Raw genomic sequence first — 57671 nt, 5'->3', positions numbered from 1 at the left:
TCATCGCCGGCCTGTCGGCCATCAGCGTCCAGGGGCTGCGCAGCGCGGGCGAAGCGCTCGCAGCCAGCAACGACCTTCTGAATGAGGTATCCGCGCTTTCCCGTGTCAACGACCAGATCATGCGCGCCCGGCTGCGGCTGTCGCGCCAGCTGGAGTACGTTGCCGGCGGCCAGAAGGACCTGGCGGCGGCGGAAGGCCGCAGCATCGACACCGCGCTGACCGAAGCAAAAAAGCATCAGGCACAGTTCATTGAACTGGCCCGCCGGGACGCGCCCACGGCGCTGCTGGACGCCATGCGCTCGAGCTTTGACGCCCTGGTCAGCGGCATTGACGTCCAACGCCAGCATCTGGACGCCGGCGCGGTGGACAAGGCGCGTGCACAGGCGGCCGGACCGGTCGTCACCGCCAGCCGCAGCTTCGGCAAGGGCATGGAGGATTACGAAGCCTACGCCAAGGCCCGTGAAGTCCAGTTGTGGGCGGACGCCGACGCCAACCGCCGCCAGGCCTATATCGGCATGGGCGTGGTCCTGGGCATCTGTCTGCTGCTGCTGATCCTGGGCGACCGCTATGTCGTGCATTTCGTGAAGCGTCCGCTGGATTCGCTCAAGGGTCATTTCCAGCGCATCGCGGGCGGCGACCTGACCACGCCGATTCCGTCGTTCGGCAAGAACTGCGTGGGCCAGATCATCCCTTTCCTTCAGGACATGCAAGCCGGTCTGGTGCGCACCGTGCATGCCGTGCGCGACGGCGTGGTCGAGATCAACACGGGCTCCAGCGAGATCGCGGCCGGCAATCAGGACCTGTCCAGCCGCACCGAGCAGCAGGCGGCGTCGCTGGAGGAAACCGCGGCCAGCATGGAGCAGTTGCTGTCCACCGTGACCAGCAATGCCGAAAATGCCCGCATGGCCAATGAGATGGCCGCCACCGCCTCCGACGTGGTGCAGCGCGGCGGCGACGCCGTGCAGGCCGCGGTCAGCACGATGCGCAAGATCGCGCAGGATTCGAGCCGCATCGAGGACATCGTCGGCGTGATCGACGGCATTGCGTTCCAGACCAACATCCTGGCCCTTAACGCGGCGGTGGAAGCGGCGCGAGCCGGCGAGGAAGGCAAGGGCTTTGCCGTGGTGGCCGCCGAGGTCCGGTCGCTGGCGCAGCGCAGCGCCGGCGCCGCCAAGGAGATCAAGCAACTGCTGGACGCCTCGGGCGCGACCGTGCAGGCCGGCTCGGCGCAGGTCGAGGCGGCGGGCCTGACGATGACGGAAATCCTGGAGACCATCGAACAGCTCACAATGCTGGTGAACGACATCGCCACCGCATCCAACGAGCAGGTGACGGGCATCGACCAGGTCAATACCGCCGTCACGCAGATGGACCAGGTGACGCAGCAGAACGCCGCGTTGGTCGAAGAAGCCGCGGCGGCGGCCTCGTCGCTGGAGACGCAGGCGCAGCGGTTGCAGGCGGCGGTCAGCACATTCCGCCTGCCCGCGCAGGGACAGGACGCCGTCCAAGCGCCGGCTCATTCCTACGCCCAGCCGGCGCTGTTGCCGGCGTAGTGTCCCGCCTGACCGCCGGCAGGCCCTGATCCCTCACATCGCAGGGAGACGGCGCCTGCTGCGGGCGAAGCTGCGCGCCCCCCGCGCCGGCAGCCTCAACGTCCGCCCGCCCGCGGCGACAGTTCGATCACGCAGGCGTCAAGGTCCGCCTGGGCGGTAAGGCAATACCGTGCAAGCCCCTCCTGCCCTTCGACGTGCAGGCAGTCATAGCGCGATGCCAGCCGATGCTGCGCGCCGTCCAGTTCGACCGCCAGGACGCCGCCGGCATTGAGGATCAGCACGCTGCGCGCGCTGCTGTGAAACACCCAGGGATCCGCGCCCCGCACCCATTGCAGGCGGGCGTGCCACCGGTCGGGCGCATAGATCAGGTTGAAGTCGCGGATCGGGCCGTCCAGCAGGCGGCATTCCACCTGCGCATCGCCCGTAAACGCGTAGGCCGAGCGCGGGCCCAGCGGCGCCTGGCGATTGCCGTCCACCGTCAGTTCGATGCCGCGCCCTTCCAGCACGGTGATGATGCGCTGGAAACCGCCAAAGGCGGAAAAGCCGCCGTCCTGCGCCACGTCGGCCAGCGACAGCCGCCATTCAAACGACGCCGTATGGCCCCCCGGGTTGCAGGCGACCTCCTGGGTCGTGCCCCCGCCATTGCGCCACGGCATGAGGGGATGGTCCTCGGCCCGGTACAGCCGCACATCAGGGAAATTCATGGCCTTGGATAAGTCCTGTAGGGGTCCGGTGGAAACACGCGAAATGAAACACGCGAAATTATAGGTCGCAAGCCCCCGCCGCCTGCGCGCGCGGCTGCGCGGGCCTGGACGCGCCCCGCCGGAATCCGTATACTCCCCCCCTGTATCGAATCGGAGCTTGCCGTGCCGCACTCCCCAGAAGAAAAGAAACGCGTTGTCACCCGCCTGCGCCGCATTCAGGGGCAGGCGTTAGCATTGGAACGCGCGGTGAACGAAGGCACGGAATGCGGCGCGCTGCTGCAGCAGCTGGCGGCGCTGCGCGGCGCCACGAACGGCCTGATGGCCGAAGTGCTGGAGAGTCATCTGCGGGAAACGTTCCTGCAGTCTGCTCAGGGAAGTCCAACGGACCCCAGGCCCGAGACCGAATCGCAGATCGATGACCTTATGCGCATCGTCCGTTCCTATCTGAAATAACCCCCTCTACGTGGAGCATCGTTATGAAATCACGCGCAGCAGTCGCATTCGGCCCCGGCAAGCCGCTGGAAATCGTTGAGATCGATGTCGCGCCCCCGCAGCGCGGCGAGGTGCTGGTTCAGATCACGCACACCGGCGTCTGCCATACCGACGCCTTCACGCTGAGCGGCGACGATCCCGAAGGCCTGTTCCCCGCCGTGCTGGGCCATGAAGGCGCGGGCGTGGTGGTGGAAGTGGGCGAAGGCGTGACCTCGCTGAAACCCGGCGACCACGTCATTCCGCTCTACACGGCCGAATGCCGCGAATGCAAATTCTGCCTGTCGGGCAAGACCAACCTGTGCCAGAAGGTGCGCGCCACGCAGGGCAAGGGCGTCATGCCGGACGGCACCTCGCGCTTCAGCTACGAAGGCAAGCCGCTTTATCACTACATGGGCTGCTCGACGTTCAGCGAATACACCGTCGTCAATGAGATCTCGCTGGCCAAGATCAACCCGGCCGCGCCCCATGAAAAGGTCTGCCTGCTGGGCTGCGGTGTGACGACCGGCATCGGTGCGGTGCACAACACCGCCAAGGTCAAGGAAGGCGACACGGTTGCCGTGTTCGGACTGGGCGGCATCGGTCTGGCGGTCATTCAGGGCGCGGTCCAGGCCAAGGCCGGCCGCATCATCGCGGTGGACACCAACCCGAACAAGTTCGTGCTGGCCAGCGCCATGGGCGCCACCGACTGCATCAACCCCAAGGACTACGACAAGCCCATCCAGGAAGTCATCGTCGAACTGACCGACGGCGGCGTGGACTTCTCGTTCGAGTGCATCGGCAACGTGCACGTGATGCGCGCGGCGCTGGAATGCTGCCACAAGGGCTGGGGCGAAAGCATCATCATCGGCGTGGCCGGCGCGGGCCAGGAAATCAGCACCCGCCCGTTCCAGCTGGTGACGGGCCGCGTGTGGCGCGGTTCAGCGTTCGGCGGTGTCAAGGGCCGCACGCAACTGCCCGGCATGGTGGAAGACGCCATGAGCGGCAAGATCGATCTCGACCCGTTCGTCACCCACACGCTGCCCCTGGACCGGATCAACGAAGCGTTCGATCTGATGCACGAAGGAAAGTCGATCCGGACGGTGATCCACTACTGACGTAGGCGTTCTCGCGGTAGACGCGTTCGGTATTGCCGACGAAGGTCGCCAGCGAGAACTCCTTGAGCGCCGTGCTGCGCGCATCCACGCCCATTGCGTGCAGCACGCCGCGGTTGGCCATGATGTCCGACAGCGTCCGGGCCACCGATTCCGGGGACCCGGGCGGCACCACCCAGCCGTTGCGGCCCTCGGTCACGTTCTCCGGCAGGCCGCCCACGCGGGTCACAATGACCGGCTTGCCCGCGGCCATCATTTCGCGGCAGGCAAACGAAATCGTCTCCAGCCGGGACGACAGCACAAAACCCACGTCCAGCGCCGCCAGCACCGGCTCCACATTGTCGAGCAGACCGGTGAATACCACCTGATCCTGCATGCCCAGCGCGGCCACCTGGCCGAGCATGTCGTCGCCCGGCATCGCGCCGGCAATCAGGATGGCGACCTGCTCGCGCTGATCTGCGGGCAGCAAGGACACCGCGGCCACCATGTCGATCCAGCTCTTGTAGTCCGCGGTGCCGGCGTTGCTGCCGACGACCAGCCGGTTGCGCAACGCGGGCGGCAGGAAGCGCGCGCGCGCCTCGGCCTTTTCGGTGCGGCAGGCGGGGCGGTACTTCTCGGTATCGACCCCGTTGTGCACCACGCGCAGGTCTTCATTGCGAAACACCGACTGCTTCATGCGCCGGAACGTGTGGCTGCACACGCAGATGACGCGATTGGTGGCCCACTTGGCGCGCAGGCGCACGCCCAGGCTGCTGGCGCTGCGGTCGTTGTGCTGCGTGTAGACGATGAAGGGGCGCTTTTTTCCCATCCCCAATGTCGCCAGCATGCACAAGCGGTGATCGGCCGAGCCATTGACGTGGATGACGTCGAACTGTTCCTGGCGCACCAGGTTGCGCAGGCGGCGCAGCGCGGACAGCTGTTCGGCCAGCGTGCCCTTGAATTCAAGGTCAATGGTGCGCAGGCCCGGCAGGGCCTCGGCCTCGGCCAGCAGCCGGCTCTTGCGCGGCGCACCGACCATGACCTGCGATTTCTGGCACAGGATGCGCGCCAGCGACATGACGTAGGTCGTGTGCCCGCCGCCATCGCCCTGGTGGAAATTGGTGTAGAGGATCTTCATGATTCGGGTCTCGTCGGCGGTTGCGTGGCGGGGTCGAGCAGACAGCTCCAATGCCGCTTTTCAAAAATGTCGTCGCCCAGCCGGCTGAGCAGCGACAGGTTGTAGACCTGGATGCCGCGCGCGCGCAGCAGCTTGCCGGCCTGCCGGAACGCCGGCTCGATGTGGCCGGCAAACTGGCGGTCCAGCGCGGTGGGCAGTTGCGCGCCGGCTTGTTCGTAGAAGCGCGGGCCTGCGGTGGCCGTCAGGTCCAGCCCATGCAGAAAAACCGTCCGGGCGCCCAGCCACGCCAGCAATTGCAGGGACGTGTAGGCCACCGTGCCGCCACCAAACAGGCCGCGTGCCGCGTTCAGGCTGAAGCCATGGGCGTGCATCGGATGATGCGCATCGAACAGCACCAGTTCCGGGTCGCCGGCCAACTGCGCCTGCAGCGCCTGCGGCTCGGCGCGCGGCTGCTGGGCGCGCTGATGCACTTCCTCGAAAAGCGAGATGCGGCAGCGAACAGCCCGATGGTCGAACAGCAATGCGATCCAGCGGTACACCTCCGGCGTCACGAACAGCATCAGATCCTGGTCCAGCACCTGGGCCACGAGGTCGCGGCGCTTCTTCACGAATCCGGCGTCCAGCATGGCGTAGTAATGAAAGCGCAGCGCCGGATGCCGGTCGCGCAGGGCGATCGAGCCGTTCACGCCCATCACGGTGCGCATGCGGCAATGCGCGTAATCGATCTGCGCGACCGATGGGCCGCTGAGAATCAGATGGGCATCGCCGCCGATGCCGCGTGGCAATTGGTCCAGTGAAACGGTTGCCGGCCCCCGCACGCCGTGCAGGTTGCAGCCGGTCAGACGGTCGGGGCCATCGCGCCGCACCGTGACGAACGGCCATAGCGTCTCGTTGTGGCGATGCGCCTTGGATCGCGTCACGCGATAGAGGTAGCGAAGACCCTTGGTAAAGGGACGAGAGCGCAGCAAGCGGGGAACGAGCGCAAGACGGGACATGTGGTTTGCGCGGGTACCGCGGCGTAGCCTGACAACGGCCTGATTCTACGAAGCGCATCGCCCGAAATCGCGAGGGGATTATGTGAGATGTAACCCTTTGAAGATGCGAACAATCCGCCCCCGAATTTGCGTGATCCTGCGGGGGCCGGTTCCTGTCTTTCATCATATGGAAAACCACCCGTTCGTCCGTGAGGACACGCCGTCCGGCACGTCGCGCGGCGTCCTGCCGACGGTGTCCCCCAGACGGACGAGGCGTTTTCACCCGATTACGTTTTGCGCCAAAGAAGTCATCCTCTGATATCGTTCCGGCATCTTCCCTTGCCTGCCACGCCCCCTTTGATGAGCGCCATCCGCCCCGACCACCCCGACCTGCAAGACGCCATCGCCGATGCCATCAGCACCGCCACGCGCGGCGCCGGGCGCGTCAACATCCTGGTCGCCGGCAAGACGGGCGTGGGCAAGAGCACGCTGATCAACGCCGTGTTCCGCGGCGATCTGGCCAGGACCGGCGCGGGCAAGCCGGTCACCCAGACCACCCAGGAATTCACCCGCCCGGGGCATCCGCTCACCATCATCGATACGCGCGGCCTGGAAGTCGCCGACTACGAGCGCTCGCGCGAACAGCTTGCCGAACTGATCGAGGAGCGGTCGGCGTCGGACGACCAGGACCGGCACCTGCATGTGGCCTGGCTCTGCATCCAGGACAGCAGCCACCGCGTCGAGGACGCGGAAATCGAACTGTGCGACATGCTGGACAAGGCCGGCATCCCTGTCGTTGCCGTGCTGACCAAGGCGCGCAAGAACAGTCCCTTCCTGGAAGAGGCCCGCAAGCTGTTGCCGCGCGCCCGGCAGGTTGTGGCGGTGCGCGCGTTGCCCGAATGGATCGAGGAACTGGACGCCGAATTGCCGCCCATGGGACTGGACCGGCTGATCGAGGTGACGGCCGAGCACGTGCCCGAGGCCCAGCAGCGCGCCTATGCCAACGCACTGTCCACGCGCAACAAGAAGGCCCTGGAAGTAAAAAAAAAGCGGGCTGAGATCGAGGTGAACGTGGCCGCGGGCCTGGCCGCATCGGCCGCCGCCGCGCCCATTCCGTTCTCGGACGCCTTTGCGCTGGTGCCCATCCAGGTCGGCATGATCGCCAAGATCGGCATTACCTTCGGCATGGAACTGAACACCACCGCGATCACCACGCTGGTCACGTCCACGCTGGGCGCGTCGGCCGCCACGCTCATCGGGCGCTCGGTGGTGTCGGGCATGCTGAAGTTCATTCCGGGCGCAGGCAGCGCGGTGGGCGGCACCATCGCCGCCACCACGGCCGGCGCCATTACCAAGCTGCTGGGCAACGCCTACATCGCGGTGCTGCACGACTTCTGCCTGAAGAACCCGGGCAAGGACATCGACGTCCCGATGATCGCGCAGGCGCTCAAGCAACGCGTCAAATTCTGATCGCGCGGCGCTGCAATGAAATGAGATTGAGCGCCAAGATTCGATAGATTGTTCTTTTTGGTGACAGCGCGGTTAATACTGGCGCCTTCACGACGTAAATCTAGTCACCACTCCCATTCTTTCAGGGCAGATCCGCCCAGGCGCGTTGCCGCAACGCGGCCCGTGCGCGCGAAGCCCGCCGCATCCCATGAACTTCGCCAATTCCGACGTCATGTACCGCCATCTGGTGCAAGGCGTCGTCGACTACGCCATCTACATGCTCGATCCGGATGGCATCGTCGCCAACTGGAACGCCGGCGCGCAACGCGCCAAGGGCTACACCGCCGACGAAATCGTCGGCCGGCATTTTTCCTGCTTCTATACCGAAGAAGACCGGGCGCGTGGCGTGCCGCAGCGCGGCCTGGCCACCGCGCGTGAATCCGGCAAGTTCGAAGCCGAGGGCTGGCGCGTGCGCAAGGACGGCACGCTGTTCTGGGCGCACGTCGTCATCGACGCCATCCATGACGATACGGGCACGCTGATCGGCTTTGCCAAGGTCACGCGAGACAACACCGAGCGGCGCGAACGCGAACAGCAGCTGCTCAAAGCCAAGCAACTGGCCGAGCACTACAACAGCGAGCTCACGTCCATGTCGACCTTCCTGCAGGCGGTGGTGTCGCACATCCCCTCCTGCGTGCTGGTGCTGGATGCGGTGTCGCGCCAGTTCCTGCTGGCGAACCGGCAGGCCGAAGAGACGTTTGGCGGCAGCCCGGGCGGCCTGAAAGGCAAGACCGCGCAGCAATGCCTGCCCGAGCTGGTGTGCGCATTCTTCGACCGCCTGACCAACGACGCACTGCGTTCGGACGGCGCCATGCGCGAAGAGGAAGAGGAATTGGCCACGGCGCGCGGGCCGCGCACCCTGCGCACCAAGACCCTGGCCTTTCACAGCACGGACCCGCGTTCCCGCTATGTTTTGCTCATCGCGGACGACGTCACCGACGAGAATGCCGCCCATGCGCAGGTGCGCTACATGGCGCACCACGACACGCTGACGGGCATGCCCAACCGCCGGCTGTTCCGCGACCGGCTGCTGAGCGCGCTGGGTTCGAGCCGCGACCGGTCGACCGCCGTGCTGTGCCTGGACCTGGACAACTTCAAGAGCGTGAACGACACGCTGGGCCATCAATCCGGCGACGAACTGCTGCGCCTGCTGGCCAAGCGCCTGCCCCGGCACCTGCGCGAACAGGACACGCTGGCGCGCCTGGGCGGCGACGAATTCGCCGTCGTGCTGCCCAACATCGCGGAACAGGACGACGTGCGCAAGCTGGCCGAGCGCCTGATCGAGGCCGTGCGCCAGCCCTTCGAGATCGCCGGCCACACCGTCCCCGTCAGCGTGAGCATCGGCATCGCGATCTCGGAGTCGCAGTCGCTGTCGGCCGACCACCTGCTGCGCTATGCGGACATGGCGCTGTACGAGGCCAAGCGCAATGGCCGCAACTGCCTTGCGTTCTTCGAGCCCGAAATGGAAGCGGCCGCGCTGCGGCGCCACGAGGTCGAGATGGATCTGCGCCAGGCGATCATCTCGCAACAGCTGCAGTTGTATTACCAGCCCATCATGGACGTGAGCCACGTGCGGATCGTGGGCCGCGAGGCGCTGATGCGCTGGCAGCACCCGAAAAAGGGCCTCATCATGCCGCAGGACTTCATTCCAATCGCGGAAGAAACCGGCCTCATCCACGAACTGGGCGCGTTCACGTTGCACGAGGCGTGTCTGGAGGCCGTGCGCTGGGACGACAGCGAAACCGTGGCGGTCAATTTGTCTGCCAGCCAGTTCACCAACGGCGCGCTGGTGTCGCTGGTGGAATCGGCGCTCGCCAAATCCGGCTTGCCCGCCTGCCGCCTGGAACTGGAGATCACCGAATCGGTGCTGCTCACCAATTCCTCCGGCAACCTGGATACGCTGCACCGCCTGAAGGAACTGGGCGTCAAGGTGGCGCTGGACGACTTTGGCACCGGCTATTCATCGCTGGGCTACCTGCGCAGCTTCGAGTTCGACAAGATCAAGATCGACAAGTCGTTCACGCAGGACGTCGAGTCCAGCCGCGAGGCGCTGGCCATCATCCGCGCCATCAATGGCATCGGCCGCAGCCTGGACATCCCCACGACGGCCGAGGGTGTGGAAACACCGGAGCAGCTGCAACGGCTGACGGCGGAAGGCTGCTCGCACTTTCAGGGATACCTGCTGGGCCGTCCCGTGTCGCACGGCGACACGCACACTGGCCCGGCACAGACCTATACTTCCTAGACACCGGCCGCGATGCGACGCGCCATCGCGCCGGCGCAGTGCGCCTGGCGCGTCTGCTGTTCCAACACGCAACCCCTTTGCGGGACATGCGAGAAGGAGAGCCTCATGACACGCAAGTACATCGATTGCCGCGAGTATCCGAGCGAGATGAACTGCTCGGTGGCCTTGTCCGCGGACTCGGACGAGGAACTGCTCGAAGCCGCGGTGCAGCACGCCACCACGGTGCACAAGCACGCAGACTCGCCTGAACTGCGCACGCAGCTCAAGTCTCTTTTCCACCACGGCACGCCGCCAGTCGAAGCGCCCCGCCGGGGCTGACGTCGTGCGCTGTTCGAGCCTTGCCGGCTGGGCGGTTCGCCCCGCCGGCAGGGCCCGCCTTTCTCAGGCAAGCCCCGGCACTTGGACCGGCGCGTTACGCTGGCTGACCGGCCTCGGCGACCCAGCATAGCGTGTTGACCAGCGCCATCTGCTCGGGCGTCTGGCATCGCACCGACAGCAGGGCGGGGCTGGCGACCAGGATCGCCAGCGACTTGGCCCGCGACACCGCCACATTCAGGCGGTTCCTGCTGAACAGGAATTCCATGTCGCGAGGCATCGTCTCGCCGCTGGAGGTGGCCATGGAAATGATCACCACCTGCGCCTCCTGGCCCTGGAACTTGTCGACCGTGCCCACCCGCGCGCCCTCGGGCAGCGCCTGCCGCAACGTATTGACCTGCACGTTGTAGGGCGCGACCACCAGCACGTCGTCGGGCGTGATGGGCACCGCGCGGCCCGTCTTGTCCAGATAACGCTGGCGCATCAGGCTGCCATACAGCGCGGCGACTTCGCGCGCTTCCTCGTCGCTGGACTGCGCGTTGCCCTCGTGCACGACCGGCACGTACCGGATGCCGCTGGCGGCCAGCGCGTCCGCGGCGTGCGCGCCCAGCACCAGGCCCTGCCCGGCCGCCGATTCCGCTGCGCGCAGCCGGCCGTCGTAGATGGCGTCCGAAATGAAGCCGCAGATCGCCGGGTGCATGCGGTACGAGGTGTCCAGGAAGATGCCGCGATCGGCCGCGATGGTGGCGTGGCCGTTCAGCAGGTATTCCAGCGTCGATTCGCCCGAGCGGCCGGGATGCGTGCCCTTGGTCGGCTGGCCCAACTGCATCTGATCGCCCAGCAGCACGATGTTGCGCGCGCATTGGCCCAGCGCCACCAGGTTCGCCAGACTGACCTGGCCCGCCTCGTCCACGAACAGGTAATCGAACTGCTGCTGAAAATCGGCCCGGCTAAAGAGCCACGCCGTGCCCGCCACCAGTTGATGGCGCGACAGGTCGATCTTGTCGTTGGCAAAGACGTCTTCGATGAATTCGCCGTTGAAACAGGAATCGTCGCCTTCCTTGCCCGACTTCTTGGCGCCGGTGAACGCCAGGCCCGCCTCGCGCGCGGCCTTTTCCAGGCCGGCGAGCAGGTTGTTGATGGCATGGTGGCTGTTGGACGTAACGGCGATGCGCTTGCCCTGGCGCAGCAGGTGCACCAGCACGCGCGACCCGGTGTAGGTCTTGCCCGCCCCCGGCGGCCCCTGCAGGAACAGCGTGGTCTCGTCCATGCGGCCGACGATGTCCACGACCTGGTCAAGCAGGTTCGCGCCCGGATCGGCCAGCGGGGTGCCGGGCGCCACGCCGGCGATGCGCGGCGGTTCATGCCGCAGCAGCGCGTCCACCGCCCGGAACGGCGTGCTGGCGCCATCGGCCGACGCCAGCAGCGCGTCGCCATAGCGGAACATGGCATTGGCCAGTTCGTCGATGCTGACCGGCCTGCCCGGCCCGAGCGACAGGCGCTGCGGCGGCGTGGCCTTGCGCGACACGGTGAAGGTGGCCACGCCGGCCCCCATATCGAGCGTCAACCGGCTGATGGCCGGCCCGCCGCGCACGTCCGCACAGGCCGATCCGGAGCGCAGCTTGGTCTGCTGCGCCGGGAAACGGTAGGTGTAGCGCAGCGATTGCGCCACGGGCTCGGGGGTCACGCTGTCGTCGCGCACCAGCCCGCCCAGGCATTCGTTGTCTTGCACCAGTTCGGCCTCGGTCGCCTCCATGCGGGCGAACATCGCCCACCACTCGGGCTTCTGCTCGCGGCGGTGAAAGTCCAGCAACTGGAAGACCAGCGCGCGATAGCGGTCGCGATTGGACCAGTGCGCTTCGTCGGCCGGCACGGGCCCGAGCAGCGCGGCGCGATACGGCTCCAGGCGCAGTTCGGCCTGCGTCTTTTCGCCGACCTGGAACCGGGCGGCATCGATCTCTTCCTGCGCGTCGCGGCGGTTCGCCCAGGGCATGCCGTCAGGACGCAGCGCGCACAGCCAGTCGCGCAGCTTGTACGTGGACAGCACATCGTCGCGGTTGTAGTCCGCAATGTCCTGAAGCAACTGCGCCTCGCCCGTGCGTTTCCAGCGTTCGTAATAGACGATGCTGGCGCCGGCATTGGTCACGCCGCCCTCACGCTGCGGCAGGTAGAAATGCTCGATGTTCTTGATCGAATAGCCCGGCTCGGACACGCGCACGCCTTCGCGCACGACCTGGTACAGGTCCACCAGCTTGTTCATGCGCAGCAGGTTGTCGACTTCGGCCTCGCGGGTCGCGTGAACCGACATCAGCCGCTTGATTGCCGTCGCCTCGTAGGGCGCGTAGTGGTAGATGTGCGCCTCGGGATGGCGGTGCAGGCGCGCCACCACGAAGTCGATGAAGGCTTCGAACGCCTGCTTTTCTTCGCTGCGGTTGTGCGCCCAGAACGGAACGAAGCGCTCCTGCCCGTCGTCGATGACGTACAGGCCAAACAGATACTCCAGCCCGCCTTCCTCAAGCGGATCGCCTTCCATGTCGAAGAACATGTCTCCCGGGTCCGGCTGCGGCATGCGTTCGAAACCGCGCGGCGCGGCGTCGTCCGGGTCCTTGGCGATGCGGTCCCAATGACGCCCCCCATCGGTCCGGGCGCGCAACTGCAGCGCCGCCTGCGCCCGCAGCTTGTGCAGGATGGCGGGCTCCATGCGCGCCACGGTGGCGTCCGGCGCCAGCGTGCCCAGCTGCGCCAGCGTGCGGATGCCCTGGGCGTTCAGCTTGCGGATCTGCTGCCGCGTGATGTTGGCGACCAGCGACAGATGATCGTCTTGCGCGCGGCGCGCCTTGCACAGCGGGTCCCAGCGGCACTGGGCGCATTTCTCGCAAGGGTCGGGATAGGTGGCGGCATCGTCGCGCTTGTCCACGTGCGCCTCGAAGCGGCGCATGACCTGGCGAAAATAATGCGCGTAGTCGGCCACGCGCAGGGATACCTCGCGGCCGCTGCCCAGCACCACATGCATGTACAGCGGCGCCGCGCCCTGCTCCAAGCCCAGCAGCCACGAATAGAACGAGAGCTGGATGGCGAACTTGGCGCGCGCCGAACGCGCCAGCTTGGTGTCGCTGGCCTCGTAGCTGTAGGCGCCCAGCCGCGACGGGCGCGCGGTCTTCTGCAGGAAGTCGGCATGGCCGAGATACCGGCCGTGACGAAACGCCGCCTGGTAGATGACGTCGGCGCCGTCGGCCATCGCCTCGCGCGTGCGGGCCAGACGCGCGGCCAGTCCGTCGCCCGCATCGCTCACGTCGACGATCCGCCGTCCGCTGGCGCGCAGGCGTTCCAGATACGCGCGTTCGTGGTCCAACCCTTTTTGCTGGATCAGTTCGAGCTGTTCGTCCTCTTCTGCTTGCGGCAACGGGTCGTCCAGATTGATCAGATCCAGCGTGGTGAGGTGCTCGCATTCCAGGAACGCCACCAGATCGGAAGCGGAAAACAAAAGGCGGTCGCCGTTTTTTTGCATGGTGCGGGAAGGAGCCGGTGCGATGGCGGAGGCCAAGAATAGCAAATGAAGCGGCGGCCATTATGCGGCCGGATAATCAAGTAATCGGCTGAAATACCGTCGCGATTGATTCAACCCCATTTTGTCCAAATACGCTCTCATAATCCGTTGTGTTTCAGAGAATGGAAGCGACATGCCTGGTTTGTTCGATACGATTATCTTCAGCCTTGATCGCGCGGTATTTGACGGGCGGCTCGCATGAAACTTCGCACAATCGATATTCCCGATTCCCTCGTGCAACTGCTGCGCGACGCGCGCCTTGTCGTCGTGCTGACGGGATCGGGCCTGAACCCCGCCAGCCGTCTGCCGCAAAGCCGGGATGGCATGCGCGGCCTGTGGGCCCGCTACGACGCCGCGGCGCTCGCCACCGACGTGGGATTCCGCAGGGATCCGGCGCTGGTGTGGGCCTGGCACGAGGAACGGCGGCGCCGGGCGCTCGCCGCCACGCCAAACGCGGCGCACCGCGCGATTGCCGCGCTGGCCGAGCGCGTGCCGGGCACATTCGTGGTGACGCAGAACGGCGACACGTTGCACGAACGCGCGGGCAGCCCGCGCATCCTGCACCTGCAAGGCCGGTTCGACCAGCCGCGATGTTCGGCCTGCGCCATGCCCCATACGCTGACGGCGCCGCCGGACGCGCCCGCGCGGCATGGCCCGTATCCCCCCGCGCCCGCCTGCCGCATCTGCGGCGGCCTGGTGCGTCCGGGCCGGCTGTGGCACGGCGAGGCCCCCGCACCCGCCGTGTGGCGGGTGGCCAAGGGACTGGCGGCCAACGCCGATCTGGTCCTGACGGCTGGCACGTCATGCCAGACGTCGGCGGCGGCCGAACTCTGCTACGAGGCGATGGGATACGGCGCGCAGCTTGTGCAGGTCAATCCCAACCCCACGATGCTCGATCGCGTGGCCAGCCACAACATCAGGGGGCCGGCCGAAAAGGTGCTGCCGCTGCTGCTGGCGCGCGCCTGGCCCGGACGATGCGGGGCGGGCTAGAGGTAGCGGCGCGCCAGTTCGCGCGCCTCGTGGGCAAAGCGGTTGCGAATGGCTTCGGGTTCCAGCACCTCGATCGAGGACGCGTGGCCGTGCAGCAATTGCCACAGCATGACGGATGGGCGCACGGTGGCCGTCAGCATGAAACCGTGCTCGTCCTCTTCGATCTGCTGATCGCCCGACAGCCAGAACTCGCGCAGCGGATGACGCCGCCGCCGGCCGTCGTCCATCATGGGTTCGGCGGCGTGCAGCCGGATCCGGGTTTCCTCGCCCGGATCGAAGTTCAAGGCTTCCTCGCGGCGCACGAAGTCCTGCAGGTCGAACGTGGGGTCCGGATCGGCCGGCTCGTCCAGCAGCCGCACCTCGGACAGCCTGTCCATGCGGAACAGGAATCGCCTGCCAGGCTGGCTTGGCCCCCACGCCACCATGTACAGCACGCCCGCGCGGTCGACCATCGCCAGCGGCGTCATCACGTAAAGGCGTTCGGCAGGCGTCTTTTCGCCAAAGGGCGTGTTGCGAAATGACAGTTTGCGGTTGTAGTACAGCGCGCCGCTGACCTGGCGGTAGACCTCGGCCGGCACCGTGGGCAGCACGATGGGATGCGTGCCGTCGATACGCAGGATCTTGCGCGCCCACTCATGCGCCGGTCCGATCGCGGGCTGGGAGCGATGCGTCTGCAGATATCGCCACGCGCTGTCGAAGGTGGCTTCCAGGTCGTCCAGCACGACGGCCGGCAGGTGGCGGTCGGCCACCTGCTTGAGCGCGCACATGGCCATCGCCATGTTGGCGTTCATGTTCTGGATGTGGAAATCGGTGCGCCGCAGGGTGCGGTACCAGAGCTTGCCGCGGGTGGCGCCCACACTGCCGACGCAATCGAGCTTGAGCAGCGTGCGGCGGATCTGCTTGTCGCCCGGCGCGGGGTTCAGCAGCGTCGCGAGCCGGTTGCGGATTTCCGCCATGCCCATGCCCATCTCCATCGCTTCGGCCTCTTCATCCTCGACATACGGCAGGATGCGCAGCAGGTTATCGACAAGCGTATGGTCCAGTCCCATGGCAGATACAACAAATTAACCCGTTAAACAACGCAGGCATTCTATCTGCAAAACCGGCCAATAATAATTTGGTGCGGTAAAGATAATGCCGGCGGCGCGCCAGGACGGAAGGTTCGGATTATGTCGGCTGTGCGCAAAATAAAATAGACATTCGACAAGCCGCCGCCAGCCTGTCACTCGGCGACGATGTCGGCCAAGGGCACCGGCCGGCCGAACAGCCAGCCTTGGCCCACCGCCGCGGGCTGGCGCGCAAGCAGATAGCTGGCCTGCGCTTCGGTTTCGATGCCCTCGATGATGAGGTTGATGCCCAGCTCGCGCGAGATGGCAATCACGTGGTCCACGATCAGGGTGCCCGCGTCCTCCGCGCCGATGGCGCTGGTGAAGCTGCGGTCCAGCTTGATCGCGTCGGCCTGCAGTTCGGCCAGGTAGTTCAGGTTCGAATGGCCCGTGCCGAAATCGTCGATGAATACCTTGAAACCCTTGCCGCGCAATGCCTTGACCATCGCCAGCACATGGCCGTCGGACAACGGCGTGCCCTCGGTAATCTCCAGCGCCACATTGGCGGGCATCAGGCCGCGCTCGCTGACCGCGTCCATCAGGAAGTTCCGGTAGCCCGCGTCCTTCAGGTCAGCCGCCGACACGTTGATGCTGACGTAGAGCGCCGGGTTGCACCGAAGGCGTTCGTGCAGATCGCGCAGCGCCTGCGACGTCACCAGCCGCGACAGCGCGCGGCCCAGTCCCATCGCCTCGGCCAGCGGCACGAACAGGATCGGCGAGACGTCGCGGCCGCGGGCGCGCCAACGCGCCAGCGCTTCGAAGCCGGCCAGTTGCCGCGTGGCGAGCTGGCGCAGCGGCTGGTAGTGGACCTGGATGTCGCCGGCCAGGATGGCCTTGCGCAGCTCGGTCCGGGCGCTGCCCGCATGCAGGCGCCACATGACGCAAAGGCCGGCCAGAAAGGCAAGCGCCAGGGCGCCGACGACCGACATCACCATCGCGGGAAGCTGGAACCAGGCATCGGACCGCAGCCGGGACACGACGCAGATATCGGGGCCGCCATCCGGCGCGCACAGCCAGGCGCGGCGCTCGGGCGCGAAGCCAAGACCGTCGCCGCCGTCGCCATCGGCGGGCACGTCCAGATCGTGCGCGCGGCCAAAGCGCCGGTACACGTGGCTGCCGTCACGCGTCACGATCTTGGCGTCGATGCCCGATCCCGGTTCGGGAAAGCCGTCGAAGGCGCCCGGCGCCGTGAACACGATGACGTCGCGCAGTGAAGCCATGTCGCCGATGATGCGGCGGTCAACGATATTGGCCGCGCCCACCCAGAGCTGCAGTCCGCTGGACACCGTGAACGCCGGCGGCGGCAGGGCCAGCGGCTCGGGCAGCTTGCCCCAGGCGGCCGAACAACGCAGCATGCCGCCCAGCGTGCGGCCGATGTCCCGGATGTAGGTGGAATTGAAGAGCAGCACGCGCAGGGTCGCCACGTCCGCATCCGAACACAGGGCGCCGCCCTGCGTGGCCGCGGCCATGAGGCGGTGGCCCTCCTGCGCCACGCGCAGCGCGTGCGCCAGCAGCCGGGTGTTATGCCCGGCAAGCCTGTCGTCGGCCTGGTTCAGCTCGATCTGGCGTCCAGCCAGCACCCCCGCGAGGAATCCAAGCGCCGACAACAACAACACGAAAGCCGCAATTCTGGGACGTGACATGGGGACCGGTGACACATGGGCGGCGCGTGGTGAGTCATTCTGCGCGTAAGGCAATGTAACCGAAGATTCACATCCTTAAACGTGAAATTCACCCCTGCGGACCCGCCAATTGTGGCTTTAGAAACGGCCCCCCGCCCCCCGCGCAGCCCTTGCCCGGAATGCCGGCCCGCGTGGCTTGGCGGCCCCTTCTACGGGGAAACCCGATATCAGAATTTGCGCGACGCCCATGATCCCGCGTTATGCACAGGTACGGACCAGCCCGCGGCCATGCCGAAATTCTCGAGGCAGATCAACGGGTTGCATCGGCGCTAGGGGCCGACTGCGCGCGCCCCGCGCGGGATCGGGCGCGGTATCGGATCGGCTCGGACCCGGGCATGCTTGCCGCCTTCGGCCTTTCATCTGGAGATTCCTGTGACCCCCTCTTCCCCGTCCCGCAAAATGGGCCTGGCCGTCGCTCAGATGGGCGCCGTCAATCTTGCCGATTCCCGCGCGGTGGTCGTGCGCCGCCTCGTCGAGATGATGCGCGAAGCTGCCGCCCGCCAGGCGGAATTCGTCGTGTTTCCCGAGCTGGCGCTGACGACGTTCTTTCCCCGCTACTGGATGGACGACGCCGAGGCGGTGGAGCGCTACTTCGAGAAGAGCATGCCCAACGCCGACGTGCAGCCGCTGTTCGACACGGCGCGCGAGCTGGGCATCGGCTTTTACCTGGGCTATGCCGAGCTGACGCCGCAAGGCCGTCAGTTCAACACCGCGATCCTCGTGGACCGCAGCGCCAAAATCATCGGCAAGTACCGCAAGATCCACCTGCCGGGCCACTCGGACCACAAGCCCGACGCCCCCTTCCAGCATCTGGAAAAGAAGTTCTTCGAGGTCGGCGACCTGGGCTTTGGCGTTTGGGAAACCAACGACGTGAAGATCGGCATGTGCCTGTGCAATGACCGGCGCTGGCCCGAGACCTACCGCGTCATGTCGCTGCAAAGCGCCGAGCTGATCGTGCTGGGCTACAACACGCCGTCGTTGAACATTCACTGGAACGAGCCCGCGCACCTGCGCACCACCACGCACGAGATCGTGCTGCAGGCCAGCGCCTACCAGAACGCGGTGTGGATCGGCGCGGCCGCCAAGTGCGGCTTTGAAGACGGTCATCACATGATCGGCAGCTCGATGATCGTGGCCCCGTCCGGCGAGATCGTGGCCCGCGCAAGCGGCGAGGAAGACGAGGTGATCACCGCCCGCATCGATCTCGCGCTGGGCCAGACGTTCCGCGACCACGTCTTCAATTTCGCCAAGCATCGCAGCCCGCATCACTACAAGCTCATCGTCGAGCGCACCGGCGCGGGCGACCCGCTGCCGCGGCCCGACGCCGACTGAGGCTGAGGGCGTCTTGCCGTACCCCGGATTGCCCGCGCCTGCGCGGGCAATTTCTTTTGGGTGCCGCCGCCGCCGCGCTGCTAGACTGCCCGGTGGCCCCTTGATTGACCGACCATGCAGGCAACGATCCGATGCGCTTAATCGACACCGAGCAGACCCGCAACGCCCTGTCCTTCGACACCGTCATTCCCGCCCTGCGGGACGCCTTCCGCGAAGGCGCCACGGTGCCCGCCCGCCACGTCCACGCCATCCATTCCGGCAACGCGAACGGCACCTCGCTCATCATGCCCGCGTGGAGCGAACGCGGATATTTAGGCGTGAAGATCATCAACATCTTCCCTGAGAACACGCATCAGGGCCTGCCCGGCCTGCACGCCACCTACAACCTGTACAGCGCCAGGACGGGGGTGCCGGTCGCGCACGTGGACGGCGACATCGTCACCGTGTACCGCACCGCCGGCGCCGCCGCGCTGGGCGCGGACTACCTTGCCCGCGCCGATGCCCGCACACTGCTCATCGTGGGCTCCGGACGCATCGCGGGACTGGTGGCGCAGGCCATGCGCACGGTACGCCCGATCGAGCGCGTGCTGGTCTGGAACGTGCGGCCAGCGGGGGCCGAGGCGCTGGCGGCTCGCCTGCGCGACGAGGGCTTCGATGCGCAAGCCGTGACCGACCTGCAGGCCGCCACCGGCCAGGCCGACATCGTCAGCTGCGCCACGCTGTCCACCGAACCGCTCATCCGCGGCGCGTGGCTGCGGCCCGGCACGCACCTGGACCTGATCGGCAGCTTCAAGCCCGAGATGCGCGAGACCGACCCGGCCTGCTTTGACGGCACCACGGTCTACGTGGACACCGACGAGGCGCCCACCAAGTCCGGCGACCTGCTGTCGGCGTTCGAGGCCGGCGTGCTGACGCGCGAGGGCATCGCCGGCAATCTGCACCAGCTCGCCGCGGGCGAACGTCCGGGTCGAAGCAACGATCAGGAAATCACGGTGTTCAAGGCCGTGGGCAGCGCGCTGGAAGACCTGACGCTGGCGACGCTGGTGTACGAATCCGCGAAGGACTGAAAGCCGGGCCCGCCGGCCCGCCAAAAAACACCCCAAGGAGACGACGCATGACGCAGGCACGTTCCATCCAGTTGACTGAATTTGGGGGCCCTGAAGTCATGCGGCTCGTCGACACCGCGCTGCCGCCCCCCGGGCCCGGCGAGGCGCAGCTGCGGCAGACAGCCATCGGTTTCAACTACATCGACATCTACCAGCGCGCGGGCAAGTATCCGCTGCCCACGCCCACGGGGCTGGGCCATGAAGCGGCCGGCGTGATCGAGGCGGTGGCCGAAGGCGTGACGGACCTGCGCGTGGGCGACCATGTGGTCTACATGAACGCCGGCGTGGGCGCGTACGCCGACCGGCGCAACGTGCCGGCCGCGAAACTGGTGAAGATCCCGGCGGGCATCTCCGACGAGGACGCCGCGGCCGTCTTCTTCAAGGCCATGACGGCGCAATACCTGGTCAAGAAGACCTACGCGGTCCAGCCCGGCGACATCGTGCTGGTGCATGCCGCCGCCGGCGGGGTGGGTCAGATCCTGAGCGGCTGGGCGCATGCGCTGGGCGCCACCGTCATCGGCACGGCCGGCTCCGCCGCCAAATGCGACGTGGCCCGCGCGGCCGGCTGCGATGCCGCCATCGACTACTCGCAGGACGACTGGGTCCAGCAGGTGATCGCGGCCACAGGCGGCAGGAAGGCGCGCGTCGTCTATGACTCGGTGGCCCGGCACACGTTCATGGGATCGCTGGACTGCGCGGCGCCGTTCGGCATGGTCGTGCTGTTCGGCGCGGCCTCCGGCCCGGCTCCGGCCATCGACCCCGAACTGCTGAACAAGAAAGGGTGCCTGTTCCTGACGCGTCCGTCCGTGTTTCCGCACAACGCGGATACGCAGACGTTCCGCGCCAATGCGGCGGACGTCTTTGACGCCATGCGAAGCGGCGCGGTCCGCGCGGCCATCGGTGCGCGCTACGGCCTGACGCAGATCCAGGACGCGCATCGCGCCGCCGAGCGCCGCGCCGTCACCGGCGCCATCGTCATCACGCCCTGACCGGCAGGCGCGAGGGCCGGCGTCAGTGTCCGGCCAGCTCCATCGGCAGATGCTCGCGCATGATCTCGATAAACCGCCGCAGCCGCGCCGGCTGAAAGCGCGACGGCGCATAGACCAGGAACACGGGCAGGGCATCGGCGCGCCATTGCGGCGCCAGGTGCACGAGGCGGCCGGCGGCCAGGTCGTCCTGCATGGCCCACGCGGATCCCAACGCAACGCCCAGCCCCTGGATGGCCGAATTACGCAGCGCGTGCAGGCCGTCGGTGGACAGGCGCGGCTGGATATCGAAGCTTTGCCTGTCGCCGCTGCCGCAATGCGTCAGGGTCACCTCGGTGCGATAGAAGGTGCGCAGCGCCAGCCACGGCAGTCGCGCCAGTTCCGGCGGGTCCTGCGGCACGGGCCCGCCGGCAAGCAGGTCCGGCGACGCCACGACGATGCGCGGCACCTCGCCCAGCTTCACGGCGATCACCGATGGATCCGTCACGGCCCCGACCCGGATCGCGCAATCGACGTTTTCGGCGATCAGGTCCGGCATGCGGTCGTGCAGCAGCCATTCCACCCGCATGTTCGGATAGCGCTTCAGGTACTTGGCCAGCGGTTCGATGAACTGGTCCTGGCCGAAGACGTGCGGCGCCACCACGCGCAGCATGCCGGCGGGCTCGTCGCCCGCGCCGCGCACCTCGCTTTCGAATGATTGAAAGGAGGCGAGCAGCTCCTTGCCGCGTTCATAGCAGCGCTGCCCATCTTCGGTCAGGCGGATGGCGTGGGTGGAGCGCTTGAGCAGCCGCACGCCCATCGTGCGTTCCAGCAATTGCAGGCGGCGGCTGACGGTGGGTTGCGTGCCGCCCATCTGGGCGGCGGCCGCCGACAAGCTGCCGGCCTCGACGATGCGCACGAAGGTTTCGATGAGCAGCATGCGGTCGGTGCCGGCGGCAACGGGGAGAGCGGGGGTGGTCATACGCCTATCGTATAACGGATGTACCCGAAGGTCGGCTACCAAAACCAGGGGTGAAAGCCCAGAATTTGCCCCGTACCAATGCCACCGGACACCACCATGTCATCCCCCATTTCCCACCCCTCCCTATCGCGCGGCCTGGTTTTCCTGCTGGCCGTGGGCGCCGGCCTGGGCGTCGCTTCCCTTTACTACAGCCAGCCGATGCTCGGCGTGCTGGGCGCGGACATCCACGCCAGCGCCGAGACGCTGGGCTGGATTCCGACGCTGACGCAGCTGGGCTACGCGTTCGGCATCCTGATGCTGGCGCCGCTGGGCGACCGGTATGACCGCAAGCGCATCATCCTGGTCAAGGCCGCCGTGCTGAGCCTGGCGCTGCTTCTGGCCGGCGCGTCTCCCACGATCGGTCTGCTGCTGGCCGCCAGCTTCGCCATCGGCCTGTCGGCCACGCTGGCCCAGGACATCGTGCCGGCCGCCGCCCACCTGGCGCCGGCCGAGCAGCGCGGCAAGATCGTCGGCACCGTCATGACGGGCCTCTTGCTGGGCATCCTGCTCTCGCGGGTGGTCAGCGGTTTCGTGGCCGAGCAGTTCGGCTGGCGCATGATGTTCGCGGCCGCCGCCGTCAGCATCGTGGCGCTGGGCGCAGCCCTGTGGCGCGGCCTGCCGCGTTTCGAACCGTCGACGCGGCTGGCCTACAGCGCGTTGCTGGGCTCGCTGCTGACGCTGTGGCGCCAGCATCCCGGCCTGCGCCGCGCCGCGACCGCGCAGGGCCTCTTGTCGCTGGGGTTCAGCGCCTTCTGGTCGACGCTGGCCGTGATGCTGCATGACGCGCCGTTCCACCTGGGCGCGGGCGCCGCCGGCGCGTTCGGCCTGGCTGGCGCAGCGGGCGCCCTGGCCGCGCCGCTGGCCGGCCGGGTGGCCGACACGCGGGGCCCGCTGGCCGTGGCCAGCCTGGGCGCCGGCCTGACGATGGTGTCGTTTGCCGCCATGATCTTCCTGCCCTTCCTGCCCCCTCACGCCGCGCTGTGGCTGATCGGCGGCGCCGCGGTCGGCTTCGACCTGGGCATCCAGACCTCGCTGATCGCGCATCAGAGCATCGTGTACGGCATCGACCCGGCCGCCCGCAGCCGCCTGAACGCCATCCTGATGACGGGCGTCTTCATCGGCATGGCCGCCGGCGGCGCGCTGGGCAGCCTGGCGCTGGCCCACTGGGGCTGGACCGGCGTGACGCTGACCGCCGCAGGCGCCGCAGCCGCCGCCCTGGCCCTGCGCCTGTGGCCCGCCAATAACCGCAACGGCGAGGCCAGCCGCTACGCGGCGTGAGGATCCCGGGCCGGCGCCGCTTCGCGGTGCTTAACCCGGCGTGTTGATCTGGTCGGCCGAGATGATCTCGGCCACCAGCACCTGCCCAGGGCCGTCCAGGAAATACTCTTCCTTGGCCGGCTCGCGCAGCTTCATGTAGGCGTCCTCGCCGATCTGCATGGTGTGGCCGGCGGCCAGTTCGGCGCCGCTTTCCAGCATGTAGCTCATGATGTTGTTGAACGTCGTCGAGTAGATTTCGCCTTCGTCGTGCCCTGCCGCCAGCGCGGCGAAGTCCGGCAGGCCGAAGGCATCGCCGCCGTACGTGCGCATCCATACGCCCTGCACGCCTTCGACTTCATACTTCACGAAACCGCAATACAGCATGTTCAGCGGCAGCGTGCGCAAGAGGTCCATGCTTTCCTCGCCCAGCGACTCGGCGGCAAACACGCCGGCCGGCAGCGACGTGTGCGCATGCTCGTTCAGGACGGCCAGCGCCTTGAAACCGGTCAATGCGCCGGCCACCGCCGCCAGCGCCACGTACTGTTCCAAGGGATCGGTCTCGAATCCCGCGTAGTACAGGATGATGTGGCTGGCGTGGGCGCGGACCTCGTCCTTCATCGCGGCGGGATAGTGCGATGGCGCGACGCAGGCCTCGAGCGCATCCTTGGGATAGGGCGCATTGAAGCCCACCAGCCGCACGACGTGCTTGTCCCAGCCGGCCATGCCCAGGAATTCCGGCATGTCGGGCGCGATTTCCGCGCGCGCCTTGGCCATCGTCGGATGGTAGGCGCGCAGCGCATCGGCCAGCGCCGCCTCGGTGATCGCGAGCGGTTCGGCAAACAGGACCTGCAGGCTCAACGGCTGCGCAATATCCGGGTTGGCCAACAAGGCGGCGGAATCGGCGGATTCCTCGTTGCGGCCGAAGAAGCGGGAGAAGATGCTCATACGTATCCAGGGTTCAAAACAAAACGGGGACAGTATAAGGACGCGCCCCGCGCCCCTGCCGCCGGGGTCGCCATTGGATACATCTTCGTTGGTCCGCTATTCCTCGAAGCCGCGCGTACCCACCGTTTCGACCACGAAGTCGATGAAGGACTTGATGCGCGAGGAGATCGCCGTGTTCCGGTAGTACACCGCGTTGATCGGCTGCCGGACTTCAAGCAGCTGCTTCACGAAGAGCGGCTGCAGCGCGCCGCTTTTGCGGTCCGCGCGCGTCATGAAGTCGGACAGGCACACAATGCCGCCGTCGTTCAGCGCCAGCTGGCGCAGCGTCTCGCCGCTGTAGGCGCGCACCTGCGGCTTGATGTGCACCGGCTGCCCGTCGGCATCGAGCAGCGGCCATTCGTTCAGCGCTTCCAGTTGCGCAAAGCCCAGCAACACGTGCGAGGCCAGGTCCGCCGCGCGGCGGGGCGTGCCGTGCCGCGCCAGATAACCCGGACTGGCCAGCACGCGCACCCGGCTCGTGCCCAAGGCCACCGCGTGCAGCGACGAGTCCTTCAATCGCCCGATCCGAAAGGCCAGGTCGGTGCGCCGCTCCAAGAGGTCGATATTGCCTTCGTTGCTGGTCAGTTCCAGCTCCACCTGCGGATAGCGCGTGCGATAGGCCGGCGCCAGCGGCGCGATGACGTGCAGCATGAAAGGCGAGGCGGCATCCACACGCAAGAGGCCGGCGGGCTGGTTGCGCCGCAGGTTCATCAGCTCTTCGGCCTCCTCGACCGAGGCAATGATGCGGCGCGCCTGCTCCAGGTAGGCCTTGCCTTCTTCGGTCAGCGCCAGACGCCGGGTCGTGCGCCGCATCAGCGTGGTCTGCAGCTTTTCTTCAAGCCGGCTCATGGTGCGGCTGGTTGCGGAAACGGTCTGGCCCAGCACCTCGGCGGCAGCGGTGATCGAGCCGCTGTCCACGATGGCGATGAAGACCTGCATTTCGTCGAGGGTGGTTTTCATAGTTGACGTTTTATCAAAAGTCTTTCGCCGATACCGGTATTTTTTTGCAAGGGTAGGGCGGGCACACTACCGCCATCCCCGGACCTCGCCGGCCCGGCCCCGTACACCCCCCAGGAGTTTTCCATGCCAATACCCGCCTTTGGCGTCGGCACCTTCCGCCTGCAAGGCCAGACCGTCATCGATTCCGTGCGCAACGCGCTGGACGTCGGCTACCGCGCGATCGACACGGCCCAGATCTACGAAAACGAGGCCGACGTCGGCCAGGCCATCGCGGAATCGAACGTGGCCCGCGCGGACCTCTACATCACCACCAAGATCTGGGTGCCCAACTACGCCAAGGACAAGCTCGTCCCCAGCCTGAAGGACAGCCTGGCCAAGCTGCGGACTGACTATGTGGACCTGACGCTGATCCATTGGCCCGCACCGGACAACGGTGTGTCCGTCGACGAATTCATGACGGCGCTGGCCGAGGCCAAGGCGCAGGGCCTGACGCGCCAGATCGGGATTTCCAACTTTCCCATCGCCGAGACGCGGGCCGCCATCGCCGCCGTGGGCCGCGACCAGATCGCCACCAACCAGATCGAGCTCAGCCCCTACCTGCAGAACCGCAAGCTCACCGCGTTCCTACAGGAAGCGGGCATCCCGGTGACTTCGTACATGACGCTGGCCTACGGCAAGGTGCTCAAGGATCCGGTCATCGGCCAGATCGCGCAGCGCCACGCGGCCACGCCCGCGCAGGTCGCACTGGCCTGGGCGTTGCAACTGGGTTATGCCGTGATCCCGTCGTCCACCAAGCGCGAAAACCTGGCCAGCAACCTGCTCGCCCAGGACCTGCGCCTGACGGACGAAGACATGGCGCAGATCGCCGCGCTGGAACGCAACGGCCGCGAAGTCAGCCCGGAAGGTCTGGCGGCGGACTGGGACTGAACCATCCGCACCGGCAAAGGCGCATGCAGCGCACGTGATCTCCCAGGCGTCGAAACAAAATCGCCCGCGCGCCGAAGTTGGCGCGCGGGCGTAAGCCGTCATCCGGTGGGTTTACTGTGCTTCGTAACGCGGCGAGCGCGGTCCGTACAAAATGCCGCCGGGGGTGCCGGCGCTGAGCAGCAGGTTGTTCGTCATGCCGGCCACGCTGTAGCTGCGGTCCGTCAGATTGTTGATCACCTGATCGACCACGGCCTGCACCAGCATGCCGATCAGGCCGCCGTTGCTGTTGTTGTTGGCGTGCACCACCTGCTTCGTGCCGCTCCACAGCTTGGCGCCGTTGCGCAGGTCGAGCAGTTCCGCGTCGATCGAGACCGTGACCGAGCTGGACAGGACCGCGTAGCTGGACCCATACTGCTTGACGGTCATGTACAGCGCCGCATCGGCGCCGAAGATCTCGCGCAGCTTGACGGCCGGCAGTTCATGGATATCGTCGGGCGAGGTCAGGCCGTTCTGTTTGAACGTCTCTTCCATGACGCCGACCGGAATGACGTAATAGCCGGATTCAGCGAGCGGGCGCGTGGCCTGCGAGAGCACGGCCGAGGTGGCCGCCACGTCCACCGACGTGTTCAGCGGCGGCAACACCAGGATCGACGCCGGCTTGCTTTCACGAAACGCGGTGTAGTCGACATGCTTCTGCGGCGGCGCCACGCAACCCGTCAACAGCGCCGCGAGGGCCACGAGGCCGGCACGCATGAGTTTGTTCATCATCACGATCCTTTCTTCAACGTGCCGGCTTCGGCGGGCGCGGCAGGGCTGGCAGGAGCGGGCGAACCTGCGGCGGGCGATCCCGCGGCGGGCGATCCCGCGGCAGGCGCCCCCGCGGCGGGCGCCCCCGCCGGCAAGCCCTCGCCCGTCGCGGCGACGGTCTGCGGCTTGCCCGCGTTGCGCAGCAGGAAGTCCATGAACGGCGCGGCTTCCGGGAAGGCGGCCTTCTCGCCCTGCATTTGCTCGACGCCCTTGTCGCCGTCGCCCATCTTCAGGTAGAGCATGCCCAGATGCGCGCGAAAGCCGGGCGGCAGCTCGGCGTTGGCCGCGCGCGCCGTCTCGATGTTCTTCTCCATGGCGAGCGTCTGCGTCGCGTAATCGCCGCCGTCGTCCTTCAGGTAGGCGTAGACCGAGCCCTCGTAGGACTGCCAGCTATACATGGACTTGGGCTGCTGTGCGCAGGCCGACAGCACGCCGGCCAGGCCCACGATCGCCAGTGCGCGGGCAACGCGCGCGCATGCGGCGCCACTGCGGGGATTGAAATGGTTTGCCATGCGCGCCTCCCTCAGTTGCGTGCGGGCTGCCAGGCGCCCTGCTCGATGCCGTCGACCAGACGGTCCACGGCTTCACGGATGGCCAGGTCCAGCACCTTGCCGTTCAGGGTGGAGTCGTAGCCGGCCGTGCCGCCAAAACCGACGACTTCACGGTTGGACAGGCTGTATTCGCCGGCACCCGAGGCGGAATAGACCACTTCCGAGGTCGTCGCATCCACCACGTTCAGGTCGACCTTGGCGTAAGCCACCTGCTCCTTGCCGCGGCCCAGGATGCCGAACAGTTGCTGGTCGCCGGTGACCTTGCGGCCGAAGGCCGTCACATCGCCCGTGACGACGTAGCGCGCGCCCTTGATCTGCGCGGCCTTCTTGTTGAACGCGGCTTCCCGCGCGATTTCGGACAGGTTGTCGCGGTCCATCACCTGGAATCGGCCGCTGCGCTGCAGGTGGCTGACCAGAATCGTCTTGGCTTGGCCGCCCAGCCGGTCCACGCCATCCGAGAACACGCCGCGCAGGTAGTTGGTGCGGTTGTCGAACTTGCCGACCGAAATGGGGCTGCGCACGCCCGCGTAGGGCTTGCTGGCGGCCGCGACGGCCGGCACGGCCAAGGCTTGCGAACGCTCGGTCGCGCAGCCGGCCATCACTCCCGACAACAGCGCCAGCGCGCCGATCTTCATCGCCTTGCTCAACATCGTTCTCTGGTAAAGCGCCACTTCTTCACTCCCGTTACGCGTGGGTCATCGAGGACGCGACGGTAGCAATGCCTCGAATCGGTTGAAATCGGACTGGGACTAAATGCTCCGCGTTGCTCTGCGTGGCGCCCGTCCATCGAATGGAACGGGAAGTATAAGTACTGAATTACTTGGATACTATTTGAAATAAAGCCGAAGTTTGGTCTGTATTTGACGGCAAGCAAGAGAATTCGGGATTAATGCCTAACCAATAGGTATGGGTTTTCGGCTGGTAATGGCCGCTTTGAAAGGAACGCCCCCTACACTGCCTCATCGCAATGCGCGCCTGGATGCATCGGCGCGCCAAACGACAGGAGCCCATCCTGGTATGAACGACCTGAAGCCCGATGATCCGTCCTGGCTGCGCCCGCGCTTTCTGCTCGCGGTGATCCTGACCGGCCTGTTCGCGGGGCTGGGCGGCATGTTGCTCGGAATGCTGCTCCATGCCGTGCAGCATCTGGCATATGGCTACGCCGAGGGCCAGATCGTCAACCACGAGACCTTCCTGGAAGGCGTGCAAGCCGCCAGCGGCGCGCGCCGCGTGATGGCGCTGGTGCTGTGCGGTGTAGCGGCCGGTGGCGGATGGTGGCTGATCCATCACTATGGCCGTCCTCTGGTCAGCGTGAAGGCGGCGGTGTCCGACACCACGCGCGGGATGCCTGCGCTGACGACGATGGCGCATGCCATCCTGCAGATCGTGACGGTGGGGCTGGGCTCGCCGCTGGGGCGCGAGGTGGCGCCGCGCGAAGTCGGCGCGTTGGCAGGCGGCCGATTGGCCGCGCTGCTGCGCCTGCCGCCCGCGCAGCACAGTCTCGTCATTGCCTGCGGCGCGGGCGCGGGGCTGGCCGCCGTGTACAACGTGCCGCTCGGCGCGACGCTCTTTGTCCTGGAAGTGCTGGTGGGGTCCTTCGCCTGGCCCGCCGGGGCCGCGGCGCTGGCGGCTTGCTGCATCGGCGCGGTGGTGGCCTGGGCGGGCTTGGGCAACGTGATCCAGTACGCCGTTCCTCCCATGCAGATCAGTTCCAGCCTTGTCGTCTGGGCCATCGTCGCCGGGCCTGTCTTCGGCTGCGCGGCCCACGTCTGGCAGCGCCTGACCGAAGCCGCGCGCCGCAATGCGGCCCGCGGCTGGCGGCTGCCCGTGGCGTGCCTGATCAATTTCACCCTGCTCGGGCTGCTGGCGATCTACCTGCCCGCGCTGCTGGGCAACGGCAAGGGGCCGGCGCAACTGAGCTTTGACAATGACCTGACCCTCGCCCTGGCGGCCACGCTGGCGCTGATGAAAGTGGCCGTCGTCGTCTGCACGCTGCGCGCCGGCGCGGCGGGCGGTCTGCTCACCCCGGCCGTTGCCGTGGGCGCGTCGATTGCGGTCGTGCTGGGCGGCCTGTGGAATATGGCCTGGCCCGACTCGCCGCCCGGCGCGTTTGCCGTCGTGGGCGCCGCCGCCTTTCTGGCCTCGTCGATGCGCATGCCGCTCACCGCGGTGGTGCTGATCCTGGAGTTCACCCGGGTCGACCAGGCCTTTCTCGTTCCCGTCATCGTGGCCGTGGCCGGCTCGGTGCTGGCAAGCCGTTACTGCGATGCGCGCGGCGCCCGGCTTGCCCCCGCCCCCGAAGCCGCCGCGCGCCACGCACCCTGAGTTCCGGAGATTCGCATGACCCAAGGCAAACCCGCAGGCATCCGCACCTACGACGCCCCCGCAGGCGGTTGGGGCGCCCTGAAGGCGACCGCGCAGGCGGTGGCCAACCAGATGCGCATCGCCGAGGCGCCCGCGCTGCTGTTGCGCACCAATAAGCCCGACGGCTTCGATTGCCCGGGCTGCGCATGGCCCGACAAGGCGCATACGTCGACGTTCCAGTTCTGTGAAAACGGCGCGAAGGCGGTGACGTGGGAAGCCACCCGCAAGCGCGTGACGCCCGAGTTCTTTGCCGCGCATCCGGTGGCCGAGCTGCTGACCTGGAGCGACCACGACCTGGAGAACGCCGGCCGCCTGACGCATCCGCTGGCCTACGACGCGGCCAGCGACACCTACCAGCCCATCGGATGGGACGACGCGTTCGCGCGCATCGGCCAGACGCTGGCCAGCCTGCCCGACCCGGACATGGCCGAGTTCTATACCTCGGGCCGCGCCTCCAACGAAGCGGCGTTCCTGTTCAGCCTGTACGCCCGCGAATTCGGCACCAACAATTTTCCCGACTGCTCCAACATGTGCCACGAGGCCACCAGCGTCGGGCTGCCCCAGGCCATCGGCATCGGCAAGGGCACGGTGTCGCTGGACGACTTCGATGTGTGCGACCTCATCATCTCGATGGGACACAACCCCGGCACGAACCATCCGCGCATGATGGGAACGCTGCACGAATGCGCGCGCCGCGGCGTGCCCATCATTGTGTTCAACCCGCTGCGCGAACGCTCCCTGGAGCGCTTTGCCGATCCGCAGGATCCGATCGAAATGGGCACGCTGGGCTCCACGCCCATCGCATCCACGTACTTCCAGGTCAAGGTTGGCGGCGACGCCGCCGCGCTCAAAGGCATCATGAAAGCGCTGATGAACGCGGACCGCGACGGGCGCAACACACTGGACCACGAATTCATTTCCCGGCACACCAACGGCTACGAAGCCTTCGCCAAGGACCTGGACGCCACGAGCTGGGCCGACATCGAACAGGCAAGCGGCCTGCGTCAGCGCGACCTGGAACAGGTGGCCGACGCCTACGCGCGTTCCAACGCCACCATCGTCACGTATGGCATGGGCATCACGCAGCATGAAAAGGGCACGAGCAACGTGCAGCAGATTGCGGCGCTGCTCTTGATGCGCGGCAACTTCGGCAAGCCGGGCGCGGGCATCTGCCCCTTGCGCGGGCACTCGAACGTGCAGGGCAACCGCACGGTCGGCATCACCGAAAAGATCGACCACACCATGTTCGACCACGTCGAACAGACCTTTGGCTTCCGGCCCCCGGAGCGGCCCGGCCATGATGCGGTGGAGGCCATGAAGGCCATGGCCGCGGGCCGCGCCAAGGCGCTGATCTGCCTGGGCGGCAATTTCGCGATCGCGCTGCCCGACACCGACGCCTGCGAGCGCGGCATGCGGCAGCTGGACCTGGCGGTGCATCTGAACACCAAGCTGAACCGCTCGCACCTGTTGATCGGCAAGCAGTCGATCATCCTGCCGGTGCTGGGCCGCACGGAAAGCGACGTGCAGGCGGGCGGGGCGCAATCGGTCACGGTGGAGGATTCGATGTCGATGGTGCACGCCTCGCGCGGCAAGCTGCTGCCGGCATCGAGGCACCTGCGGTCGGAACCGGCCATCATTGCCGGCATGGCGCAGGCGACGCTGCCGCGCAGCCGCGTCAACTGGGCGCATCTGATCGAGGACTACGACCGCATCCGCGACCTGATCGAAAAAATCTACCCGGATTTCCGTGACTACAACGCGCGCATCCGCATCCCCGGCGGCTTTCGCCTGCCGCTGCCCCCCACCGAGCGCATCTGGAAGACGGCCTCGGGCAAGGCAGAGTTCATTCCGTTCGCGGGGCTGCGCGAAGATCCCGACATCGTGGAAGGCAACATCCTCAGACTCACCACGCTACGCAGCCACGACCAGTACAACACCACCATCTACGGCCTGGATGACCGTTATCGCGGCGTGTTCGGCCGGCGCGACGTGCTGTTCATGAACGCGGCCGATCTGGCGCGCCACGGCATCGCCCACGGCGACGCGGTTGAAATCGTCACCAGCCTGCCGGGCCAGACGCACCGTCGCCTGCGGCTGACAGCCATCAAGCACGACATTGCGGCCGGCTCGGTGGGCGCGTACTACCCGGAGGCAAACAACCTGTGCCCGCTGGATTACCAGGACACGGCGAGCGGCACGCCCAGCTACAAATCGATTCCGGTGCGCATCCGCAAGGCAGCGTGAACGCCGCGCCTCATCCGTCTGGACGAGCACAACCGGGGCCGGATGATGCATAAGCACCATTGCACATTCAAGGATTAATACTTTCGGCTACTAGCAAGGCGGATGAGGTCCGCATATATATCCCTGCAATGGGCGCCGCATCATCGTCGTCATGTCGTCTTGCCAAGAACACCCGCGCCCGTTCCGAGGAGACCATCGATGGCACGATGTCCATTCGCGACGTGGCGGCCCATATCGGGATCGTCCGGGCCTCACCTTGGCGGCCCTTTCAAGATCGTCCATCACACCACGGAAGGCAGCACCGCGCAGGGCGCGATGGACGCGTTCCGCCGCAACCGATCCGACCCCCACTTCACGGTCGATGCCACGACGATCTTCCAGCACGTCGACACCGCCGAAGGCGCGCGGGCGCTGCGCAACGATGCGGGCGGCGTCCAGACCAACCGCGATTCGGCCGTGCAGATCGAGCTGGTGGGCTTTGCGCACCTGCCCAAGGACAGCCGGGCGCTGACCAACCTGGCGCGTCTGTGCCGCTGGATCGAAGCGCAGCACGGCATCCCCCGCAAGTGGCCCTCGGGCCGCCCGTTGCCGGCCAAGAACGGCAAGGACCCCGGCGGCCATAACCGCGATGCCACCATCTGGGACTCGCAGAGCGGGCACTACGGCCATTGCCATGTCCCCGAAAACACGCACTGGGACCCGGCCTATTCCGCCGCGGAAGCCGACTTCATCCTGGCCGCCACGTTCTCCGAGGACGGCGCGCTGGTATCGCCGGCCCCGCCGCCGCGCCCCGCGGGCCGCGCGTCCAAACGCGCCGCGCCCACCTCGACCATGCCGGACCACGGCGTCAACGCGGTTGGTATCCACGGCTATCTGAATGACCTGGCGGTGCAGACGCTGGAGCCGCCCGGCATGCCCGTCGCGCGGCGGCGCACGCCCGCCAAACGTTCGGGCGCCGTGCTGCGTGCCGGCGCCGCGGGCAAGACCGCGCGGCAGGCGCCGCAGGCCAGCATCAACGCCGGCAGCGTGCTGTCGTTTGCAGCGGGCCTGCAGGAACAGGAACGCGGCGACGTGCTGTATTCGCTGCAGCTGGCGCAACGCGCAGCCAGCGCCGCCCACGACCGATTCACCCAATCGCAGGCCTGGTATCAGACCTACGTGGAAGTGCTGGAGAACCTGGGGTGGACCAGCGGGCAAATGCACTTTACCCATCACGAGGAAGACGAGCGCGAGTTCCGCATGGACCAGGTGGCCGTCGACCTGCTGCTGGCCGTCGCGCGGCGCGATCAGCTGGCGGTGCTGGACCAGGCGGTGTCCGCGCTGGGCCAGCTGGCCGAAGACGACGACACCGTAAAGCTCTTCGACTTTCACGCCTCGTCGCAGTCGGGAGGCAACTTCCAGCTGGGCGCCGTGCAGCGCGATCGCGGCGGCGGGCTGTCGATGGCGCTGGGCGCCTACTACTTTCGCGCCGTGGACAGCCGCAAGCGTTTCCTGTTTGCGCAGTGGGGCGCGCGGCAGGTGAACTTTTGGGCCTGCGCGCAGCGCCTGACGCTGAACGCCGCCCTGTATGAACAGCTGCGCGACGACGTGCAGGCCAAGCTGGCCGCCGACGCGCCGCGCTACATCGCCAGCTTGAAGCTGGCGTCCTAGCCGGCGGCCGGCATTGGGAGAACGACATGGCGACCCGAAAGGCGGCAGCGCGCACGGCGGCCAAGCCCGCGGCCAAGAAGAAGGGCAAGCGCGTGGCGCAAGCGTCCGCCGCGGCGCCGGAAGATCCTGCCCCGAAGGCCCGCAAGCGCCGCAAGCAGGATGACGCCCCGGCCGCGCGGCTCTTCGAGCGGTCCGCCAAGCCCGATGCCTTCGACGCGCGCGACATCCTGTTCCGGCCCAACATTTCCGTCACGCCCAAGGCGGAAATGATTCCCGTGATGGGCCTGACGGTAAAGCACCAGGGCGCCACGTCGGCGTGCACGGGGTTCGCCCTATCCACCGTGGTCGAATACCTGCTGCGCAAGTCCGAGCGCGACACGCGCCCTGCGATCTCGCCTTTCATGCTGTATTCGATGGCCAGGCGCTACGACGAATTCCCCGGGTCGGTCGACGACAGCGGCTCCAGCCTGCGCGGCGCCTTGAAAGGCTGGTTCCGGCACGGCGCCTGCGCGCAGGCGTTATTCCCCACGCTCGACATGCCCCCGGCGGCCAAACGCCCCGAAGACGACTGGTGGCTGGACGCGGTCAAGCGCCCGCTCGGGGCCTACTACCGCATCGACACGCGCAGCATCGTCGAGATGCACGCCGCGCTGAACGAGGTCGGCATCCTGTACGCCAGCGCGGGCTGCCACGACGGCTGGGACGACGGCCACGGCGTCACCCCGCACGACGATGAGCCCACGCCCGTCACGCGGCCGTTCTGGGTGATTCCGGCCACCGGCCAGGAAACGGCGATGCAGGGCCACGCCTTCGTCATCGTGGGCTACACGCAGGACGGTTTCCTGATCCAGAACTCCTGGGGCGAGGAATGGGGCACGCACGGCATGGCCGTGCTGACGTACGACGACTGGCTGCGCAATGCGATGGACTGCTGGGTCGTGCAACTGGGCGTTGTCACGCACGAACACGAACGGATCTCGAACAGCATCAGCCTGCGCACCGAAGGGCAGAAGGTGACGCTGGCCGCCGGCAAGGTGCTGCGCGACCGGGAGCTCACGCCGTTCATCGTCAACGTGGGCAACAACGGCAAGCTCAGCAACAGCGGCGCGTTTCGCACCACGCCCGACGACCTGCGCGCCATCGTGGACGTGCACATGAGCGCGGCGCGCGAGCGCTGGAACCTGAAGGACAAGCCGATGGACGTGTGCGTGTACGCGCACGGCGGGCTGGTCGGCGAGAACGATGCGGCCGAAGCCGCCGCCGAATGGATCCCGCTGCTCTACGACAGCCAGATCTTTCCCGTCTTCCTGATGTGGGAAACGGATTTCATCACCACCGTCAGGAACATCATCCGGGACGCCGCGAGCGACGTGCCGCGCACCACTGGCGGCATCGGCGAGCGGCTGGAACGCTGGTGGAACCAGCGGCTTGAGCGCTGGCTGGCGCGGCCCGGCACGGTGATCTGGGGCGAGATGAAGCAGAACGCCGAAGCCATGAGCGAACCGGTCCGCGACGGCGGCGAAGAGGCCGCGATGATCCTGCTGTACAAGCACTTCAAGGCGCACGTCGCGCGCGGCCGCGTGCGCCTGCACATCGTGGGCCATTCGGCCGGCGCGATCGTCGCCAGCCACTTCGTCAAGCGCCTGACCGCCGACGGCGGAGAGCTGGAGTCGCTGAGCCTGATGGCGCCCGCGGTCAGGCTGCAGACCTTCAAGGACCTGGTCGTGCCGCACCTGGGCAGCCGCGTGAAGCGCTACCAGCAGTTCCATCTGTCGGACCGCGCCGAAGAGGACGATCCCACCTGCGGCCCGTACCGGCGATCGCTGCTGTATCTGGTCAGCGAATCGTTCGAGGGCGGCACCACGACACCGCTGCTTGGCATGGAGCGCTATTTCCGGGATGCCGGCATTGCCTGCGACGCGCTCCACGTGTCGCCCGAGGGCAGCGCGCCGGCCAACGCCCGTGTCCTGCCCGTGGCGTCCAGCACACATGGCGGATTCGACAACGACAAGGGCACGCAACAGCAGGTCATCGCGTTCATCAAGCGGTGACCGCGGGTGAAGAGGGCTTGTCATGACAGAGATGGAGCCGAAACCCTATCGCGACGCGCCGGCACTTGCCCAGGGCGTGGCGCTGCCCGAGTTTTCCCTTTTTGGCGAGCCCGCCGAGGTGGCGCGCGTGCTGTCCCAGGTCGGCGTGCCCTGTCTCGTCCTGGCCCGATCGGGCGAGATCGTCGCGGCCAGCGCCGTCCTGCCGCTGGCGCGCGAGGCGCTCGTCAACCGGCACGTGAGCCAGGTCTACGGGCTTGCCAAGCCGCTGCGCATGGGCGATGGCGCCGTCGATGTCGTGTACCGGAGCCCGGGCGGGGCACGCGTGCCCGCGCAGCTCATCCCGCTCTGCACATTGGACAGCGGCGAACTCATCGTGCTGGTCAATGACGGCGCGCCGTTTCGCGAGGCCGAATCGCATCGTTTCGAGCGCACGCCCTACGCCGTGTTCCGGCTGGACATGCAGGGCGTGATCCGCTTTGCCAACCCCGAGGCGGCGCGCACGCTGGGCCTGCCGCGCGAGGCCCTGTGCGGCACCCGGCTCGCGGCGCGCTTTCGGCCATCCGACGGCGGCCCCGTGCAGCGAGCCATCCTGCGGTGCGTGCAAGACACGGAAGGCGATGCGATGGTCGCGGTGACCATCGCCATCCCGGTTCCCGACGACGCCGACCGGCAGTTCGAGCTCGTCATGACGCCCGATCCCGCCCCCAATGGCGAACTGCTGGGCGTCATTGCCGTCATCCAGTCGCGCACGCTGGAGTCCGCCCGCGATGAAATCCGGCGCATTGCCCTGGATCCCGCGATCGGCGGCTGGCGGCTGAAGCTGGACCGCATCCTGGAGCAGATACGGCGCCTCATTCCGTTCGAGCACGCGGTCTTCGGCATCTATGGCAACGATGTGTCGCTGTTTCGCGCAATCGCCGTGCGCCCGGAGGGCGTGGAGCTATGGCCCGCGCGCTGGATGGACCTGCCGCCCACGATCCGCGCGTTCCTGGATTCCGGCCGGACCTGGGTCGAAGAGATCGGCGCCTTCGTCCAGAAGAACATGCCGCAGCCCGGCAACGAGGTCGTGCGGTGCTATCAGGACCTGGGCATCGAGGCCTCCGTCACGCTGCCCGTCACACGCCCGGACGGCTACAGCTCGGCACTCAGCCTGTGCTCGCGCCAGCCGGGCGCTTACGGCGAGCGGCACCTGGAGATGCTGCGCGCGCTGGACCTGGAACCCGTGCTGATGCGCTTTGAAAAAGAGCGCGACGACGAGCGCGCCGAATTTGCCGATTCGCTGCGGCGCAAGGTGATGGCCGCCGCGTCGTTGCGCCAGGCCGCCGAAGAGATCATCGTCCAGCTTGCGCAGCATTTTTCGTGGGACCACGTGGCGCTGTATCGCGTCAACCGCCAGGACAAGCGCTTCGAGGTCGTCACCCAGCACAGCCTGGCGCCGGCCTACGTGCTGCCGCCCGCATACCAGCAGCCCACCTCGCAAGGCATGCTGGGCGCGACGCTGGCGCAGGGCTGCCTGCTGGCGGTGGACGACATCGGCAACCCGGCGTACGCGCAACACGGCTACGGGGGACCAAAGCGGCCGCTGCGCTCGGCCATGACCGTGCCCATACACCTGAACGGCCGGATACGGTGGCTGCTTGACGTGGAATCGTCGGTCTCGCACGCCTTCAAGGGGCCGGACATCGATGACCTGCTCCAGATCATCGCGTCGCTGGAAGAAGGCCTGGCGCAGCATCTGCTCAACCAGACCAAGCAAAGCCTGATGGCGGAAACCGAACAGGCGGTGGTGTTCGTGGGCCGCGAGGGCGCCGTCATCGAGATGAACCGCGTGGCAACGGACATGCTGGGCGCTGAACCCCGGCGCGGGCGCAGCCTGGACGAGGCCCCGGCGATCACGGACTACGCGATTGCGGGCGACGAAGCGACGCTGGGCATCCTGACCGCTCCCTTCACCGTCAAGCGCGAACGCATCGAACTGCTGGACAGCACCGGCCAGCCCCGCTCCGTCCTGGCCACGCGCACCGACCTGGATCCCAGCCTGGACATGTCGATCTGGTTCTTCACCGACATCGCGGACCTGGGGTGGGCGCGCGACCTGCGCTACCTGCGCGAGACCGTGGCCGAGGTGGCACGGCAGACGCGCACCTCGTTGTCGCTGGCGTGCAGCCTCACATCGCAGACCGTGCTGCTGCACGAGGACGCCCGCCAGGGCATGCCGGCCGAGGAGGTCGCGGCGCTGGCGCAGGACCTGAGCCAGCGCATCGTGGCCGAGATCGGCAAGGCCGACATCACCTTCGAGCGCCTGGCGGGCGCCAGCGAATCGCGGCGGCGCGCCCGCGCCATGCACAGCGATGTCGAACTGGGCGCGCGCCTGCAGGACGTGATGGCCGCCTTGCCCGCGCGCGACCAGCGCCGGATTACGCTGACGAATCACACGGCCTCGCGGGACGGCCCGACCGTGTCCGGCGATGCGCAGGCGCTCTCGGCGGCGTTCCGGTCGATGACCGATTACCTCCTGCGCTGCCGCAATGCGGACGACGCCCGCGTGACGATCGACCTGGATGCCGGCCCGGACGGCTGCACGATCCGCTTCGGCCTGAGCAAGGAGCAACGGTGGGAGGCCGATCCACCTGCCCACGCCGTGCCCGACGACGCCTTGCTCAGCGCCGAACGCGCCGCGCACGACGGCGCCAGCATCGCCATCACCCAGATACAGGAAACCGTGATCGACCACGGCGGCGCGCTGGTCACCGACCCGCCGCTGTCGGCTGCGCCGCTGCACCCGGACAAAGGCTACGCGACGGTCACGCCGCCGTGGCGCGCGTTCACGCTGATCCTGCCGCTGCGGGCGGGCTAGGGCATCGGGAACCTGGGACAGCCATCATGGAACACGACCCCGCCGGACCCAACTTCATCCTGCTGGCCAGCATGAACGACGAGCACGAGGACGACTGGGCCAACAACCTCGCCCAACTGCACCGCCACGTGCAGCAGTACCCCGCGATCGCGCCGTTCGTGGGCGCGGAACTGCGCCGCCGCACCTCGCTGGAAAGCGCCAAGACGCAGATCGAATCCTGGGATTTGTCGACGCCCCGCATCGAACCGCGGCTTGTCATCATCGACGCCCGGCTGGGCTCGACCGCCAGCAAGCGCGGCAAGCCCGGCGCGGCGGCGGTGGAACTGCTGGAGTGGATAGCCCGGCGGTCTTCGGTGCCCTTGCTGGTCCTGGCGGTGGACCCGCCCGAGCTCGTGCAGCGCTATGTGCTGGAGCGCCCGGAAGTCTTCATGTGGACCAACGACGCGAAGACCGCCATCAACAGCGGCGCGGAGGTCGCCACCGTGCTCACATGCCTGACGCCGCTGGCGCCCAAGCGCCGGCGGCGGCTCATCATCCGCGTGGGCGAGCATTCGATCACCTACCGCATCCAGATGGGGCGGCACGAATATTCCTCGCAAGACATGCCCTACAAGGAGCGCGACCGGATCTCCGCGCTGGTGGGCCGTATCGAGACCTTCAGCCCGTATCTGGGCGAGACGAAGGCGCCGCAATGGCTCAAGGACCTGAGCGGGGTGGGCGAAGACGTCTTCAGCGCCATGGTCACACACAGCCTGGGCGCGCCCGTCGCCAAGCTGATCCAGCGGGCGCGCGACGAGGAAGTATCGCCAGGGGCCGGCGCCTTTGCGGGGCTGGACCTGCGCTTTGAATTCAACCTGGCCAGCCAGGAGGTGTCGCGCCTGTTCAACCTGCCCTTCGAGATGGGACGCGAGTTCGGCGCCGACAGCGGCCGCTACCTGTGCCTGGAGCTGCCGATGGCGCGGCGCCTGCATCTGGAAGGCACGGCGCCCGCGCCGCGCTGGGAGCCGGACGCCCGCGCGCCCGGCCAGCCGGTGCGGATGCTGTTCATGGACGCCAGTTCGGTATTTGGCACCGTCACCTTCCGGCGCGAGGACGGCGGCCCCCCGCTGCCCGCCATGGAGTTCGGACCGCTGCAGTCCGTGGCGAAGGAACGCGAACACCTGGCCGAGCTGGCGGCGCGCGCACCCGGGCACCTCATCATCGATCACGTGCGCGCCGCTGACGAAACAGGACTGGTGGGCGCAGCCCTGCAACGCCGCATCGAGGAACGGTTGCGCACGGGCAACTACGACATCTTCCATTTCGCCGGCCATTCGGTGTCCGAGGGCGAAAGCACGATGCTGGTGCTGCCCGGCGAGGACGGCGAAGCGTGGCAGCTGTCGATCCGGCTGATCGGCCAGTGGATGGAAGCGGGCAAGTGCAAGCTGCTGGTGCTGTCCTCGTGCAGCGGCGCGTCGGTGCGCACGGCGCTGGAAGTCATGCGCGCCGGCGCGGCCGGCGTGCTGGCATTTCGCTGGCAGGTCGAAGAGGAATCCTGCGCCCGCTACATCCAGCGCTTCTACGACGTGTACCTGGACGCGGCGCAGCCCAAGGACCTGGCGGAAGCCTACCGCTACGCGTGCAAGGCCGCGCAGGGCGACGCGGGCGACCTGCCGACCTGGGCGTCGGCCGTGGCCATCGTGCGCGACTGAGCCCAAAGCCGCTGCGCGCGCCCCAAACAACAAGGAGCTGACATGGATAGGTTATTCGGCATGCTGCGCGGCATCGGCGGCAAGGCGGCAGGCGGGGACGGCGCGGGCGCCCTCCTGCCCACCGTCCCCGCGGGACGCAACTTCTATGCGCAGATCGAGCCGCCCGCCGGCAACCCCGCGCTGGCCGCGGGACTGGACGGCGCCGCCTTCGTGCCCGGCCAGTGCTACTTCAGCGTCCGGCTGGTCGAAATGCGCCTGTGCGAGGCCGGCAATTACCTCAGCCAGTTCCTGCCGCTCTGCACGTTCTTCCTGCGATACGGCGCGGACGGCGTCCGGCGCGAGATTCCGTACATCGTCGGCTACGACCTCATCCAGCAGGCGCTGGGCGCGGCCGCGCCGGACGCCGGCGCCCGCCGCGTGGCGTTTCGCGACGTCTATGTGGCGCGCAACGTCCCTTACGCCAGCGACGGGCTGGAGATGTATGCGGCGCTGTGCCGTTTTGCCGACAGCAGCCTGTCCCGCGGCATCCTGGATTTCGTCTCCACCGCGGTCACGATGCTGGGCGGCCCGGTGGGCGGCGCCATCGTCAAGACGGGCGAAAGCCTGCTCACCCCGCTTGCCAAGCTGTTCGGCACCGATGGCGTCAGCGTGCGCTTCGGCGTCTACGATGGCGATGCGCTGCGGCGCAGCGGTTTTCGCGTCCTGGCGGGCGCGGACTCGCAGGACAAGCTGACGGGGCTGCAACTGGTGGATGGCGTGCTGCACCGCCAGCAAGGCGCGGGTAAGCCCGAGCCCGTGAACGACGTCGACTATCTGGTCCTGGCCTTCGAGCAGCGCGCGACGCTGGGCACGGATATGTTCGCCGCGGCCACCACGCTTCCGTTCCATCATCTGTGGAAAGACGTCTCCAAGGCCCTGATCGGCAACGATGCCACGGCCGCAAGCGCCGCCTACCAGTCCCTCCTGATCGCGGTGGCCGAATCGCCGCTGCTCATCGACGCGGACCGCTTCGCGCTGCTTACCGCCTACGCAGCCCAGCGCGCCGCCTGGGAGGCCGCCAGCGAGCGGTCCGGCCTGCGGACCCGCGGCGGCGGCAAGAGCCTGGCCACCGCCATGACCGACCGCGTCAACGCCCGCGGCAAGACCGATCCGGTGGCGGATCTGCTCAAGGCGGCCAGAAAACACATCACGCCCCCGCCCGTGCCGGCCGCGGACGCCGGACGTGCGCCGACGGTGCTGGACGACGAAGCCGTCGCGCAGACGGTGTCGAGCCTGACGAAAACGCTGGGAGAAAAGGGCGATGCACCGGCGCCCCGCGACCTGTCGCGCGCCACCCGCGAACTGCTGTCGATCATGCTGAGCGATCCGGCGTAGCGGCCGCCCCGCCTACCGCAATTCCAACGTCGCCCCAATCACGCGCATCGTCGGCATGAGCTGGCGCCACGCGTCCTTGGGCATCGATGCCGGGCGCTTCACCTGCGCCGCGGCGGGGTCGTTCAGCAGATCGCCCTTGCAGGCGAACACGATGCTGTTGGTCATGTCGTCGTCCACCACTTCGAACATCGACGAGCCGAACGACGCGCGCACGCGGTCCAGGTACTCGTGGTGCATCGGGTGGTTGACGTGGAAATTGATCACCAGGATGCCGTCGGCGCGCAAGGCGCGATGGCAGTCGGCGTAAAAGCCGGCGCTGCACAGCGGGTCGGGGATGCCGCCGGCCACGAATCCATCCAGGAAGATCACATCAGCCTGTTCGGACAGACCCGCGAGGTGCCGGGCCGCGTCGGCCTCGATCACCTGGAAGCGCTCGCCGTCCGGCGGCACCATGAACGCGTCGCGCAGCGCGATGACGGCCGGATCGATCTCCACCACCGTGATGCGCGCCCCCGTCAGATAGCGGTGGCAGAACTTGGGCAGCGATCCGCCCCCCAGCCCCACCATCAGGATGTCCGCCGGTTCCGGCTTGAACAGCACGAAGCCCATCATCATCCGCGTGTACTCGATCTCCAGCGCGTCCGGGTTGAGCAGCGACATGCTGCTCTGGATCTCCTGCTGCGTGAAATGCAGGGTGCGACGGGTGCCGGCATTCTGGATGAAAGGCCGGTGCGGCGCCGCCGGCGCATCGGTAACGGGCGAATCGGCGGGAGCGGGAACGTCGGACATGGGCGCGGGTTTGGGACGAAAGATCCGCAGAAGATACCACTGCCACGACATGGGGCACCCGCCGGTGGTTGGGCAACAGCAGTCAGAGGAACGACTTCGCGTGCTTCAACACCTGATCGCACGCCTTGCGGGTCAGTTCCTCTTTCAGCCCGCCGCCGCTCAGGTCCACCGATTTGCCGTCGCTGCCGTTGAGCAGGCCTTGCAGGCCGGCAAGGTATCCCGAATCCGACTTGGCCTTCTGCGTCGAGCCGCCGCCGATCTTGCCCATCAACTTGTCTTTCAAGGCCTGCGCATCGCCACCGGCCAGGTAGTTGTTCTTCATGCAGAACTCCAGCACGCCGGCCGCGTTGCCGGCCGAGGCCGGGGTAAGCGAAGACAGCGGCAGGCTGTTGCCCAGGCCCTGCAGGATGCCGCCTTGGCCGGCATTGCTTTGGGCGGCGCCGCCTTGGGTTGCACTGCCTTGGCCCGCGCCTTCCATCTGTCCCTTTACGGCATCGAGCCAATGCGCGCTGGCGGTGCCTGCGTAGCACTGCGCCGCGATGAGGGCGGCGGCGCCGGCGAGGTGGCGGAAAGGGATCTTCATGACTTGCTCCTGGTGCGGTAAATGACTGCGGCCATCGTAGTGGCGCGCCGGCGAAAATCGGTGCGCGGGCAGGGCATGTAATGCGACAAATGATGTGCGTGCGGCCACGGTCCGCCGTGGTGCAGTAGCAATTGCATTCGTAACGTCACGCCTTTGATACCGGCGCGCGACGCCAGCAAGCGCGTGCGCGCGCCTACGCTACTATTTCCGACTGTCCCCGGGAAGCGGCTGGCGTGCTGCCGCGCCCGAGAGGCGTCCCGTGCCTTCTATTCCGTGAGAACCCGTGATGTCGTCCGCCGAATTCCAAGATGTATTCGTCCCCGCCGCCAGCGGCCAGCTTTTCGTGCGGCGCTGGACGCCCGCCGCATCCGCTGCGTCTGCCGGCAGCGGCGCGCCCATCGTGCTGATGCACGATTCGCTGGGATGCGTGGAGCTGTGGCGAGACTTTCCGGAACGGCTGGCCGGCGCGACGGGCCGCGAAGTCATCGCCTACGACCGCCTGGGATTCGGCCGGTCCGACCCCTATAAGGGCACGCTGGGTGTGGACTTCGTGGTGCGCGAGGCCATCGAGGGATTTCGCGCCGTGCGCGAGGCGCTGGAGCTGGACCAGTTCGCGGCTTTCGGCCACAGCGTGGGCGGCGGCATGGCCATTGCCAGCGCCGCGGCGTATCCGCAGTCGTGCCGCGCGCTCATCACTGAATCCGCGCAGGTCTACGCAGAGGAACGCACCCTGGAAGGCATCCGGCAGGCGCGCGAGTCTTTCGCGCAGCCCGGACAGCTTGACCGCCTGAAGAAGTATCACGGCGACAAGGCGGCCTGGGTGCTGAGCGCCTGGATCGACACCTGGCTGTCGCCGGACTTCGCGGACTGGACGCTGGACCCGCAGCTGGCGCAGGTGAAATGCCCCGCGCTGGCGCTGCACGGCGACAACGACGAATACGGCTCCACGGTGCACGCCGAGCGCATTGCGCAGCTGGCGGGCGCGCGGCCCGTCATCTTCGAGAACTGCGGCCACGTGCCGCACCGCGAGATGCCGGAGCAGGTCCTTGCGACCGTCTCGGACTGGCTGCCCCGCGCCGCCTGAACGGCGCGTTGCGTCGCGGCCTGACGCGTTTGCGCTACAGGCGGGTGACGCGAAGCACCGCGTCGGCAAACGCCTTCGGCGCCTCTTGCGGCAGATTGTGGCCGATGCGGGGCGCCGGCTTTACTATCAGCATTAGCCGGCACACCCGCCTGCCGGGGAAGACCTGCATGAGCACACTACCTGCTGCAACGCCCCCCGGCCTGAACACGCGCCGCTTGCTTCCATGGACAGTGGTGATCCTGGCGGCCGTGGGCCTCGTGCTGCACGGGCCGATCGCCCAGCTCGAGCACTATCACGACTTTGCCGACAAGCGCGCGTGGCTGGGCATTCCCAACGCGGGCGATGTGCTCTCCAACCTGGGCTTCGCGGTGGTCGGCTGGTATGGCTTGGCGCTGGTCATGCAGTCGCGCCGCCAGCCTGCGCTGGACGCCATCCGGCCCGGCTACACCGTGTTCTTCCTTGCGCTCATGCTGACCGCCTTCGGCTCCGGGTGGTATCACCTCTTGCCCGACAACGCGCGCCTGATCTGGGACCGCCTGCCCATCGCGCTGCTGTGCGCCGGCATCCTGTCGGCCGTCTGGCGCGAGACCGTCGGCGACGGCCGCTGGGTCGATGTGCTGTGGACCGCGCTGGCGGTAGGCAGCGTGGCGTGGTGGTGGTACACCGACCACACGTCCACGGGCGATCTGCGTCCCTACCTCTTCGTGCAGTTCATGCCGCTGGTGCTGGTGCCGCTGCTGCAATGGAGAAACGGCACCCCGCTGCGCGAACGGCTGTACTTCGGCGCGGCCATCGGGTTCTACGTGCTGGCCAAGGCCGCCGAACTGCTGGACTATCAGATCTACCAGACGTTCGCGTTCATGAGCGGCCACACGCTCAAGCACCTGTTCTCGATGGCGGCGGGGCTGATGGTGACGCTGAATTTCGCGCATCGCAAGCGCGAGGCGGACGCATCGCCTGGCGGGCGCGTTTCCCGCTAGACGGGCAGCATAGGCGCGGCGTTTCCGAATATCACCTCGGATTGAGCGCGGCCGTGACCGGCAAGCCGGTGAGGCGGCTTGCCGGTCACGAAACAAAAAAGATAGGCCACGCACCGTCACGGTGGCCTATCAAGGCCGGACATCGGTACGGCCTGCTACACGCAAGAACCTCTACTTCGGCATCAGCACCGTGTCGATGACATGGATGACGCCGTTGTCAGCCGCGACATCGGTCTTCACGACCTTGGCGTTGTCCACGGTGACGTTGCCGCCGTTGACCGCGATGGTCAACGAGCTGCCTTCAACCGTCTTCACCTTGCCCGGCTTGACGTCCTTGGCCATGACCTTGCCCGGCACGACGTGATAGGTAAGCACCTTGGTCAGCGCGGCCTTGTCTTTCAGCAGCGCGTCCAGCTTGTCCTTGGGCACCTTGGCGAAGGCTTCATCGGTCGGCGCGAACACGGTGTACGGGCCCGGACCCTTCAGCGTGTCGACCAGCCCGGCCGCTTGCACGGCGGTGACCAGCGTATTGAACGAACCGGCCGACTTGGCGGTGTCCACGATGTCGGCGGCGTGCGCGGTGCCCAGCGCCAGGGTGAGCGAAATTCCTGCCAAAAGACGTTTCATGATTGACTCCTTGTCCAGTGACCTCCCGCGAGCGCGGGGTCCGAAAGCGGCCTCGAATAGGGGGAAGTTGAACCGCTTGATGAAGGAATTTACGCGCCTGCCTTCTTCTCGTCCATGCTTTGAACCGCTATTATGCAAACATATCGGTTCAATACCGGGTCAAGGAAAACAATGGAATCCAAGCAATCCGACGACGGCCGCATCACTTACCGCAGCGGCGTGGCGGCGCGCCTGGCGGGGCTCTCACCCGAGACGCTGCGCGTCTGGGAGCGCCGCTACAACCTGTCCGATGTCGAACGCTCGGCGCGCGGCCAGCGCTTGTATTCCGCCGAACAGGTGCGCCGTCTCAGCCTGCTCAAGCAACTGGTCGATCAGGGGCATGCCATCGGCGTGCTTGCGCCCATGTCCATCGAACAGCTGCACGAACTGGCTGGCGCCGCCGCGCGCCAACCCGCGGCGCAGGGGCCGCTGCGCTTGGGCGTGGCCGGCGCCAACCTGGCCCGGCGCATCACCGGCAGCGGACGCGACGGTCTGGACGTGATCGTTCAACAGAGCTGGCCGCACCTTGAGCAGGTCGCCCTCACGCCGCAAGAGGCCGACCTCGAAGTTCTGGTGATCGAACTGTCCGAGCTGCATGAGAGCGCGCTGCCGCTGATCGCGGCGGCCGCAAAGGCGTGCGGCGACGTCGCCGTGCTGGTGCTTTACCGGTTCTGCGCCAGCGCGACAATCCGCGCCTTGCGCGCCCACGGTTTTCTGGCGGCCCGCGTTCCGGCGGACATCGGCGAATTGCTGCTGCTGTGCCGCTCGGCGCTAGCCGGCGAACGGCTGCCGACCGCGCCTGCCCAGCCCACGCTGGATCTGCGCTTTGACGAGCATGCGCTCTTGACCATCATGGCGTCCGGCAGCGGCCTGGCATGCGAATGCCCGAAGCACCTGGCTGACCTGCTGCTGATGGTCGGCAGCTTTGAACGCTACAGCGTGCAGTGCGCGTCCCGCAACGACGACGACGCGCAGCTGCACAGCGACCTGGGCCGCGCCGCGGGGCGGGCGCGCGCCATTCTGGAAGTCGCGATGGAAAGATTGGCCCGGGCAGAGGGCCTGCCCCTGCCGCCTCCCGTTTCCAAAACAGAAGCCGAAAATAAAACGCGCTGAGGGCCGGGCCCGTGGACCCCGCACTCAGCGCGTTGCCGGCGTGCGGGCCGGCGCGCAGTCCTGCCGTTACGGGCAGTCATGCGGCCACGCCCATGCGCCTCAGAAGCGCGTCATCAGCTTGAACATGCCCGACTGCTGGCGGTTGCCGCTGCCGAACTGCGCGTCATAGGCCACGCCCGCGGTCGTGCTGCGCGTGATCGCCACTTCGGCGCCCAAGCCCAGCACCGCCGCGTTCTTCGCGATGGGCCCACCCGACACCGTGAACGTGCTGCCGCCTTCAAAGGCCAGCTTCTGCGTGGGCTTCACATCGCCCATCGCGTGACGCCAGCCCACCGTCGCCGTCAAGCGGCCAGGCGCGCTGTCCGTGCCGATCAACATGGCGCCGCGCAGGCCCAGCGTGGTGCTCGTCACATCGTCCGTGTTGCTCTGGCCGCGCAGGGCCGCAGAGCCGCCTGTCTCCTGGAAGCCGCGCGTGCGGATCTGGTTCCAGGCCACGCCAGCGAAGGGCTCAATCGCATAGGCGTCCGAAAGCGGCAGCTTGTAGCCAAGCTCCGTGAACAGTTGCGTCGACGACGCGTTGTAGGACGATTCCAGACGCTGGTTCAGGCTGCCGGCCGCGACGTTGCGCTTGGCGTCGATCTCGTGCCAGGTGTAGGCCGCGCCCGCCATGAAACGCACGTGTCCCGGACCGGCTTCAAAGTTCTTGCCGCCGAATACCGTCGCCGTGTAGCTGTCCACGCTCATGCGCGAAGACACGTCGGAGATCGAGTTGTGACTGCCGGTATAACCGACCGCGCCACCCAGACGCCAGCCGCCGCCCACGTCGCCATCGCCGCCCACGAACAGGCCGCCCGAGGACTGACGCACGGTGGACGCATTGCCATCGCCGTTGAAGGTGCTCCAGTTGCCGAACGCCTGCGCCCAGATCGGCGATGCGCCGCTTTGCGGCAGGGCGTCGGAGGACGTCGCGCCCAACTGTGCCGTCGGCCGGCCGGCGCGCATCGGCGCATCCAGATTGCCGCGCAGATGCGACAACGGCAAGGTGGTGACCGCGTCGCCCTGGGTTTGCAGCACGCTGCCCGTGCTCGCGTACGCTTCGCCGGACAACTGCTTCAACGCCGCGCGCGCCTGCCCTGGCGTCATGGCCAGCACGGCATCCGTGACCTGGCTGGCGCCCGTCGCCTTGCCCGCGCCATTGGCGCTGGCAATCAGCGACGAATCCGCGCCGGGGGCAACGGGCTGGGTGACGACCGGTGCGGCGTCGCCGCCGGCGGCCGACGTCGAACCCGTGCCGGTTGCGCCCGTGCCCGCGGGAGCCGAGCCGGTGGCCGTCGACGCAGAACCGTTGCCGGTTGAAGGCGCGCCATTGCCCGCCGATGCCGAGCCGCTGCCAGCCTGGCTGGAACCGCTACCCGAAGGCGCGGCGCCATTGCCTGCCGGCGCCGAGCCATTGCCGCTCGAAGGCGGCGCCTGCTGGTCCAGCGCTCCACCCACGTTGGTTTCGTTTTCCGAGCCGCCGACGCTGCCGATCGGCACATCGTTGCGCGCGAGCGTCATGAACGCATTCTTCGCGTCATAGCTGAGCGACGGCGTAAGAAACGCATACGCGCTCGACACGCCCGTGAAGCGGCCCTGAATGCCGCCGTCGGCCGTCAGGATGTTGTACGTCGCGCGCGGCGCGTAGTTGCCGTTCGGACCCACATGGGCCACCGTGCCGTCCAGCGTGGCGACGCCCGTCACATGGATGCGGTCGCTCAGGGTGCTGGCCGGATCGGCATGCACGCGGTAAACCGTGTCCTGGCCGAAATTCAGGTTGCCGTTGACCGTCAGCGTGCCCATCGGCGTGCTGTCGTTGCCCGGCGAGATGACAGCCGTGGGGTACAGCGTCGTGCTGCCCACTTGACCGACACCGGCCAGCACCACTTCGCGGCCGATGTCCATCGGGCCATTCAACTTGCCGTTGATCTCCAGCGCGCCGTCGGCGTTGAAGATCGGACCGGTCAGGTTGCTGCTGTCGCCGTTCAGGATGATCGAGCCGACGCCGGTTTTCACAAAACCTTCCGTGCCTTGCAGCGGGTTGTCGATGATGTCCACGAACCTGCCCGCCGCGTACGTGCCGTCGCCGACGACGATGACGGGCGGGTTGCCGCCGGTGCCGGCCAGCGTGATCGGCGCACCCTGCAGGCGATACCGGTCCGTCGCGAATTGCAGTCCCGACACGCGCACCGGGCCCGCGCTGCCATCGACGGTGACCGTGCCCGCCGCGCCCGTGAAGATCGCATAGCCGCCGCTGGGCAGCGCGCCGGTGGCGTTGGTCGGGCTGTTCCAGTTCGTGCTCGCGGCGCTCCACGTGCCGTTGCCGCCGCCGGCGTTTGCCGCGGAGGCCACGCCATTGCCGTTCCACAGGTTGGTCGTGCTGGGACCCAGAACCAGGTTGATGTGCTTGTCGCCCGTCAGCGTCTGGATGGTGGCGGCCGGCACCGAGTCGCCGGAGACCGTGCCCAGCGTCAGGCCACTGCCGCTCAACGTGCCGCCGTACGACATGATGCGGTAGAAGCCGGCGTTGACGCCGTGCGTGCTGACCTTCACGTTCAACGTCGCGTTGTTCAGGGCCACGTTGCCGCCCACCGTGATGTTGTCGCCCGTGCCGGGTTGCGTGATCGGCAGTCCGGCATAGCCGGTCTCGAAATCGAAGACGCCGTTGTTGATGCCCAGGTTGCCGTTCACAACGAGATTGCCGTTGGAAACGCCGGTGGGCGTGTCCACCCAGTATCCCGGCGCGACGCGGGCATTGCCCGTCACGTTCAGGTCGCCGTTGATCGCGCCAAAACCCGCCACGGTGCCGCCGGACATGGCGTTGACGTTGCCGCCGATCGTTACGCCCGCGCCGCCCCCATTGCCGCCGATTACCGCCGTCCCGCCATTGACATCGATTCCGCCGGGAAAGTTGGCCGACCCGTCAAACACCTGCGTATTGCCCGCCCCGATGGTCAGGTCCGCAGCGGTGACGCTGCCCACATAGGACGCGCTCAAGGCGAGCGTCGCCGTCAGCCACTTCTTTGTGCCGTGTGCCAAAACTTCAATCCTCCGGATTAATCGAGCTTCCTTTCACATATTGCCGATATGTTTAAAAAGTATCGGCAAGTAATAATGCAGCCGGCGTGAATTTAGGGTCAGCTCTCGAAAAAAGGAGGCACTGTATAACGGTTTTTTTTACGTCCCCGTTAATAATCGGGGTTATATCCCGTTAATTATCAAAATAGGTCTACGGAATACGTCTGATAATGCTAGGCATACCCGCGAAGATATTATCCAAAGTATTTATTTCCGATTATCGGATACCATCCACACGCCGATATCAGCCGTCTTCGGATACCATCTTTTGGCCGGCTGTACACGCAGCCAGCGCGCCTGACCACGCCGCATTCAGTCACAAAATGACACGGGAGCCCGTCCCGCTTTGGCCTTTTTGATTAATCCGGCAAGCGCCCTTCGATTGAAGGCGTCTTCAAATACCACGCCTATATCCTGGCCGGCCCTCCAGCTTCATTTCTTGCGCTCCGCGGCGCGCAGCACGTGCTTCCACGCAGGCTCCAGCGACACCTCGGCGGCCGCGCAACGAGCCTCCGGAAGGCGTTGCACCGACCGTTTCAATCCGTCATTGCGCTGTTCGAGCTGACGTAGCCGGTGCAGGTCATCGCGGCTTTGGACGGCGAGCAGATACGCGCGCAGGCCATCGAACGGTGGCGTTGTTCCCGGGCCGGAATCCGATGCATCCATGTCCATTCCTTGCCGTCCTCGTCACGCAGGCCCGGCGGCCGCTGCACCGGGCAGCGGGAACACCACGTTGAAGCAGACGCCGCGCCCCTCGGGCCCTTCGTCAACGGTCACACGCGCCTGATGCGAGCGGGCAATTCTTGCGACCAGGGCCAGCCCCAGCCCGCTCCCGTGGCTTGGCGCACCCGGCCCGCGATAGAACGGATCGAAGATCCGCTCGCGCAATGGCCGCGCGATGCCCGGCCCGTTGTCCGCGACCGCCAGCCTGACGCCCTCCGGCTCCCAATGCAGTGCAACGCTGATCGCACTGTTCTCGCCGCTGTACCGGCCCGCGTTGTCCACCAGATTGCGCACCAGAATGCCCAGCGCATCCACCTGGCCCATGATCAGGACCGGCGCGGTATCCACGGTGACCTGCTGGCCGCGATGGATGAACGAGGCCTGCATGTCCCGCAGCACGAAGGCCACCACGGACGCAAGATTCACCGGTTCAAGGCGGATGTCGTTGCGGTCCGTGCGCGCCAGGTCCAGCAGTTGTTCGACGATGCGGGAACTGCGGCGCGTGGTCTGCGCGATCTTCTGCATCAGCATCCTGGCCTTCACGGGATCGTTGACGCGATACGCCGTGTCCGCATACACGGCCAGCACCGCCAGCGGCGTGCGAAGCTCGTGGGCGGCATCGCCGATGAACCGGCGCTCGTTCTCGATCAACGCCGCCACCCGGCGCTGGCGCTCATTGATCGCGCGTATCAACGGCACCAGCTCCGCGGGGACTGCCCGCTCGTCAACGGTCACGCCGTCGGTCACGCTGGCCTCGGCAATCTCCCTGGCCACGCAGCCAAGCTTGCGCACGGAACGGCAGACAACCACCATCGTGACGCCCCCGATCCCGCCAAACATCAGCAGCGTGACGATCGAGCCCAGCTCGAAGCGGGCGGCAAGGCCGGCGTAGAACGCTCGCGTCGGCGTGCCCGCGACGATTTCGAAGCGCGCGGACTCGTCCAGCCCCGTGTACACCCGCCACGTGTCTCCATCCTGGACGACGCATGAAAATCCAACCGTGTTTCCCTGCACCATCCGCTTGCGCGGCGCGTCCTTGGAAGCCAGCACCAGGCGATTCGTCACGCGGTCCCAGACCTGGATCTCGGTCTTGCCGACGGCCTGACGCACCAGAAAGGCGGGCACCGGCAGTTCCCGGGTGATGTCTTGAGTGGCGGGCACCATCGCCAGAAAGAAGGCCATGCTGTCGACCACGGCACTCAACTCATGATCGCGCACCCCGGATTCGGCCCGGGTCACGCTGTTCCAATACAAGCCAAACTGCACCAGCCACGACACGAGCAGCGCGCTGAAGATGCCCAACAGGACCTGTGCGCGCAACGAATTCGCGACCCGCCGCATCAGCCGCTATCCCGGGCCAGCCGGTAGCCTTGACCATGAACATTCTCGATGGTGTCCTTGCCCAGCTTCTTTCTCAGCGAATGAATGAACACGGCGATCGTGTTGCTCTCGCCAGGCCGGCCCGCGCCATACAGGTGCGCGCGCAGCTCTTCCGTCGACACCAGCCGGTCCGCATGCCTGAGAAGCATCTCCAGCGTGCGGAACTCGTGCTCCGACAACCGTGTCGGCGCCTCGTCGACGAAGGCTTCGCGCCGGCCCGGATCCAGCTTCACGTGACGCCAGGCCAGGATCTTGTCGCCCGGAACGCCGCTGCGTCTGAGCAGGGCGCGCATGCGGGCAAACAGCTCCGCGGGTTCGAACGGCTTGATGACGTAATCGTCGGCGCCAAGATCCAGGCCCCGGATGCGGTCGCTCAAGGCGTCCCGCGCGGTGATCAGGATCACCGGCACCGCGTCGCCGCGCCGGCGCATAAAACGCAGCACGTCCAGGCCCGAACCGCGATGCAGCCCGATGTCCAGCAGCACGAGCGTGAAGTCATGCTGCAGCAGCAGCACCTTGGCAGCCTCGACGTCCTGCGCGAGCGTCACCGCGAAGTCCAGTTCCTCAAGCGCCAGCGTCAACGCGTCCGCGAACATCGCGTCGTCCTCAACGAACAGAACTCGCATGTCAGTATTCCCCTTCCGTGTGCGTTGACAGCTGCTGCATGGGGCGGCGCGCTCACCGCCCCAGGCCGCATCATACGGTCAGGTTGCGGCCTCAGGCGTGCGCGGGTGCTGCCAGTGCCAACCGCTCGTAACGCGCGCCGGGCTGCGCCGCGCCAGGCTGCCGTTCCGTCTTGAAGCGCGCCACCGCCTGCAAGAGCTCTTTCGCCTGCGTGGCCATTGCGCCGGCCGCCGCAGCGGACTCTTCGACCAACGCCGCATTCTGTTGCGTCATCGTATCCATTTGCGACACCGCCACGTTCACCTGCTCAATGCCGGCAGTCTGCTCGGCCGAGGCCGAGGCGATCTCAACGGTCACCTCCTTGAGCCTTGCCACGGCGTCGAGCACCTTCTCCATCTGACCGCCCGCCGTGGCCGCCATCGACTCGCCGCCCTCCACCGCACGCTGGGAGTTCTCGATCAAGCCTTTGATCTCCTTGGCGGCCGTGGCGCTGCGCTGCGCCAGCGCGCGCACTTCGGTCGCCACCACCGCGAAGCCGCGGCCCTGTTCGCCAGCCCGTGCCGCTTCCACGGCCGCATTCAGCGCAAGAATGTTCGTCTGGAAGGCGATGCTGTCGATCACCGACACAATCTCTCCCATGCGCTGCGCGTCGGCCGAGATCGCCCCGATCGCATCGACCACCTGGCCCACCACGCGGCCCGCTTCAACCGTGAGCTGGCTGCAATCGACGGCAAGGCTGCTGCCGCTGGCCGCATTGTCCTGGTTCATTCGCACCGTCGAGGTCATCTCTTCGATGCTCGCGGCCGTTTCCTCAAGCGATGCCGCCTGCTCCTCGGTGCGTTGCGACAGGTCGGCATTGCCTTCGGCAATCTGCGCCGACGCCGTCGAAATGGATTCCGCCGCGCTGACGATCGTGCCGACCGTCGACGCAAGCTGTCTGCGCATCGTTTCCAGCGAGTACATCAGGCTTGAATGATCCCGCTCATCGAGCTTGAGCGCCGTCGTGAGATCGCCGCTGGCAATGGCGCCGGCCAGCTTCTGCGCGTCGGCAGGTTCTCCGCCCAGCTGCCGCAGGATGCTGCGCGTGACGAGCCACGCCGACAGGACACCCACCAGCACCGCGATCGACATGATCACAATGATCGTGCTCTGCAGACGCGCCGAGGTCGCCGCCGCCTGCTGCGCCGATTCATCGTTGAGCTGGGATTCAAGGTTGGCGAGCGACAGCAACTGGTCGAGCCACGCCTCCTGCTTGGCGCGCAGTTCTTCCCGCAGGATGCGGGCGGCTTCCTGCGTGTTGTTCTGCCGCCCGGCTTCCAGCGCACGCAGGTAGATGGGCGTCGCTTCCTGTTCCGCGCGACGGGCGGCGGCCAGCAGATCCTTTTCCGCGGCAAGGGTACCGGCATCGCTCTCAAACATCTGCGCAAGCCTTTCATTGGCTTGGCGATAGCGCGCCGCCATGTCTTCGGCCCGGGTGATCTCATTGGCCACGGCTTGCGGGTCCGTGTAGAGCACGATGTTGCGCACCACGATGGCCCGGCCCTGCACCAGCTCGCGCATCTGCAGCGCCAGCTTCAACTGCTGGTTGTTCACGTTCACGATGTCGTACATCGACTTGTCCAGCGTCCTCACGGCGTACAGGGACAGGCCCCCAAGCACCACCAACGCAAGAACAAGCAAGAGAAAACCGATCGCAAGACGCGAACTCACTTTCATGGCTGCCAGATTCATCATTCGCCTTTGTTGTTGTTGGCAACCGGCTCATGACAATTCGCGCTGGACAAGCGCTAGGACCCCGAACGGGCCCGCGCCGGCTGACGAGCGCGACTATAGAGGGCGAAGAATTAATGAATCGTTAATTCTCACCAATTCTAAAAGCTGTGCCGCATCCCCGGCGCGATCGTCTGCGGGCTGGCGCCGGCCGTCACTCCCAGCTTCTGCACCACGGACACGTAGTAACCCTTGCGGCGCAGATCGCCGGTGGCGGTCTGGTAGCGCAGCTGCTCGACGACGAAGTTGATCGCGCGCGTCGCGGCCAACTTTCATCTCATGCTCCTGTGCCTTGCGCAGCACGCAAACCGCAAGACGATACGCGTGCGCGCTGTGCCGACGCCATTCGTCGAAGGTATAGGGTGACGAACCTAATGTCGGATTGCGCCCCGGCGTGCGCCATGAAAACCTACCCACCGCGAAATTAATCGAGGAGAGTGGCATGGCTTCGCGTCGACAAGTCCTGGGAGCGGCGTCTTCGCTGGCTTCAGCGTTTGCGCTCAACAGCATGTGGGCCGGCCGGGCAAATGCCGGGTCGCAGTCCCAGACCGGCACGCCGCTGGCAGACGGTCCCCCGGAGGTAATTTTCTACAACGGCCGCTTCACCACGTTGGACCGCGCCAATCCGGAAGCGGGCGCCGTCGCCGTGAAGGACGGCAAGTTCGTCGCGGTGGGCAGCGACCGGGAAGTCCTGCGCCTGGCGGGATCGAACACCCGGCTGGTTGACCTGAAAAAGAAAAGCGTCCTGCCCGGGCTTTACGACAACCACACGCACGTCGTGCGCGGCGGCCTGAACTACAACATGGAGCTGCGCTGGGACGGCGTGCGGTCGCTGGCGGATGCCATGGAGATGCTGCGCCGGCAGGTCGCCAACACCCCCGCGCCCCAATGGGTGCGCGTGGTGGGCGGATTCACCGAGCATCAGTTCATTGAAAAGCGTCTGCCGACCATCGAGGAAATCAACGCGGTCGCACCGGACACGCCGGTGTTCCTGCTGCATCTGTACGATCGCGCGCTGCTGAACGCTGCGGCGCTGCGCGTGGTGGGCTACACCCGCGACACGCCGGACCCGGAAGGTGGACAGATCATCCGGGACTCGAATGGCAATCCGACCGGCCTGCTGCTTGCCAAACCCAACGCCACGATCCTGTATTCAACCCTTGCCAAGGGCCCGAAGCTGCCGTTCGACTACCAGCTGAACTCCACGCGCCACTTCATGCGCGAACTGAACCGGCTGGGCGTCACGGGCGTCATCGACGCCGGCGGTGGCTATCAGAACTATCCGGACGACTACGCCGTCATCCAGAAGCTGGCCGACGACAACCAGCTGACGGTGCGGCTTGCGTACAACCTCTTCACGCAAAAGCCCAAGCACGAGAAAGAGGATTTCCTGAGCTGGACGTCTTCGGTCAAGTACAAGCAGGGCGACGATTACTTCCGGCATAACGGGGCCGGAGAGATGCTGGTGTTCTCGGCGGCCGACTTCGAGGACTTCCGGGTCGAACGCCCGGACATGCCGCCGGAGATGGAAGGCGAACTGGAAGAGGTCGTTCGCGTCCTGGTCCAGAACAAATGGCCGTGGCGCCTGCACGCGACCTACGACGAAACGATCACGCGCGCGCTGGACGTATTCGAGAAAGTGCATCGCGACACGCCGCTCACCGGCATCAACTGGTTCTTCGATCACGCCGAGACGATCTCGGACAAGTCCATCGACCGGATCGCCGCACTGGGCGGCGGCATTGCCGTGCAGCACCGCATGGCATACCAGGGCGAATACTTTGTCGAGCGCTACGGCGCGAAGGCCGCGCAGGCCACGCCCCCGGTCAAGCGCATTCTGGAAAAGGGCGTGAAGACGTCCGCCGGCACCGACGCCACGCGCGTCGCGTCCTACAACCCGTGGATTTCGCTGTCGTGGATGACCACGGGCAAAACCGTCGGCGGCATGCCGCTGTATCCGCATGAAAACCTGCTGGACCGCGAAACGGCCCTGCGCATGTGGACCGAGAACGTCGCGTGGTTCTCCAACGACGAAGGCAAGCGCGGCCGCATTCAGGTGGGCCAGTTCGCCGATCTGATGGTCCCGTCCCAGGATTACTTCACGGTGGCGGATGAAGAGATTTCGTTCCTGACGTCCGACCTGACCGTGGTGGGCGGGCGCGTGGTCTACGGCGCCGGCGACTTCGCCAAGCTCGACGAAAACGCGCCGCCGCCCGCCATGCCCGACTGGTCGCCCACGCGCCTGTTCGGCGGCTATGCCGCCTGGGGCGACCCGGAAGGCGCGGGACGCAACTCGCTCGACTACAAACGCTTTGCCGCCGCGTGCGGTTGCGCCAGCGCGTGCGGCCTGCATGGGCACAGCCATGCCAATGCGTGGGCCTCCAGCGTGCCGGCCTCCGACCAGAAGTCGTTCTTCGGCGCGTTGGGCTGCTCGTGCTGGGCCGTGTAAGGAACCGAACCCATGTCGAGCATTTCAACCTCGCTGGCCGGCATCGCGCGCCCCATTTTAGGGGGCCGCGTTGCCCGCTTTGTCGCCTACCTGGGCTTGTGCGCGGCGTATCTTCAGGGCGGGCTGGTCAAGCTGACCGACTTTCCCGGCGCCATTGCGGAAATGACCCATTTCGGGCTTACGCCCGCGCCATTCTTCGCCGTGGTCGTGATCGCGCTGGAGCTCATCGCCTCGCTCATGATCCTGATCGGATGGCATCGCTGGCTCGGCGCGCTGGGGCTGGCGATCTTCACGCTGCTCGCCACCTTCGTCGCCCTGCAGTTCTGGGAGATGTCGCCCGGCCAGGCGCGTTTTTTCGCCGCCAACTCGTTTTTCGAGCACCTTGGGCTGGTGGGCGGGTTCCTGCTGGTGATCTGGCAGGACCTGAACGAACGGCGGTAGTGGATTTCGTATCGGCCTACGCAGTGTCCGTCACGCCGGCCGCACCGCCGGTCCAACGGGCACCGCGCCTTCAACGCTTTCCTTTTGCACATCATGGAACAGACACCCGTATCTCCCCGATTCACCGGCCTCTTGGGCTTTAACGCGGGATACGTCGATACGGCGGGCTTCCTGGCGCTGAACGGCCTGTTCACGGCGCACGTGACAGGCAACTTCGTCACGCTGGGCGCAGCCTTCGTCCACGGCACGACCGGCGCCTTCGCCAAGCTCCTGGCCTTGCCGCTCTTTTGTGCCGTCGTCGTGCTGACGCGCCTGTTTGCGTCCGGCCTCGCGGCCGCCGACACGGCGATGTCCAAGCTCATGTGCGCGAAGGTGCTGCTGCTGGCCGCTGCCGCTGCCGTCCTGGTCGCCTACGGGCCGTTTTCCGACAGCGACGCGCCCGTTGCCGTGATTGGCGGCATGCTGCTGGTCGCGGCCATGGGTATCCAA

46 protein-coding genes (2 of these 46 cut by a window edge) are annotated in these 57671 nt (G+C 66.9%); 25 read left to right on the top strand and 21 right to left on the bottom strand.

What is annotated here, in order from left to right; genetic code table 11:
• A protein-coding gene (locus HV786_RS17770; protein WP_128827127.1) for a methyl-accepting chemotaxis protein crosses the window boundary here: on the top strand, positions 1-1553 show its 3' portion. It extends 70 nt beyond the left edge of the window; the window shows 1553 of its 1623 coding nt (coding positions 71-1623); the start codon falls outside the window, past its left edge; its stop codon occupies positions 1551-1553.
• A gap of 95 nt (positions 1554-1648) precedes the next feature.
• Here the strand turns inward: HV786_RS17770 and HV786_RS17765 are convergent, their stop codons facing one another.
• Positions 1649-2257: a HutD/Ves family protein gene (locus HV786_RS17765; RefSeq protein WP_128827128.1), complete on the bottom strand. Its 609-nt coding sequence runs from the start codon at positions 2255-2257 to the stop codon at positions 1649-1651.
• Positions 2258-2419: 162 nt separating this feature from the next.
• Between HV786_RS17765 and HV786_RS17760 the strand changes: the two genes are divergently transcribed.
• Both HV786_RS17760 and HV786_RS17755 read left to right on the top strand, forming a co-directional pair.
• Positions 2420-2710, top strand: a complete 291-nt coding sequence (locus tag HV786_RS17760; protein WP_056319375.1) for a metal-sensing transcriptional repressor — start codon at positions 2420-2422, stop codon at positions 2708-2710.
• A 23-nt stretch (positions 2711-2733) separates the two neighbouring features.
• A complete protein-coding gene (locus tag HV786_RS17755) occupies positions 2734-3843 on the top strand; it encodes an S-(hydroxymethyl)glutathione dehydrogenase/class III alcohol dehydrogenase (RefSeq protein WP_056319378.1) in 1110 nt (369 codons plus the stop codon).
• Here the strand turns inward: HV786_RS17755 and HV786_RS17750 are convergent.
• Together HV786_RS17750 and HV786_RS17745 are read right to left on the bottom strand one after the other, a co-directional pair.
• Entirely contained in the window at positions 3782-4957 is a 1176-nt protein-coding gene (locus tag HV786_RS17750; protein WP_128827129.1) for a glycosyltransferase family 4 protein, read from the bottom strand. The genes HV786_RS17755 and HV786_RS17750 overlap by 62 nt on opposite strands.
• Positions 4954-5952 (bottom strand): hypothetical protein, encoded by a 999-nt coding sequence (locus HV786_RS17745; protein ID WP_128827130.1) that lies wholly within the window; start codon positions 5950-5952, stop codon positions 4954-4956. The genes HV786_RS17750 and HV786_RS17745 overlap by 4 nt, the downstream gene beginning before the upstream one ends.
• A 339-nt stretch (positions 5953-6291) precedes the next feature.
• On the opposite strand from HV786_RS17745, the gene HV786_RS17740 reads away from it, so the two are divergent.
• The 3 genes from HV786_RS17740 (at position 6292) to HV786_RS17730 (ending at position 10003) form a co-directional block, all read left to right on the top strand.
• On the top strand, positions 6292-7401 hold the full coding sequence (locus HV786_RS17740; RefSeq protein WP_128827131.1) for a YcjF family protein: 1110 nt from the start codon (positions 6292-6294) through the stop codon (positions 7399-7401).
• Between the two features lie 187 nt (positions 7402-7588).
• Complete coding sequence (locus HV786_RS17735) at positions 7589-9685, top strand: sensor domain-containing protein (RefSeq protein ID WP_128827132.1); 2097 nt, start codon at positions 7589-7591, stop codon at positions 9683-9685.
• A gap of 105 nt (positions 9686-9790) precedes the next feature.
• Positions 9791-10003, top strand: a complete 213-nt coding sequence (locus tag HV786_RS17730) for a DUF1059 domain-containing protein (RefSeq protein WP_056319388.1) — start codon at positions 9791-9793, stop codon at positions 10001-10003.
• A gap of 94 nt (positions 10004-10097) precedes the next feature.
• Here HV786_RS17730 and HV786_RS17725 read toward each other — a convergent pair whose 3' ends face one another.
• Complete coding sequence (locus HV786_RS17725) at positions 10098-13484, bottom strand: TM0106 family RecB-like putative nuclease (protein ID WP_254599491.1); 3387 nt, start codon at positions 13482-13484, stop codon at positions 10098-10100.
• A gap of 261 nt (positions 13485-13745) precedes the next feature.
• Between HV786_RS17725 and HV786_RS17720 the strand changes: the two genes are divergently transcribed.
• Positions 13746-14537, top strand: coding sequence for a Sir2 family NAD-dependent protein deacetylase (locus HV786_RS17720; protein WP_175211412.1), 792 nt, complete (start codon positions 13746-13748; stop codon positions 14535-14537).
• Here HV786_RS17720 and HV786_RS17715 read toward each other — a convergent pair.
• Together HV786_RS17715 and HV786_RS17710 are read right to left on the bottom strand one after the other, a co-directional pair.
• On the bottom strand, positions 14534-15586 hold the full coding sequence (locus tag HV786_RS17715; RefSeq protein ID WP_128827133.1) for a helix-turn-helix transcriptional regulator: 1053 nt from the start codon (positions 15584-15586) through the stop codon (positions 14534-14536). The genes HV786_RS17720 and HV786_RS17715 overlap by 4 nt on opposite strands.
• A gap of 173 nt (positions 15587-15759) precedes the next feature.
• Positions 15760-17286 (bottom strand): EAL domain-containing protein, encoded by a 1527-nt coding sequence (locus tag HV786_RS17710; protein ID WP_252869951.1) that lies wholly within the window; start codon positions 17284-17286, stop codon positions 15760-15762.
• Positions 17287-17724: 438 nt separating this feature from the next.
• Between HV786_RS17710 and HV786_RS17705 the strand changes: the two genes are divergently transcribed.
• The 3 genes from HV786_RS17705 to HV786_RS17695 all read left to right on the top strand — a co-directional run bounded on the left by HV786_RS17705 (position 17725) and on the right by HV786_RS17695 (position 20752).
• Positions 17725-18657 carry an N-carbamoyl-D-amino-acid hydrolase gene (locus HV786_RS17705; protein WP_128827142.1) on the top strand — a complete coding sequence of 311 codons (933 nt, stop codon included), beginning with the start codon at positions 17725-17727 and terminating at the stop codon, positions 18655-18657.
• A gap of 131 nt (positions 18658-18788) precedes the next feature.
• On the top strand, positions 18789-19724 hold the full coding sequence (lhpI, locus tag HV786_RS17700; RefSeq protein ID WP_175211410.1) for a bifunctional Delta(1)-pyrroline-2-carboxylate/Delta(1)-piperideine-2-carboxylate reductase: 936 nt from the start codon (positions 18789-18791) through the stop codon (positions 19722-19724).
• A gap of 47 nt (positions 19725-19771) precedes the next feature.
• Positions 19772-20752 carry a quinone oxidoreductase family protein gene (locus HV786_RS17695; protein ID WP_175211408.1) on the top strand — a complete coding sequence of 327 codons (981 nt, stop codon included), beginning with the start codon at positions 19772-19774 and terminating at the stop codon, positions 20750-20752.
• 22 nt (positions 20753-20774) lie between these two features.
• On the opposite strand, the gene HV786_RS17690 is transcribed toward HV786_RS17695, so the two are convergent.
• On the bottom strand, positions 20775-21710 hold the full coding sequence (locus tag HV786_RS17690) for a LysR family transcriptional regulator (protein ID WP_175211406.1): 936 nt from the start codon (positions 21708-21710) through the stop codon (positions 20775-20777).
• A 96-nt stretch (positions 21711-21806) separates the two neighbouring features.
• Here HV786_RS17690 and HV786_RS17685 point away from each other — a divergent pair, with 96 nt between their 5' ends.
• Positions 21807-23027, top strand: coding sequence for an MFS transporter (locus tag HV786_RS17685; RefSeq protein ID WP_152383194.1), 1221 nt, complete (start codon positions 21807-21809; stop codon positions 23025-23027).
• A gap of 30 nt (positions 23028-23057) precedes the next feature.
• On the opposite strand, the gene HV786_RS17680 is transcribed toward HV786_RS17685, so the two are convergent.
• Complete coding sequence (locus HV786_RS17680) at positions 23058-23951, bottom strand: DUF4261 domain-containing protein (RefSeq protein ID WP_128829021.1); 894 nt, start codon at positions 23949-23951, stop codon at positions 23058-23060.
• A 96-nt stretch (positions 23952-24047) separates the two neighbouring features.
• The gene (locus HV786_RS17675; RefSeq protein ID WP_128829020.1) at positions 24048-24950 is read right to left on the bottom strand and encodes a LysR substrate-binding domain-containing protein; all 903 of its coding nucleotides are present in this window, start codon (positions 24948-24950) and stop codon (positions 24048-24050) included.
• Between the two features lie 123 nt (positions 24951-25073).
• Between HV786_RS17675 and dkgB the strand changes: the two genes are divergently transcribed.
• Positions 25074-25877 (top strand): 2,5-didehydrogluconate reductase DkgB, encoded by an 804-nt coding sequence (gene dkgB, locus HV786_RS17670; protein ID WP_056319412.1) that lies wholly within the window; start codon positions 25074-25076, stop codon positions 25875-25877.
• Positions 25878-25988: 111 nt separating this feature from the next.
• Here the strand turns inward: dkgB and HV786_RS17665 are convergent, their stop codons facing one another.
• Genes HV786_RS17665 through HV786_RS17655 form a run of 3 tightly spaced genes read right to left on the bottom strand, consistent with a single transcriptional unit; the run spans position 25989 to position 27885 of the window.
• A complete protein-coding gene (locus tag HV786_RS17665) occupies positions 25989-26645 on the bottom strand; it encodes a DUF799 domain-containing protein (RefSeq protein WP_128829019.1) in 657 nt (218 codons plus the stop codon).
• Positions 26645-27196, bottom strand: a complete 552-nt coding sequence (locus HV786_RS17660) for a DUF4810 domain-containing protein (protein WP_175211403.1) — start codon at positions 27194-27196, stop codon at positions 26645-26647. The genes HV786_RS17665 and HV786_RS17660 overlap by 1 nt, the downstream gene beginning before the upstream one ends.
• Before the next feature lie 11 nt (positions 27197-27207).
• A complete protein-coding gene (locus tag HV786_RS17655; RefSeq protein ID WP_128829771.1) occupies positions 27208-27885 on the bottom strand; it encodes a CsgG/HfaB family protein in 678 nt (225 codons plus the stop codon).
• 367 nt (positions 27886-28252) lie between these two features.
• On the opposite strand from HV786_RS17655, the gene HV786_RS17650 reads away from it, so the two are divergent.
• The 7 genes from HV786_RS17650 (at position 28253) to HV786_RS17620 (ending at position 41466) form a co-directional block, all read left to right on the top strand.
• Positions 28253-29560: a chloride channel protein gene (locus HV786_RS17650; RefSeq protein WP_175211401.1), complete on the top strand. Its 1308-nt coding sequence runs from the start codon at positions 28253-28255 to the stop codon at positions 29558-29560.
• 15 nt (positions 29561-29575) lie between these two features.
• Entirely contained in the window at positions 29576-31843 is a 2268-nt protein-coding gene (locus tag HV786_RS17645) for an FdhF/YdeP family oxidoreductase (RefSeq protein WP_175211399.1), read from the top strand.
• A gap of 198 nt (positions 31844-32041) precedes the next feature.
• On the top strand, positions 32042-33493 hold the full coding sequence (locus HV786_RS17640; protein ID WP_175211397.1) for a peptidoglycan recognition protein family protein: 1452 nt from the start codon (positions 32042-32044) through the stop codon (positions 33491-33493).
• 26 nt (positions 33494-33519) lie between these two features.
• The gene (locus HV786_RS17635) at positions 33520-35544 is read left to right on the top strand and encodes a C1 family peptidase (RefSeq protein ID WP_128829772.1); all 2025 of its coding nucleotides are present in this window, start codon (positions 33520-33522) and stop codon (positions 35542-35544) included.
• Between the two features lie 22 nt (positions 35545-35566).
• Entirely contained in the window at positions 35567-38401 is a 2835-nt protein-coding gene (locus HV786_RS17630; protein ID WP_175211395.1) for a PAS domain-containing protein, read from the top strand.
• Positions 38402-38427: 26 nt separating this feature from the next.
• Positions 38428-40092, top strand: a complete 1665-nt coding sequence (locus tag HV786_RS17625) for a CHAT domain-containing protein (protein WP_175211393.1) — start codon at positions 38428-38430, stop codon at positions 40090-40092.
• Between the two features lie 42 nt (positions 40093-40134).
• Positions 40135-41466: a hypothetical protein gene (locus HV786_RS17620; RefSeq protein WP_175211391.1), complete on the top strand. Its 1332-nt coding sequence runs from the start codon at positions 40135-40137 to the stop codon at positions 41464-41466.
• Between the two features lie 12 nt (positions 41467-41478).
• Here the strand turns inward: HV786_RS17620 and HV786_RS17615 are convergent, their stop codons facing one another.
• Both HV786_RS17615 and HV786_RS17610 read right to left on the bottom strand, forming a co-directional pair.
• Positions 41479-42255, bottom strand: a complete 777-nt coding sequence (locus HV786_RS17615) for a fused MFS/spermidine synthase (RefSeq protein WP_128829824.1) — start codon at positions 42253-42255, stop codon at positions 41479-41481.
• 82 nt (positions 42256-42337) lie between these two features.
• Positions 42338-42838, bottom strand: coding sequence for a YjjA family protein (locus HV786_RS17610; RefSeq protein WP_252870384.1), 501 nt, complete (start codon positions 42836-42838; stop codon positions 42338-42340).
• Positions 42839-43124: 286 nt separating this feature from the next.
• Here HV786_RS17610 and HV786_RS17605 point away from each other — a divergent pair, with 286 nt between their 5' ends.
• Positions 43125-43922 carry an alpha/beta fold hydrolase gene (locus HV786_RS17605; RefSeq protein ID WP_128829825.1) on the top strand — a complete coding sequence of 266 codons (798 nt, stop codon included), beginning with the start codon at positions 43125-43127 and terminating at the stop codon, positions 43920-43922.
• Positions 43923-44089: 167 nt separating this feature from the next.
• Complete coding sequence (locus tag HV786_RS17600; protein WP_128829826.1) at positions 44090-44902, top strand: alkaline phytoceramidase; 813 nt, start codon at positions 44090-44092, stop codon at positions 44900-44902.
• A gap of 171 nt (positions 44903-45073) precedes the next feature.
• On the opposite strand, the gene HV786_RS17595 is transcribed toward HV786_RS17600, so the two are convergent.
• Entirely contained in the window at positions 45074-45529 is a 456-nt protein-coding gene (locus HV786_RS17595; protein ID WP_062840036.1) for a fasciclin domain-containing protein, read from the bottom strand.
• Positions 45530-45700: 171 nt separating this feature from the next.
• Between HV786_RS17595 and HV786_RS17590 the strand changes: the two genes are divergently transcribed.
• Positions 45701-46681, top strand: a complete 981-nt coding sequence (locus tag HV786_RS17590) for a MerR family transcriptional regulator (protein WP_175211370.1) — start codon at positions 45701-45703, stop codon at positions 46679-46681.
• Positions 46682-46780: 99 nt separating this feature from the next.
• Here HV786_RS17590 and HV786_RS17585 read toward each other — a convergent pair whose 3' ends face one another.
• The 6 genes from HV786_RS17585 to HV786_RS17560 form a co-directional block, all read right to left on the bottom strand.
• The gene (locus tag HV786_RS17585) at positions 46781-49756 is read right to left on the bottom strand and encodes an autotransporter family protein (protein WP_175211368.1); all 2976 of its coding nucleotides are present in this window, start codon (positions 49754-49756) and stop codon (positions 46781-46783) included.
• Positions 49757-50227: 471 nt separating this feature from the next.
• On the bottom strand, positions 50228-50461 hold the full coding sequence (locus tag HV786_RS17580; protein ID WP_128830150.1) for a hypothetical protein: 234 nt from the start codon (positions 50459-50461) through the stop codon (positions 50228-50230).
• Between the two features lie 21 nt (positions 50462-50482).
• Entirely contained in the window at positions 50483-51838 is a 1356-nt protein-coding gene (locus HV786_RS17575; RefSeq protein ID WP_158216764.1) for a sensor histidine kinase, read from the bottom strand.
• 20 nt (positions 51839-51858) lie between these two features.
• Positions 51859-52524 carry a response regulator transcription factor gene (locus HV786_RS17570; RefSeq protein ID WP_128830148.1) on the bottom strand — a complete coding sequence of 222 codons (666 nt, stop codon included), beginning with the start codon at positions 52522-52524 and terminating at the stop codon, positions 51859-51861.
• Between the two features lie 91 nt (positions 52525-52615).
• Entirely contained in the window at positions 52616-54238 is a 1623-nt protein-coding gene (locus HV786_RS17565) for a methyl-accepting chemotaxis protein (protein WP_158216763.1), read from the bottom strand.
• 155 nt (positions 54239-54393) lie between these two features.
• The gene (locus HV786_RS17560) at positions 54394-54561 is read right to left on the bottom strand and encodes a hypothetical protein (protein WP_158216762.1); all 168 of its coding nucleotides are present in this window, start codon (positions 54559-54561) and stop codon (positions 54394-54396) included.
• 290 nt (positions 54562-54851) lie between these two features.
• On the opposite strand from HV786_RS17560, the gene HV786_RS17555 reads away from it, so the two are divergent.
• The 3 genes from HV786_RS17555 to HV786_RS17545 all read left to right on the top strand — a co-directional run.
• Complete coding sequence (locus tag HV786_RS17555) at positions 54852-56741, top strand: amidohydrolase (protein WP_252870427.1); 1890 nt, start codon at positions 54852-54854, stop codon at positions 56739-56741.
• A gap of 12 nt (positions 56742-56753) precedes the next feature.
• A complete protein-coding gene (locus HV786_RS17550; protein ID WP_128830145.1) occupies positions 56754-57182 on the top strand; it encodes a DoxX family protein in 429 nt (142 codons plus the stop codon).
• Between the two features lie 93 nt (positions 57183-57275).
• Positions 57276-57671, top strand: partial view of a YoaK family protein gene (locus tag HV786_RS17545; protein ID WP_128830144.1) — the 5' portion only. 297 nt of this gene lie beyond the right edge of the window; the window shows 396 of its 693 coding nt (coding positions 1-396); the start codon lies at positions 57276-57278; its stop codon lies beyond the right edge, outside the window.

The organism is Achromobacter mucicolens, assembly GCF_902859725.1.
GTDB classification, from domain to species: domain Bacteria; phylum Pseudomonadota; class Gammaproteobacteria; order Burkholderiales; family Burkholderiaceae_B; genus Achromobacter; species Achromobacter mucicolens.
Note: the sequence above shows the minus strand (reverse complement) of the source record. Positions and strands in the feature narration are given on the sequence as shown.

What these genes read in the sequence shown, in the direction of transcription:
- HV786_RS17765 (WP_128827128.1), bottom strand. Translation starts at nt 2,257, where the DNA reads ATGAATTTCCCTGATGTGCGGCTGTACCGGGCCGAGGACCATCCCCTC.
- HV786_RS17755 (WP_056319378.1), top strand. Translation starts at nt 2,734, where the DNA reads ATGAAATCACGCGCAGCAGTCGCATTCGGCCCCGGCAAGCCGCTGGAA.
- HV786_RS17750 (WP_128827129.1), bottom strand. Translation starts at nt 4,957, where the DNA reads ATGAAGATCCTCTACACCAATTTCCACCAGGGCGATGGCGGCGGGCAC.
- HV786_RS17745 (WP_128827130.1), bottom strand. Translation starts at nt 5,952, where the DNA reads ATGTCCCGTCTTGCGCTCGTTCCCCGCTTGCTGCGCTCTCGTCCCTTT.
- HV786_RS17740 (WP_128827131.1), top strand. Translation starts at nt 6,292, where the DNA reads ATGAGCGCCATCCGCCCCGACCACCCCGACCTGCAAGACGCCATCGCC.
- HV786_RS17735 (WP_128827132.1), top strand. Translation starts at nt 7,589, where the DNA reads ATGAACTTCGCCAATTCCGACGTCATGTACCGCCATCTGGTGCAAGGC.
- HV786_RS17730 (WP_056319388.1), top strand. Translation starts at nt 9,791, where the DNA reads ATGACACGCAAGTACATCGATTGCCGCGAGTATCCGAGCGAGATGAAC.
- HV786_RS17720 (WP_175211412.1), top strand. Translation starts at nt 13,746, where the DNA reads ATGAAACTTCGCACAATCGATATTCCCGATTCCCTCGTGCAACTGCTG.
- HV786_RS17715 (WP_128827133.1), bottom strand. Translation starts at nt 15,586, where the DNA reads ATGGGACTGGACCATACGCTTGTCGATAACCTGCTGCGCATCCTGCCG.
- HV786_RS17710 (WP_252869951.1), bottom strand. Translation starts at nt 17,286, where the DNA reads ATGTCACGTCCCAGAATTGCGGCTTTCGTGTTGTTGTTGTCGGCGCTT.
- HV786_RS17705 (WP_128827142.1), top strand. Translation starts at nt 17,725, where the DNA reads ATGGGCCTGGCCGTCGCTCAGATGGGCGCCGTCAATCTTGCCGATTCC.
- lhpI (WP_175211410.1), top strand. Translation starts at nt 18,789, where the DNA reads ATGCGCTTAATCGACACCGAGCAGACCCGCAACGCCCTGTCCTTCGAC.
- HV786_RS17695 (WP_175211408.1), top strand. Translation starts at nt 19,772, where the DNA reads ATGACGCAGGCACGTTCCATCCAGTTGACTGAATTTGGGGGCCCTGAA.
- HV786_RS17690 (WP_175211406.1), bottom strand. Translation starts at nt 21,710, where the DNA reads ATGACCACCCCCGCTCTCCCCGTTGCCGCCGGCACCGACCGCATGCTG.
- HV786_RS17685 (WP_152383194.1), top strand. Translation starts at nt 21,807, where the DNA reads ATGTCATCCCCCATTTCCCACCCCTCCCTATCGCGCGGCCTGGTTTTC.
- HV786_RS17680 (WP_128829021.1), bottom strand. Translation starts at nt 23,951, where the DNA reads ATGAGCATCTTCTCCCGCTTCTTCGGCCGCAACGAGGAATCCGCCGAT.
- HV786_RS17675 (WP_128829020.1), bottom strand. Translation starts at nt 24,950, where the DNA reads ATGAAAACCACCCTCGACGAAATGCAGGTCTTCATCGCCATCGTGGAC.
- dkgB (WP_056319412.1), top strand. Translation starts at nt 25,074, where the DNA reads ATGCCAATACCCGCCTTTGGCGTCGGCACCTTCCGCCTGCAAGGCCAG.
- HV786_RS17665 (WP_128829019.1), bottom strand. Translation starts at nt 26,645, where the DNA reads ATGATGAACAAACTCATGCGTGCCGGCCTCGTGGCCCTCGCGGCGCTG.
- HV786_RS17660 (WP_175211403.1), bottom strand. Translation starts at nt 27,196, where the DNA reads ATGGCAAACCATTTCAATCCCCGCAGTGGCGCCGCATGCGCGCGCGTT.
- HV786_RS17655 (WP_128829771.1), bottom strand. Translation starts at nt 27,885, where the DNA reads ATGTTGAGCAAGGCGATGAAGATCGGCGCGCTGGCGCTGTTGTCGGGA.
- HV786_RS17650 (WP_175211401.1), top strand. Translation starts at nt 28,253, where the DNA reads ATGAACGACCTGAAGCCCGATGATCCGTCCTGGCTGCGCCCGCGCTTT.
- HV786_RS17645 (WP_175211399.1), top strand. Translation starts at nt 29,576, where the DNA reads ATGACCCAAGGCAAACCCGCAGGCATCCGCACCTACGACGCCCCCGCA.
- HV786_RS17640 (WP_175211397.1), top strand. Translation starts at nt 32,042, where the DNA reads ATGGCACGATGTCCATTCGCGACGTGGCGGCCCATATCGGGATCGTCC.
- HV786_RS17635 (WP_128829772.1), top strand. Translation starts at nt 33,520, where the DNA reads ATGGCGACCCGAAAGGCGGCAGCGCGCACGGCGGCCAAGCCCGCGGCC.
- HV786_RS17630 (WP_175211395.1), top strand. Translation starts at nt 35,567, where the DNA reads ATGACAGAGATGGAGCCGAAACCCTATCGCGACGCGCCGGCACTTGCC.
- HV786_RS17625 (WP_175211393.1), top strand. Translation starts at nt 38,428, where the DNA reads ATGGAACACGACCCCGCCGGACCCAACTTCATCCTGCTGGCCAGCATG.
- HV786_RS17620 (WP_175211391.1), top strand. Translation starts at nt 40,135, where the DNA reads ATGGATAGGTTATTCGGCATGCTGCGCGGCATCGGCGGCAAGGCGGCA.
- HV786_RS17615 (WP_128829824.1), bottom strand. Translation starts at nt 42,255, where the DNA reads ATGTCCGACGTTCCCGCTCCCGCCGATTCGCCCGTTACCGATGCGCCG.
- HV786_RS17610 (WP_252870384.1), bottom strand. Translation starts at nt 42,838, where the DNA reads ATGAAGATCCCTTTCCGCCACCTCGCCGGCGCCGCCGCCCTCATCGCG.
- HV786_RS17605 (WP_128829825.1), top strand. Translation starts at nt 43,125, where the DNA reads ATGTCGTCCGCCGAATTCCAAGATGTATTCGTCCCCGCCGCCAGCGGC.
- HV786_RS17600 (WP_128829826.1), top strand. Translation starts at nt 44,090, where the DNA reads ATGAGCACACTACCTGCTGCAACGCCCCCCGGCCTGAACACGCGCCGC.
- HV786_RS17595 (WP_062840036.1), bottom strand. Translation starts at nt 45,529, where the DNA reads ATGAAACGTCTTTTGGCAGGAATTTCGCTCACCCTGGCGCTGGGCACC.
- HV786_RS17590 (WP_175211370.1), top strand. Translation starts at nt 45,701, where the DNA reads ATGGAATCCAAGCAATCCGACGACGGCCGCATCACTTACCGCAGCGGC.
- HV786_RS17580 (WP_128830150.1), bottom strand. Translation starts at nt 50,461, where the DNA reads ATGGATGCATCGGATTCCGGCCCGGGAACAACGCCACCGTTCGATGGC.
- HV786_RS17570 (WP_128830148.1), bottom strand. Translation starts at nt 52,524, where the DNA reads ATGCGAGTTCTGTTCGTTGAGGACGACGCGATGTTCGCGGACGCGTTG.
- HV786_RS17565 (WP_158216763.1), bottom strand. Translation starts at nt 54,238, where the DNA reads ATGAAAGTGAGTTCGCGTCTTGCGATCGGTTTTCTCTTGCTTGTTCTT.
- HV786_RS17550 (WP_128830145.1), top strand. Translation starts at nt 56,754, where the DNA reads ATGTCGAGCATTTCAACCTCGCTGGCCGGCATCGCGCGCCCCATTTTA.